Below are 57,671 nucleotides of genomic sequence, written 5' to 3' on the forward strand. Positions count from 1 at the left end.
TAATCAATTCTTACATTCTATAGAATTCCGCAGATGTTTTTTTATTAAATTTACGTTACTAATTTCTTTACGATGAACATAGTTAAATGTTTAAAAAACTACTTTACATTTACTAATTATGCTAAACATGTAGAAAAAGATGAAGCAAACTATCCTCATGAAATTCTCTTATCATATAGGATTACGAACCTTCCTTTTGTTTCTTTAGAACGGTTAGCTAATCAGATGTTATGGATACAAAATTCACTTTCTAATGTAGTAATTAAACCCAATCAGGTATTTTCTTTTTGGAAAGTTTTAGGTAATCCCGTTCATATGTTACACAATTCTGATTCAACATTCTTATACGAAATATACAGCAGTATTATTTACCATCTGGCACTAATAAGTGGATTAGCAATACTTGAGAGACATCCTTCAACGGTAGATCATTTCACTGAAGATCATAGAATATATCCGTTAGGTGCGGAAGCATCGGTGTTATATAAATCCAGAGATTTAAAAATTAAAAACGGTTATGCTTTTCCTATAAAATTTAATTTTCAAATTAAAAATCAAATTTTGAATGGATCTATTTTAAGTTCAGAAAAAATAATACGTAACGAAGTAGTTTTTACCAATAGAGATTTTAAAAATTTCAAGGAAGTTTTAACTCGAATAAACCGTAGAACTACAGAAGTTTCCTTTTATAAAAAGAAACTATAAAAATATAGCTTCATGTATTCTAACATGAAGCTACGTTTTTAAAAATTTTTATTAACTGTTTAAATTTAAAAACTTTATCTATGAAATCATGAATTAAATCTTTCAAAAACTAAAATTTCTTGTCCATTATTATAAAATGATAAAATAGAATCTCCTTCTCTAATTTCATCAATACTTTGCAAAGCATTTAAAAATTGAGATTCATCAAAATCACAAGGCAATTCGGTTGAAGATAATCTTGATAAATTAAAAATAGTATTTTCCCAAGTATAATAGGCAGTAAATTTGTTACAACCTGTTGTTCCGTAAATTTGTTTCCAAGGTTCATCAAATCTCATCAAGGGTAAAGTTTCGTATAAATCAGAAGCATTTTGAGAATTCAATCTAACTAATTTCCATTTCACTACATTCTCATCACCTAGATAAACCATTATTTTATCTAGTTTGTCCTTAGGTTTTTTAGTTGTATTAGTTCCTTGATCCTCTACTTTTATAGTAATTACATTATCTGCTTTATCGATTGTACCGGTACTTATAGTAACTTCATCTACCGATTGATTTATTTGAACTTCGTTATAATCTTTCAATGCTTTTTTTGATGTTCCACAGCTAGTGATTAAAAATAATGGAAATAACCCTAAGAAAATTAAATGAAAATCTAATAAACTTTTTTTCATAATATTTAAGAATGTATTGTACGATTAATTAACTTTTTGAGCATAATAAATATTAGGTAAAGATATAAAAAACCTGCAATAACAACTATTTTTTTTATATTTTTTTTTCAAACAAAAATAAGATTTAAGTTTCAAAATTAATTTTATTTTATTGAATTAATTGAAACAAAATAACTTAAGCTATATATGTGACAAGAATTTTTATTTGAAAGTACTATGAATGAGTAAGGATTGAATACTATCATATTTATATATTTGTAATATTCAAGATAATAATTCTGACTAATGTAAATAAATTATTCTTTATGCATCTAACCGGACAACTAACCAAAATGATAACCGAATATAATTCTCCTATTCAGTATTATCTAAATTTTAATGATGAAATACTTATTATTAATCAACTATTAGATAAAAAAATCAAAGTACGATTTGATCATTATAAATGTCTGGGATGTGGTTTGGATAAAGAAATATTTGCCATGGGATATTGTAAGGATTGCTATTTTACTTCTCCCTATGCAGGAGATTGGATCCTAAGACCCGAATTATCTAAAGCCCATTTAGGCATGGAAGACAGAGATTTAAGTGTTGAATCTCAAGCTCAACTTCAACCTCACATAGTTTATTTAGCAAACTCCGGTGGAATTAAGGTTGGTGTCACAAGAAAATCTCAATTACCTTATCGTTGGATCGATCAAGGTGCTGAGTACGCCATAAAATTAGCAGAAACTGAAAATAGATATGAAGCCGGAGTCATTGAAACCATTCTTAAAAAACACGTTTCAGATAAAACTAATTATAGGAAAATGTTAAGCGAATCAGTACCCTATATAGAATTATCAATTGTGAAAAATGAGCTTAAAACATTTATACCCGATCAGCTAGAAAATTATATTTTAGAGGATAACAAAATTTTTAATTTTCAATATCCTGTAATCGCATACCCACATAAAGTAAATTCGGTAAACCTTAAAAAGGTTTTTGAATTTGAAGGAGTTCTAAAAGGTATTAAAGGTCAATATTTGCTTTTTGATAATAATATGGTGTTTAATGTTAGAAATCATGAGGGATTCGTTGTCGATTTAATCCTTTGATTTTACCAAAGATAATTCATTATCTATCAGTCTGTTATTATATTGTTGAATATACGATTTAATTTTTAATTCAAAGTTTTCTTTAGGATAATTTGAAATTGAATGTTGTAATAAACTGTCTTTTGTATAATCATATACTCGTAAAATCTTTTTACCGTCAAAAGTAACATAATACTGATTGATTAAAAATCTATAAATACCTTCATTAAAATTGGCAACAACTCGATCTTTACTTTCAACGGGATTACCAAAAGAAAAAATTTGTCCTTTATAACCCAGATAATTCAAAACTTCGGGGTAAATATCGATTTGACCCATTAATTTATTTTCTGTCCCCTTTAATTTAGAATTTGAAGGATCAAATAGTAATATAGGTATTGAATAATTACCTATTTCTGTTAAAAAATATTCAGGTTTCGCTCCTCCTCTACTTGTATGATCGGGAGTTAAAACAAAGACCGTGTTAGTATACCATTCTTGTTTTTTGGCATTTTCAAAAAACTTTCTTAAAGCAAAATCGGAATAAGCAATACTTTCGTGAATATCTCTGTTTCCTTTAGGAAATTTATTTTTATATTGTTCAGGAATGGTATAAGGAGAATGTGAAGAAACGGTAAAAATAGTTGAAAAGAAAGGTTGTTTAAAAGTATTAAATTTTTTTAGTGTAAACTGTAAAAATTCTTCATCAAAAATTCCCCATACTCCATCATATCCCCCTTTTTCCGTATATTCATTTTTACCATAATAATTATCATAGCCGGAAATACGGGCAAATTCATTGAAATTTTGACTTCCATTAAATGCCCCGTGAAAAAAAGATGTATTATATCCTTCCTTTTTTAAAACAGCATTAAATCCATCAATTTGATTAAAGGAATAAGGTGAAGATATATAAGAAACTTCCATAAGACAAGGTATAGATGTAATTACTGATGGTACTGCATCAATTGATTTTAATCCATTAGCAAAAGCATTGGTATAATACCTGCCCTCAGTAAGTAAAGAATCTAAAAACGGTGTTAATTTCCTACCTTCAAATTGTTGGTAAATATTTTCTTTTCCAAAACTTTCCAAAATAATAATTACTAAATTCTTTTTATTAAAAATTCCATCCGAATTGATATTTATAATTGGTTGATAAGTAGTTTTTAATTGTTGAGGGGTAAAATAATTCTTCTTTTTTAAATTATCTTTTTTATTTATAGTTTTAAAAATTGTAAAAGTTGTGTTTAATACCACTGCGGTATTTTGGGGATAATCGGTATAATTTATAGCATCAACCGTTTTAATTGGAGCCCTTTGGATTCCTCCTCTTCCCAATAATATAATTAAGCCGACAAATAATAAAAAAACTAATGAGCTCACGAAGATACCTTTCCATCCGTTTTCTTTTTCTTGTCTGTATGATGTTTCAGGAATAAATTTCCAAAAACAAAACATAGCCACTAAATATCCTAAAAACATATACCAATATTGAGCTAAGAATACAGGAATTAGTCTGAGTATATCTCCTTCCATACCGGAAGCGGTAATCAATGCATAGGTACTTCTTTTATTAGTATATATATAATATTTTATATCAATGAAATTGACTCCTATAAAAAAAGCATTGATTAAAAAAAATAATATTTTTAAACTTTTTTGATAGGTACGATTATACTTAAAGTTGCCCGGAATCGTACTTAATACAATTATGAGAATATTACTTAAAAAAATTGCTGCCAAATCAAATCGTAAGCCTCCTAAAAACTCCGATAATCCTATGTTTTTGAAAAAATGAAAATTGAACACATAGAAAATTGCTCTACAGAGTTGGTAACAAAAAATTAAGAGCAAAATTCTAAGCAATAACTGTTTTATGCTTAATTTATAATTCATAATAACAAGTGAATAGTTAGTAATACAAAATTATATAATTTTTCATCAATTTAATCAATAAAATTTGTCTTTTTTTAATAATTTGATACTGATTCTGAGTATAACATAAAAAATTTAATCTCATTCCATATTTTTTTCCTAGTTTTGTCTTTCTAATTATTAACTATGGCTGAATATAAACTTATATTACCTCCTATGGGAGAAGGTATAATGGAAGCTACAATTACCGGATGGGTTAAGAATGAAGGAGATTATGTAGAAGAGGATGAAACTATTGTTGAAATTGCGACAGATAAGGTCGATTCAGATGTCCCTTCCTCCATTTCGGGAAAACTACTAAAAAAGCTCAAAGAAGTAAATGATATTTGCAAAATTGGAGAAGCTTTTGCTATATTAGAAATTGAAGATGCTGATGAAAAATCATCCGCTGTTTCTAAAACCGAAATATCTTTAAATCAGGATGATACTTTAACAATCAATACATCTATAAATGTACCTAATATAACAGCTGAATTAGAAAAACCTTTGGTTTCTAATTCTGAACTACATAACAGTAATGCTTCTAAAAGTACGTATTATTCACCCTTAATTAGATCTATTTGTAAAAAAGAAAATATTTCACAATCGGAATTAGATTTATTACAAGGAACGGGACTAAACGGTAGAATTACAAAAGAAGATATCCTTTCCTATTTAAAAAGTAGAAATCTTTCCGCTACCATAAAAGTATCACCTATACTGGAACCGGTTCATAATAGCCCTAAAGTATCAGAAAATACGTCTGAAACCTCTATATTAAATTCTTCTCCTTCCATATCGGATGGTGATGAAATCATAGAAATGGACCGTATGCGTAAGCTTATTTCTAAAAATATGCTGCAAAGCAGACAAATTTCGGCTCATGTTACTTCATTTGTTGAAGCAGATGTCACCAATATAGTACTTTGGAGAAATAAAAATAAAGATTCTTTCTTCAAAAATGAAGGAGTAAAGCTCACTTTTATGCCTATGTTTATTCAGGCAATTGTAAAAGCAATAAAAGATTTTCCTATGATTAATATCTCCGTAGATGGGGACACAATTATTAAAAGGAAAAATATTAATATAGGTATAGCAACAGCTGTTCCTAATGGCAATTTAATTGTTCCTGTTATAAAAAATGCAGATCAGTTGAGTTTATCCGGACTTGCAAGATCAATAAATGATTTAGCAAATCGTGCAAGAAATAATCAGCTAAAACCGGAAGATACCAATAATGGAACGTATACTTTGAGCAATATTGGAAGTTTTGGAAACCTTGCAGGAACGCCGATCATCAACCAACCTCAAGTTGCCATTATGGCTGTTGGATCGATTGTTAAAAAACCGGCAGTTATTGAAACTCCACAAGGAGACATGATAGGTATACGCCATATGATGATTATCTCACATACCTATGATCACAGGGTCATAGATGGAGCTTTAGGAGGTGCTTTTGCTAAAAAGGTCTCTGATTATTTAGAAAAATTTGATCCTAATACAAAATTTTAAAGTTGAAATATATTTAAAAAATTAATTGTTGCCTGTGAACATTCATTCAATACAATATTATATACTACTAATTATATTTAGTTGCCTTTTGAGCAGTTGCATTAAGAAACAAACGATAAAAGCTTCTAACCAAACTGATTCTTTATCAGTATCTTCTTCAATTAAGGATACTTTACCTAAGAAATTTATCGGTACTTATCAAGGAAGTATTTCATGTGATGATTGTGAATTTGTGGTTCTGACTTTAGATCAAAGTAATACGTATAAGTTAAAAATTCAACTTTTTACTGACGAAGATTCTAAAGGATCAATTATTTATGAACAAGGTAATTTCAATTGGGATAGAAAAAATTCAACGATAGCTTTAGATAAGTTTGGTTTTAAATTTAAAGCTTTTGAAAAAAAACTGTACTATCTTGACAATACAGGTCAATACGATACCGAAGAATATTTAATTAAACAATAATCTATATAAATAATCATGTAAGTTTAATATTACTTGATTATTTCATTCTCAGTAAATTTTGTCGATTTTTTGAAATAAATATTTAAAATTCTAAATCATAATTAGAGATAGATAAACTTATTAAAATATTTTTTTCATTAAAGTAAAAAGTAGTATAAATTTTATCTGTCACTACTTTATATGTAGGTTGTTTCGTATTTTTAAATTTTATTAAACGCTTAGCATATATTTTTTCAATGGAACTTAGAGAAGATTGATGTAAGACAATTGAATTTGATAATTCCACTGAATTGGTTCCTCCATAATTGAAACTAACCAATGAAATTTTATCATTACTTCCTAATCGCCCGCCACCCTCTGATATTGCACTAATTTGAAAACCATTCGTGAAATCCCAAGTATAAATGTTTCCTGAACCTTCGATGGGGTCTGCACCCGTATAAGTAGCTATAGTATTGATTGCCTCTATTTTTTGCGGTAATTTAAATCCTTTAGCAGTAAAAAATAATTCTTTAATTTTAGCCGTAGATTTGGGACCTAAAATAAGGCTTTTCTTTTTTAATTTAGTAGTTGTTATCCTATTGGTTTTATTTTGTGAAAACAGCTCTCCGCTGTTTAAAATCGTTAGTAGAGTGAAAACGAATACAATTTTTTTCATTATAATTATTTTAGTATCTTACAATATATCTAATTTTTTTGGCTTTAAGATTACAATTTCAAACGATAACGTCTGTTTTAGCCTATTGTTTGAATCCATTAATTTATGGAACAAACATTTGTTTTATTTTATAAGTAAACTTTAAAAAAATAGAGGTAAAAAAATACTTGTTTTCCGTCTGATTAGTAGTGAAACTAATAAGAGCTACAAGACTATGATCATTATCGGCTAATTTTAAAAGCTTGATTATGATTTTTTCTTTATCTAAAGATGGTAAAAACTTTATACATTTTAAATTTTCAATTATAATCTGCTTACGAACTTCTTTATCACTTTTTAAAAGTAAGAAGTTGATATTTTCATCAGACAATAATTTTTCCAACCCTGAATATAACGCATTTTTATTTATTTTATTAATGCCTCTATCATAAATGAATTTACGAATATCCTGAAACTTTTTTAAAAAAATATAAGGTGTAATGGGTTGAGAATAAGAAGATATTTTTTTTCTGTATCTTACGTCATAATTTTTACGAAATTCTTCATTGGATAAAATATGATATGCTTCGTTAATATCTATAAAAAGCTTTTCATTATCTTTATTATTTAAATTCCTGTCCGGATGATATTTAAGGGCTAATCTTCTATAAGATTTTTTAATTTCCTTACGCGATGCAGTCGGATCGACTTCTAATATAGTATAAAAATCTTTCATTATTTTAGGCTACAACCAGTATTAAAAAGAACATTCGGCACAAATATAAGCTATTTAAAATACATTTACACCGATTGATAAACATTTAAACGAAAAAAGACTATTTAAAAATAGTCTTTTTATAGGATATAAGATAGTTATAATCACTACGATTCACAACTGCTGCAATTAACCAAATTAACCACCAACTCTTTAGCCACACTTTGACTTCTTTGATAATAAAGAGTTTTAATACCTAATTTCCAAGCTTCAATTAATAATCGGTTTACCTCTTTTACCGGAAGTTCAGCAGGTATATTTAAATTTAAAGATTGGGATTGGTCCACATATTTTTGTCTTATAGAGGCCTGTTGAACAATTTCCAATTGGCTGATTTCTTTAAAAGTTTTGAAAACTTGTTTTTCTTCATACGATAAATCTTTTAAATGTTGTACACTTCCACCATTTAGCATAATACTTCTCCAAGTGTCTTCATTATTAATATTTTTCTCCGTAAGAAGCATATCCAAATACTTATTTTTACGCATGAAATTACCTTTGGAAAGACCCGCTTTGTAATAATTGGAACTGAACGGCTCTATCCCCGGCGATGTTTGACCTAAGATCGCAGAAGATGAAGTGGTTGGCGCAATAGCCAATAAAGTAGAATTTCTTCTTCCGTAACCTTTTAATAATTCTGGTTCTCCGTAAATTCTGGCTAAATCTTCAGTTGCTTTATTGGACTTATCCTGCAAATATTTAAAAATCTCAACGGTCTTTTGTTTAGCAACCATTCCTTCAAAAGGAATCATGTTTTTTTGCAAATAAGAATGCCATCCTAAAACTCCCAAGCCTAGTGCTCTGTGCTTTTTAGCAAATTTATTTGCGGGTGACAAGTAATAATTACCTTCTGTTTTTACAATAAATTCCTGTAAAACGGCATCCAAAAAGAATACGGCTAATTTTACTGCTTCCGTGTCTTTCCATTCATCATATAATTCCAAGTTCATGGATGAAAGACAACATATAAAAGATTCTTCTTCTGTGGAAGGAAGCATAATTTCTGAACAAAGATTAGAAGCATGGATAACCATTCCTTTATCTTTGTATACCTGTGGTTTATTTTTATTAATATTATCAGTAAAGAATATATAAGGTAAACCTTTTTGTTGACGACTTTCTAAAACTTTAGCCCAAATTTTTCTTTTATCAATATCCCCGTCAATCATTTCCTGCATCCAATAATCAGGAACGCATATACCGAAAAATAAATTTTGAATCGGATTTCCTATATCGCGTATGGATAAAAATTCTTCAATATCGGGATGATCAATATCCAAATAAGCAGCAAAAGCTCCTCTTCTTACTCCCCCTTGAGATATAGTATCCATGGCAGTGTCAAATAATTTCATGAAACTTACCGCTCCACTACTTTTGCCATTATCCGAAACCGCTGATCCTCTTTCTCTTAAAGCTCCAAAATAACCGGAAGTACCTCCGCCAATTTTGGTCTGCATGATTACTTCTCCTAATTTATGAGTTATTCCTTCTATACTGTCAGGAATATGAACATTGAAACATGATATAGGCAATCCTCTTTCTGTTCCCATATTTGCCCATATGGGTGAGCTTAAACTCATCCAGCCCCTTTCAATCATTTCCTGAAAAGCTTCTTTTAGTTCAGGTTTGTATAATCGTTGAGCGGCAGCAGAAGTAATACGATCAATTGCTCCTTCAACCGTCTCTCCCTTTAGAAGATACCCCCTATTTAATATTTGTTCACTTTCCGAATTTTTCCACCAAAGTTTTTCGCTCATAATATATATTAATCTAATCTTTTAACCATTAATTCTAATTTACCTTTTAATCCGGTTTCATTATTTACTGCCATTCTTCTTAAAAAATACCCGTTATCTTTTCCTTCTTCATCAATAAAAGGCATTTCATATATTTCAGATAAAGAAAATGCTCGAAGATATCCTGAAATTATTTCTACTAACTCCTCCCATATTTCTATATGACGATCTCTGTCTTCTAATTTGGTAGCAATTTCTCTTTCGATGGTTGCATTAAAATCAAGATATATAAAATTGGCTTTAATTAAATAAAAATCTCCCATTTAAAATAAATCGTTTTCAGTTATACTTTTATCATATTTGGTATATTCGGTAGGTCTTTTCGCAAAAAAGTCGTCCAAACTATTGGCAAATACTTCCTCTTCAAACCATGCCATAGGTTTATATTGCTCTGGTGTAACATGATACAACCGTTCCATTCCTATTTGTTGTAAGCTTTCATCTACCCTGAATTTCATGAAGTTTAGGAGATTTTCTTTTTCAATTGAGTTTACTTCTCCTTTCTCAAATATCCAATCTAATATTTTACCTTCAATGATGATTGAATTCTTAACGGTATCTTGAATGTGCTTAATGGTATCTTCATCGAAAAAGTCGGGATATTCTTCTTTAATTTTATTAACTAAATAGATTCCCGCATTGGCATGAATTTGCTCATCTACCGAAGTCCAACCAATGATATTGCTAACATTTTTCATCAGACCTTTAAATCTTGTAAATGATAAGATTATGGCAAATTGACTGAATAAAGATACATTTTCAATAAGAATAGTAAATAAAATAAGTGATACTACGTATTTTTTTCGGTCATCGGATTTAGCATATTTTAATGCATTATCTAAGTATTCCACTCTTTCCCTGATAACGGGAATTTCCAACAACTTTTCGAATTCATTATTATATCCCAAAACCTCCAGCAATCTTGAGTAAGCTTCTGAATGTCTAAATTCACATTCCGCAAACGTACTTCCTAATCCATTGAACTCCGGCTTTGGAAAATGCTGATATATATTTCCCCAAAAACTTTTTACAGCAACCTCAATTTGGGCAATTGCTAATAAACTGTTTTTGATTGAATTTCGCTCTCTGTCTTCTAAATGCGAATGAAAATCCTGTATATCGGCAGTAAAATCTACTTCTGAGTGTACCCAATAGGCATGATTGATTGCCTCTGTAAATTGTAAAATTTCAGGGTATTCAAAAGGCTTGTAATTAATTCTTCTATCAAATATTGACATAATCCTTAATTTATTTTTCTTTTTTTAATAATTTTTACTTTATTTTTAAAAGACAGAAAATTCTTTATAAGAGCCGGTCTCGTGTATAATTTTTAACATATACAAACTCTTATATTCAAATTTTATAATCTTATGATTTTTATAATTAACTTTCTTTCAATTAATTAATTCTTTTGTTTTAGGCACTTACTATGTATTTAAAATTATAAATATTTAACATATTTGACCCTAGAGAATTTCAAAAGATATTAAGAAGTTATAAACACACAATTTTATTTTGAATTGAAAAAACAAGTTTTTTAATTCCTCGAATCAGTTCCCCATTTTAATTTTTCCCGAAGATTTTTAAAATAAGAATAATTATTATACTTGACTATTTTTATTTTAAATGGTGCTTTTTTTATGATTATTTCATCGTCTATTCCTACCGTATTATATCGTGAATCAAGACACAAGGAATATTTTTCCGATCTACTATGAACTTTCAACCGTATTTCTACATCATCTTTTAAAATTAATGGTCTTACATTTAAATTGTGCGGACAAATTGGGGTAATAACTACTATATCGGCTTTAGGATAAATGATGGGACCTCCACAACTTAAAGAATAGCCCGTTGAACCGGTAGGTGTGGATATAATTAAACCATCTGCCCAAAAGGTATTCAGAAATATATTATCTACATAGGCATCTATGGTTATCATTGAGGTTGTATCCTTACGCATTACTGCAGCTTCATTTATGGCATAAGGCAAGAATTTATGAAAATTACTTTTCACTTCTAATACGGAGCGTTCACTTATAGTGCAATTACCATCTAAAATATGGGGCAATTCCTTTAAAAATTCATTTTTCTGAAATGTGGCTAAAAATCCTAATCTTCCTGTATTGATTCCCACAATCGGAATATTAGATCCTTTAATATAAGCCACGGTTGACAAAATAGTTCCGTCTCCGCCAAAAGTAAATAATAATTTGGTTTCTTTAGGAAGCCCTTTCTTTTTAGTGAAAGGAATAAAGCCGGGATTTTTTAATCCTAACATTTCTTCTAATTCCTTTACGTAGGATTCATATACATAAATGGTTATACCTTTTTTTTCTAGTTGTTGAAAAAAAGCCGAATAAAGTTCATAATCTTCTTTGTGAACTACTTTTCCATATACACCTACTATCATTGAATTATAATTAATTTATACTTCCATAAATTTTTGCAATTGATCAAATCTCTCTTTTAAAAGATCTTGCTTGGAATCTTCAAAGTATTTGTTGGAAATTTGATATCCAAATCTCTCGAAAGTATCTCCAATGGAACTTATATTTTCTGCACTAATCTTAAGTACTATTTGAGTTGAGTCTTCATCTGTATTGACTAATAACATCCCTAATATCCTTCCATTATTGCTTTCTACTATATTCGCTATTTCACTGGTAGAATATTTTTTTATAGGAGTCGTTATGATCATATAAACTCCATATTCGGTAGTAAACTGAAAGGAGGCCAATTCATCAATAACTGTTTCTTCTAATACTACTCCCAAAAATTTTTCTTGGTAAGATAAGATTGGAATTATATTAGTTTCATTTTCGCTAAAAACGCGTAAGGAATCAAAAAGTATAGCACTATCAAGTAGATAGAACTGTTCTAAATCTAAAAGATGATCTTTTAATGATTCTGATTTATCTAAATCTCTAATGATATTTAAACCTATATTTCCTTTTACTCTTCCTTTACTTATAACAGGATAATGGCTAACTCCCAGATCAATCATTAATTGCTCTGCTCTTGCAACGCTGTCATTTTCATAGAGAGTTAATACATCATTTGAAATATAATTGGTAATTATCATTATGCTAAGATATAATAAGATTTTTGAGTAACCAAAATTTTAAAATTTTGTTCATCTCTTTTTAGTTATTTTTTTAAGCACCTCTGTATAAGATAGTTTAATAAGATTTTTTATAAAATCATCCGTTAAATTTCCATTCATAAAAACTGTATTCCAATACTTTTTATTCATGTGATATCCGGGTTGTATTTCCGAATAATTTTCTCTTAACTCCAATGAATATTCTGCCTCACATTTTAAAATTATTTTAAAATCCGGATCATATAGATTAGTTAATGCAAACATCTTACCCTTTACTTTGAAAACTAAAGTTTTTTCATCAAAAGGCAAACATTCTTCCACATCTGAAAATTGTAAACAATATTCTCTAAATTCTTCGATATTCATAGATTGATTAGCTTAAATTTTAAAAATTTTAAATTTAAGATAAAAAATTAGATTATAAGATTTCATATTAGTACATTTGAATGAAATGCTATAAATTAGTTATCATATGAAAAAAATATTTTTTATAGTTTATTATATTTTGATAAGTATATCTCTTTATTCACAAAAAACATTTTTAATTAAACATTTTGATTCTGATTTTTATGCAAAACAGTGGGCCGGATTTTATTTATATGATCCTGTGCAAAAAAAGGAAATTTTTAATTATAATGGTAGTAAGTATTTTATTCCGGCATCCAATGTAAAAATTTTTACCTTATATACCGGATTGAAATTAATTTCTGATTCTATACCTTCCCTAAAATATGTTTCCAAAAATGACACGCTTTATATTTGTGGAACAGGAGATCCAACTCTATTGGAACCCTATTTTAAACAAAATAAAGTAATTAAATTTTTAAAAAATCGAAAAGAAACTATAGCTTTATTTACAAAAAATTTTGATGATACTATCTATGGCCCCGGTTGGTCTTGGGAAGATTATAAAGAATATTTTTCACCTGAACGCACTTCTTTTCCTATGTACGGAAATTTAGTAACTATTTCTTCACCAACTCAAGTATATCCCTCTTATTTTATAAATGATGTACTATTGGACCATAAAGAAATTGTAAGAGATTTAAGAAAAAATAAGTTTCATTACTCCGATAATAAAAAAATGGAGATACCCTTTATTACTTCCGATTCGTTAACTAAAATACTACTGGAAAGGGAACTAAATAAATCCGTTTATTTAACCGAAAAATTTCCTGTTGAAAAACCTTCCTATTTATATAGCATACCCGGCGACAGTTTATACAGGAGAATGATGGTTGTAAGTGATAACTTTTTAGCAGAACAAATTCTTCTGATGGGAAGTCTTTCCATTTCAGATAAACTTAACAGTTTCTCTGCAATACATCATATGTTGTCTTCTTATTTAAAAGATTTGCCACAAAAACCCAGATGGGTTGATGGATCCGGTCTTTCCAGATATAATAATTTTACTCCTAAAGATATGGTTTATGTTTTAACTAAGCTCTATGAAGAAATCCCGTATAAAAGATTAATTTCTTTATTTCCGGCAGGAGGTGTTAGTGGAACTTTAAAAAATAATTATAAAGGGAATCCGCCGTATATATTTGCAAAAACAGGAGGAATGAAAGGAATATCAAACCTGAGCGGATATTTAGAGACCAAATCGGGAAAAGTATTGATATTTAGCTTTATGAATAACAATTTCCAAGATCCATCCGGTGAAATAAAGAAACAGATGGAAGAAGTATTGGTACATGTGAGAGATTTTTATTAATCAATGTTTTACAGCACATGTGGATATTTGCGTAGGAATATTTCTGCTAAATTCAATTCCAAATCCAAGTTCTCCGTAATCATTCCTCCCCCATCCCCATAAGCTCCCATCTTCTTTGATGCCTATACTATGCTCAAAACCGGCGGAAACTGTTTTCCATTGGGAATGATCCAATAATACGGGGAGATTTTTATTAACTTGGGTTCCGTCTCCTACTTGTCCGCTATTATTCTTTCCCCATCCCCAAAGTGAACCGTCTTCTTGTATGCCTAAGGAATGGTATTCTCCTGCAGCAACCATTTTCCATTTAGAATGACCGATACGAACAGGAAAATCCTTATCCCGATTGGATTTATCTCCTAATTGGCCAAATTCATTATATCCCCAAGCCCAAAGGCTACCATCTGCTTGAATTCCTAAAGTATAGTCAAATCCGGACGTAATGTATTTCCATTTACTGTAACCAATTCGTATAGGAATAGTCGAATATTTAAATTGGTCAGTACCTAACTGACCGTCTTCATTATTACCCCACCCCCACAATGTCCCGTCTTCCTGTATTCCCATACTATAATTAAAACCGGCCGTTATAAACTTCCATCTTGCATTTCCTATTTTAATTGGTTTATTTTTATCGTCGGTGGTGCCATCTCCTAACTGACCTTCTTCGTTGCTTCCCCATGCCCATAAAGAACCGTTTTCTTTTATAGCTAATGAGTGATATTCTCCGGCGGAAACACTTTTCCAATTGGAATGATCAATTTGAACCGGATAAATTTTAGTAAAATTTGTACCATTACCCAGCTGACCGTTTTCATTCAATCCCCAACCCCATAAAGAACCATCTGATTTTATACCTAATGAATGATTGTAACCGGAATACACTAATTTCCATTTTTTGGAAGGATCCACTTCGGCAGGAAGGGATTTGTTTTGGTCGGAGCCGTCTCCTAACTGGCGTTTATCATTTTTTCCCCAGCCCCATAAGGTGCCATTATTTTGTATACCTAAACTGTAATAATTTTTTACTGAAATTAATTTCCAGCAAGCATTAATTTGTGCATTTACATCAATAACATATATACCTGCAAATGCCAAAACTATACAAATAAATTTCATACAACTTTTGCTTCCCTGTTTTTAAGCGTACGTAACGGTAAATATAAATTTCTCAATCAGTAATTGAGATTTACTTATCAAAATAAATTTATATTATAAACAAAAGTTGTATGTTATTTATTGTTATATAAACAATTTTTTTATTTTATATCTTTATTTTTTACTGTGAAGTGAGCTTCTAAATCAATTTCTCCACCTAATAAAGCTGCAGAAGTGGCTTCAGGGTCTTTTTTTGCCGGTTGATGCAGTAAATAAATATACACCGTTGAAAAAGCTTGATCCTCTACGGTCCAGACCGTATGATGTCCTAACTTTCTGCCTAATGTATCAATATTATCATGATCAGCATAGGTAATGCTTAACCCTTTAGAATCAACCTTCTGATAAAATACAAAATGATCATCGGCATCTTCAATAAAAATTTCATCGGTCACATCGTGTAAATGATTTTCATGTTGTGAATAAAATTTTATTTCAACATTATACGTTCCTGTGGGTAAGCTAATATCCGTAATCGGTATTTCGGTGCTTCCTTCCGGTACTTCGTAAACATATTCTCGAATTAAATTTGGGTCTGAACTATTTCTAAATTGCAATATCACCTTTGACATTTCATCGTGATCGTGTTCCGGTAGGGAATTTAAAATGTCATCTCTGTCATGGGAAGAACAAGAAAAAATAGTAACTAAAAGTAAGGTTAACGGTAACCAAAAGATTAAATTTTTAATTTTCATATATGTATAGTATATTTTTAAAAGTTAAATTGTATTTTTAATAAAAAGCTTCTTCCGCTTTCGTCCGTATAATAACGCAACCGATTCATATAATCTCTGTATGCGGTGTCAAAAATATTTTTTACACCTAATGAAATATTCATCGTGTGTATGGTTGTAATATCGAATGAAAAACCGGTAATAAAATCAAATAGCTGATAAGCAGCAGGAGGAGAACTAATATCTAATGTTTCCGAAACCACTGCTCCATTTCTCACTATGTCAATTTCAAAATTATAATTAGGAAAGTGCGTTTGCTTAAACACCGAAGTGGAAGTAAGTTTTGCAAAATAATTTCTCCATTTTTTATTTTTATATTCTATTGAATTGACCCATTGCAAGGGAGGCATGGAAATTAAGGACGTTTTATTTTTTATATCTTTTCCTCTCAAATAAGAAAAATTAGTAGAAAATTTCAATGGTCCCAATATTTGATAATCAGCCATTACATCGATACCATAAATTTTAGCATTGGTTTGTTTATATTGCCAAACCGGAAATGCTCCTCTAATAGTATATTCTGCACTTACAGGAATAGAGTTTATAAAGTCATTTATATAATTATAATAAGCCGTTAATTCAAAAGTTAGCTTATTATCCAATCCAAACCCTTTATAGGTCGTCATGAACTTATTAGACTTCTCATTTTTTAAGTCTAAGTCTCCCAATTCAATAGCTGCAGCTGAATGATGCAATCCGTCGCTAAATAATTCACTTGGGTTGGGTGCTCGACTGCTTAATGAATAATTGAATGTAATTTCATCAAACTTTCCCAACTTTAATTTTAAGCCTAAAGTAGATGCAAAACCGTTATAGGTAAGAATTGGATTTACCAAATAATTAAGACCGGTATCTTTAAGTATTTTTTTTGAATATTTTTTATCGTAACCCAAAGATACCCATCGGCTTTTTTTATAAAATTTTAAAGCATCTATTTTTTGATGATCAAATCGTATTCCTCCTTCGATTAGTAATTTTTTACTAATATTAAAATATTCAATCCAATAGAAGGAATAATTATTTTTTTCATAAAAGGGGATTAATGGACTTACGCCGGTACCAGTATTTGGAAAATTTTCTTGATAAGAATAGCCGCTTCCTAATTTTGTTTTAAGCTTAGTATGGGCAATCGATTCGTAATCTAAATTAAGAGTATGTGTAGTTAAATCCAAATTGAGAGATGCCTTGTCGGCAAACTCGCTTCTTCTGATATCATATTCTTTCCGATTATTAAATTGATATCCGTACACTAAACTTAATTTACCAAAATTAAAATTATAATGAGTATTGAATTTAAATAAATTATGCTGAATTTTCTGTTTAGGCGCATCTATTTTCATCGTAAAATCATCAATGACTAAGGGTTGTTTATTATTGATGGCATTTAAAAGATTTTCCAGGTTACCTACATGCGCTGCTTTTAAAATACCAGTGTCTGAACCGAAATAACTATAGAATAATTCTATGCCGTATTTTCTTTGATTTTTACCTACTTGAATTGAAAAATCATTTTCTTTAAGCCCCGTATTAGACATAATATAATCAGGCGCAGATAGATCTCCGGATCTTTTATAAGTACCTTGTAAGCGCATAGCCCATCCTTTTTTCCATCCTTTTTCAATTTGGGCTGTAGTATTTCCTCCTTTGCCATTGGAAACATAGGAAGTTATAAGACTTCCCGTAAGAGTATCTTTTGTATATAATTTTTTTGGTTCAACCAATACGATACCCCCGGTAGCATCGCCCGCATATTGTAATGCTCCCGCTCCTATAATGATTGAAATGGAATTGGCAACATTAAGATCAATATCCGGAGCATGTTCAACACCCCATTGTTGATCTTCCTGCCTTATGGCATGATTGAATATGGGCACACGGCTGCTATGCAATCCATGAATAATTGGTTTAGCTATATTATTTCCCGTTTTTAATATACTCACTCCCGCTATCGAAGCTAATGCACTAGCTAAGTTAGTATCCGAAAATTCATTAATTTGATTTTTAGTTAATTTATTTTCTGTTGAAGTTTTAGTTTTTCCTAAAGATTTTCCAACGGTTACTATTTGTTGTAATTCTTTTTCTTTACGTTCTAATGAAATATCTTGATTTAAATTATTCTTTACTGTTATTTCTAACGTTTGAGAACTATAGTTAGGATGTGAAATGATAAGTCGATACATTCCTGGACAAACATTGGAAATTGTATATTCTCCGGATAAATCAGTTATTGTTATGGATTCTTTTCCATTAGTTGCTATGAGCTGTATAGAACCGTTTTTTATTCCACGAGTGGAATGTAAATCGGTAAGTTTACCTTTAATATGCAAGGTACATTGAGCATACGATTTTATATTTAATAAAATAAGAAATGTAAAAAAAACGTATATTGTCTTTTTCATAAAATAAATAATATAAGGTATGACTTAATTGAAAAAAGTTATATCCTTTAAAAAAGATATAAATACGGATATTTTTTTTATTTTTATTGAAAAATCCGCGTCATATTATTATTTTTATGAAAATATGGGAGGTGGCCTGTTGAAATAATTAGATTTATTTATATTTTTATAAAATATAAAGGTATAAATATCTTCAGGGTGATTAATTATTTCAGAGTGATGATGAAGTATAAATGTTGGGTCTTCCGCTACATCAAATAATTGATATTTTCCTAAATGAAAAATAGTATGACATTGTTGGCAATGATCATGACTAATTTTGTTTACTTTATGTTGTTCTAAGTGAATATATTCCTGTATAGAAAATATCTTAAATACGAATAATATCGAAAATAAAAGATAGATAATTCGTATTTTATTGGAATGAAGAAATTTCACTTTAGATAGTATAAATTATTTGGAAGCAAATTTAAATAAAAAAAATCTTTCATGAAGTTGAAAGATTTTTTATTTTATTATTTTTTGCTAACTACAGCTAATTTTTCTTTTTCTGCAATTTGTTTTTTTTCAAGTTCTTTGCCCAATTCAATAATGTAGTCATGCAAACTATCTTTTATTTGTGGATGTACCAGACCATATTGAATACTAGTTTTCATAAAACCGAATTTATCTCCTACATCATAACGGGTACCGCAAAAATTACGAGCAAACACTCTTTGAATTTTATTAAGTGTATCAATTGCGTCTGTTAATTGAATTTCACCACCTGCTCCGGGAGCTTGATTTTCCAAAATACTAAATATCTCAGGTGTCAATAAATATCTACCGATAATTGCCAGATCACTGGGCGCATCTTCGGGCTTAGGTTTCTCTACAAAGTTGAGCACATTATACAACCCTTTTTCTATTTCTCTTTCAGGAGCGATAATTCCATATTTTGAAGTTTCTTCATGGGGAACTTTCATTACAGCAATGGTAGAAGCATAGGTTTTTTCAAAATCCATAATTAATTGCTTTGTTAGTGGTATTTTATCTTCCATTATATCATCTCCTAACATTACCACAAAAGGCTCATTACCTACAAATGCTTTTGCTTGTAATACAGCATGTCCTAATCCTCTAGGATGAGACTGTCTAATAAAATGTAAATTTATATCAGTCGTTTCTTCAACGAGTTTTAATAATTCCGTTTTATGCTTTTCTCTAAGATTAGCTTCTAATTCAGGATTGGAATCAAAATGATCTTCTATAGGTCGTTTTCCTTTGCCGGTTACAATTAAGATATCTTCAATACCGGAGTTTATAGCCTCTTCTACTATGAATTGGATAGTAGGTTTATCTACAATAGGAAGCATTTCTTTAGCCAATGCTTTTGTAGCTGGTAAAAACCTGGTACCTAAGCCAGCAGCCGGAATAACGGCCTTTTTTACTTTTTTCATAATTTTATAAATAACGGTTAAAAATAGCTAGTTCAATAAAATATATAAATGATTTATTTATGTTTGTTAATTCATATTTTATTTTATACAAATATAGAAAAAATGAACTTCAATTTCTTTCAATGAACAATATTAAATTAATTATTTAAATAAAAAAACATTTTAAAAATTTAATTTTCTCGACGATAAAAATGATACAGAAAATCCTATAAATAAAACAGTAATCAAGACAATAAGATAGTTAGTAAGATCGAATTTAACCGGAAATGGCATAAAAGGATTTGCCATGACTAATCCGAAATTAGATTGTAACCAGGTCAAAAAGGTTCCTAACACTAAACCTATAACTACTCCAAACATGGTAATGATAATTCCAATGGTAAAAAATAATTTTTTTAATCCTGAAATGCTATATCCCAGGGCAATAAGCGATTTGGATTGATATTTCTTATCCAATATTATAATAATAATAGCCCCCGCTAAATTAAATGAGGCAATTATAATTACTAAAATAAATATTAAATAAATAAACAATTGCTCTACTTTCATCATTTTTAAAAAAGAAGCATCTTGCTCTTGTCTATTTTGAATGATATAGTTCTTTCCCAGTTCGTCTTTTAATTGCTTTTGCAAGGATTTTACATTGTTCTTAACTTTTAATTCAATTGAAAAAGCACTATTAGGTGGTAAATTCAAAAGATTGCGTGATAACTGTATGGGTACAAAAATATAATTTTCATATTGATCATTTAAAGCAAATACCCCCGTCATATGCACCGTTGCTTTTTTAAATGCATCATCCGTATTAGATATCAATTTTTTTCCCGGCTTAGGCATATATAAAGAAGCGTAATATTCTTTATCAATAGGAACACCCAGACGATAGGCTAAAGCATTACCAAAAGCTGCTTCATTATCGGAAGATGTGTTAGGAAATTTACCCGCTTGAAAACAAGTATCGATTTTTACAACTTTCAAAAAATTTTCATCCACCCCTTTAAGATATGCTATTTCATCCTTTTCATAAAACAAAACATATACTTTCTCTTCTATGACTTTCGTAAATGCTTTAACTTCTGAATGAGAAGAAAGAATTTTTTCAACCCTTTCAATATCAGGCAAGGTTTTACCTGTTGCAGGTAAAATTCTTAGATCGGGATTTACATCACTAAAAAGTTTAATATTAAAACTTTCTAATCCACTAAACACCGAAAGGATAACAAACATAGCACAGGTAGCAATCGCTATGGCTGTTAAAGAAGTATACATAATGATACTTACAGCTTGAGTGCTCTTTTTGGATATAAAATACCTAAAGGCTATGTACCAGGATAGATTTTTCACAAATTACAAAATAGGATTTTCATCTTTGCCTTTTAAAGCTTTCTCTATCTTTTCAACTGTATCTAAGGTTACATCAAGATAAAATATCAATTCGGGAACTTGCCTTACCTGTTTAGCAATTCTATTACCTAAAATTTTTCTAATTTTTGGATTAAGAATTTGTATTTCCTTCATTAAGGCCTCTCTGTACTCTTGCGGATAAATACTTAAATAGACTTTAGCCACTCCTAAATCTGATGACACTTTTACTTCAGTAACAGATATTAGTATTTTAGAATTCATCTCCGCTGATTGTTTCCTAAAAATTTCAGCTAACTCTTTTTGTAATAATTGATTTATTTTCTTTTGTCTATTGCTTTCCATAACTATTTTACAAATTTAGATAATTTTAAGTACTGCAAAAATTTTAATTTTATAATCTTATTTCTATTTAATTTTTAAAATTATTTTACTAACACTACGTTATATCTATAATTTATATTAATTTATAATTAATAATTTTCATTTTATACGTATGAATTTTTATAATATACTATATGTATTTTAGTAATTAATTATCAAAATAAATAAAGTCCTATTAAATTAAACGGTAAATTATAATTTATCCGAAAAATTTGAAACATTCAACAAATAAAAATTTCAGACGGATAAACTGTTTTTAACTAATATCTTAACAACTCGAAGATTTAATTATAAAATAGTATTATTTTTGCTTATATATATAATAATGTATAATTAATAGATAATAAATAAATTAAAAATGAATTTGTACCAAGTAAATCACCAATCAATTTCCAATGAAATAATCAATCCCACAGCTATTGAAAAATTGCTAAATAAATTACTTGATTTGGTTTATGATCTGGGAATAAAAATTGTTACCTGCTTAGTGGTTTATTACCTGGGAAGGTTTTTAATAAAATGGATTGAAAAATTATTTCATAAATTTTTAGAAAGGAGAAAAATTGATCCTTCTGTCAAGTCATTTCTGGGAAGTTTATGTAATATTACTCTAACCATTTTGTTGGTTTTGTCCATAATTGGAATTTTAGGAATTCAAACCACCTCCTTTGCTGCATTAATTGCTTCTGCCGGTTTGGCTATTGGTATGGCAATGAAAGACAATCTTGGAAATTTTGCCGGAGGAGTCATGATTCTTTTTAACAAACCCATAAAAATTGGAGATCACATCTTAGCTCAAAATCAAGAAGGAGTGGTGCAATCCATTGGTATATTATATACAGTTTTAACCACCGGTGACAATAAAACCATATATATCCCTAACGGACCATTATCCACAGGATCCATACTTAATTTTTCAACGCAACCACAAAGAAGAATAGATATAACCATAGGGGTTGATTATGGAACTTCACTTCAAGATGTCAAAGACATTCTTAATGAAATTATCAGATCTAATACCTCCATACTAAAGTCTCCTGAACCTTTCATTGGATTATTAAAATTAAATGACAGTTCTATTGACTTTGTAATTAGGGTTTGGGTTGAATCATCCAACTATTGGCCTGTTTATTTCTTTCTTAATGAAAACATTTATGAGAAATTTACACATGCCAAAATTAATATACCATTCCCTCAGCTTACCGTGCATATGGCCAATGATAATTAATAGCTAAAACTAGCTTTTTAAAAATCTAGTTTCCTTTTAAACTAACTTAATTATTTTGAAAAATTTTACGAATGTCTTTAAAAATTTAAGTTAAAAATTTATTCATATTGTTAAAATAACTATATATTTGCACCGTCAAATATTTAGGTCAAATACATTTTGGCCCAGTATTTGATATTGTAAAACACGATTAATAAGCACACTTATTATATGGAAACTTATAAATTTAACAAACAATAATTTGCATTTTAGTAAGTATACATATTATATTTGCACTTTCAATTTTTGTTAACGAAAAAATATGCAAACTAATTATAAGGGATTTCTCCTAAATATCACCGATAGCGACAAAACAGGATTTCTGCTTTGGAAAGTAAATAATCTTTGGCAAAGAGAATTTAAAAAAAACTTTGAACACTTAGATTTGACACATAGCCAATTAGTATTGCTTTTATCTATTTTATGGGGAGAAACTAACCAAACTGAAGTAACTCAAAAAAGTCTTTCAGATAAAGCGGGTATTGATCCCATGACTACTTCTACCGTTTTACGAACTTTACAAAAAAAAGGCTTGATCAAAAGAAAATTTAATAAAAAAGATTCGAGAACTAAACTAATTTCATTAACAGAAGATGGAAAAACAATTATTAAAAATGCAACTAAGGTTATAAAAAAATTCAATACATCATTTTTTAGTTCACTAAAAGATCAACAAAACCAATTTCAGCAAAATTTGGTAACTCTTTTAGATGATGACATCTATGCTGATGAAATTAAACAAACCTGTTGTAAAGAATACGTACTTAATAATAACAATAATTTAGAAAAATCATAAATATGAAACTCAGAAAAATACAAATTATAGCTTTGCTATTCACTGCTGCAACATCCACATTGTATGTGTCTTGTGGCGGTGATAAGAAAAATGCAGCAGGTATGGCTGCTATGGGCGGGCAAGCCAATCAAGTGCTACCCTATCCGGTAAAAGTAGTTACTTCACAAACTGCTGTTTTGGAAACAGATTATCCGGCAACCATAAAAGGTGAAGAAGACATTGAAATTCGACCAATGGTTGAAGGATTCATTAAAACAATTAATGTAGACGAAGGTTCTGTAGTTAAAAAAGGACAAGTTTTATTTACATTGGATGCGCCACAATACAAACAAAATGTATTAAATGCAGAAGCTGCCATTAAAACTGCAAAAGCTCAAGTTGACAATGCAGTTATGGATGTAACAAAAATCACCCCTTTGGTTGAAAAAGGAATTGTAAGTAAATATCAATTAGAATCTGCACAATATGCTTTACAGACTAAACGTGCTGCTTTAAATCAAGCACAAACTGCTTTAGCTATTGCGAACACTAATTTATCTTATACCGTTCTTACCAGTCCGGTTAATGGAATTGTTGGTTCCATACCTTATCGTTTAGGTAGTTTAGTTAACAGTACCACTACCTTAACTACTGTGGCGAATACTTCCAATGTATATGTATATTTTTCTTTAAACGAAAAACAATTATTGGATTTCCTTAAAAATACACCGGGTGCTACTCAAGCAGAAAAAATCAAAAAATCCGAACCGGTGACTTTAATTTTAGCTGACGGTACCGAATACAATGAAAAAGGAAAAATTGAAACTATCAACGGTATTGTAAACACTTCTACAGGTTCTGCAAATTTCAGATCTAGTTTTCCTAATCCGCAAGGTATTTTAAGAAGTGGTTCAACCGGATCCATACGAATCAGTACAACTGTTGAAAATGCTTTGGTTATCCCGCAAAAAGCAACCTTTGAAATTCAAGGTCAAACTTTTGTTTTCGTGGTACAAAAAGATAATAAAGTAAAACAAGTAACCATCAAAGTTACTCCAACACCGGATGGACAATCCTTTATCGTAAATTCAGGATTAAACGAAAACGATAAAATAGTTGTTAACGGAATCCAGAATTTAAAAGAGGGAATGGAGATCAAACCTCAACTTTAATTTTCTTAACGTAAAAAGAAGTATTATAACTTTAAATAATAAAAAAGAAATAAAACAATGCTTAAAACATTCATAGAAAGACCCGTTCTTTCCACAGTTATATCCATTATAATTGTGATTCTGGGTATTTTAGGGGTAGTTTCTCTACCGGTTGCCCAATATCCCGAAATTGCTCCGCCGACGGTACAGGTAACTACTAACTATCCGGGAGCAAATGCCGACGTGGTCATGAAAAGTGTTATCATTCCATTGGAAGAACAAATCAATGGAGTTGAAAACATGACTTATATAACATCGAGTGCAACCAATGACGGTAGTGCTACCATTACTGTTTATTTTAAACAAGATGCGAACCCTGATATTGCTGCCGTTAACGTTCAAAACTTGGCAGCTCGTGCCAACAGTTTACTTCCATCGGAAGTAACCAAAAACGGGGTGATTGTACAAAAAACACAAAGTAGTAATATCTTGTTTATCGGTTTAGTTAGTAAAAGTAAAAACTACGATCAAAAATTTTTACAAAACTATGCGAACATCAACATATTACCTCAGATAAAAAGAATCTCCGGAGTGGGTGATGCTCAAGCGAGAGGTGCTAATACTTATTCCATGCGTATATGGTTGAAACCTGACGTAATGGCAACTTACGGTATTACTCCTGCTGACGTAAATGCTTTATTAGCAGAGCAAAACTTAGAAGCAGCTCCCGGTGCATTAGGTGAAAATAGTGCACAAACATTTACGTACACATTAAAATATACCGGTCGTTTAGTAAGTTCTGAACAATTCGGTGATATGGTTTTAAAATCTCTTCCAAATGGAGATGTTTTACGATTAAAAGATATAGCAAGAGTGGAAGTTGGTTCTGAAAACTATCAAATTACTTCTACCATCGACGGAAATCCATCTGTAATTATCAGTATTGCGCAAACTGCAGGTTCTAATGCACAACAAATTATCAACGAAGTTGAAAAAGTTTTAGATAATGCAAAAAGTTCTTATCCTCCGGGAGTAGAAACTGTATATATGATGAATGCGAACGATTTCCTTAATGCTTCCATTGAAAAAGTTATTCATACCTTATTTGAAGCATTCGTATTAGTATTTATCGTTGTTTTGGTATTCTTACAAGATTTACGATCTACTTTGATTCCTGCCATTTCAGTTATCGTGGCTATCGTAGGTACATTCTTCTTCTTGTTAATATTTGGATTTACCATTAATATTTTAACCTTATTCGCATTAATTTTGGCAATTGGTATCGTGGTGGATGACGCGATTGTGGTCGTCGAGGCCGTCCATGCTAAATTGGAAGACGGAATGAAAGATGCCAAAAAAGCTTCTTTACATGCGATGGACGAAATAGCGGGAGCAATTGTAGCTATCACATTGGTAATGTCTGCAGTGTTTATTCCGGTAAGTTTTATTGGTGGAACCTCAGGAGTTTTCTATAAACAATTCGGGTTAACCTTAGCGGTTTCTATTGTACTTTCTGCGATTAATGCGCTTACGTTGAGTCCTGCATTATGTGCATTATTATTAAAACCTCATGATGACAAAAAACAAAATTCTGTTGTTAAAAAATTAAAAGACGGATTCAACGGAGCTTTTGAAAGTTTAACCAACAGATATAAAAAAGTTTTAATTTGGACCTCTAAAGCTAAATGGTCTGCATTTGCAATTATTATTGTTTTCTGCGGAATTTTATATTTTCTTATGAAAACAACTCCTACCGACTTTGTACCTCAAGAAGATAGTGGATTTATCATCGGGGATATAAGTCTTCCTCCGGCTTCAACACTTGAGCAGTCAACAGCTATTGCTAAACAAGTATTTGAAGTTGCGAAAGGAATTGAAGGAGTATCCAATGTTGCTCAAATTAACGGTATGAGCTTTATTAGTGGTGCGGGAGGAAACTACTCCGTAATATTAGTAAAATTAAAACCGTGGAAAGAGCGTCCTAAAATCCAAATAAACGATGTAGTAAAACAACTGTTCATTAGAACAGCAGGTATACAAGGTGGTAAGATTATCTTCTTCGGAACTCCTACCCTTCAAGGTTTCGGTATCAGTAACGGATTTGAATTCCAAATTCAAGATAAAACCGGAGGTGATATCCGTAAATTCTCTGAAATCAGCGGTAAGTTCTTAGGAGCGTTAAATCAACGACCTGAAATCATGTATGCAACTACTTCATTCAACCCGAACTATCCTCAATACCAAATTAATGTAAATGTTGCTAAAGTTAAACAAGCCGGTTTAGCCGTAACAGACATTTTAGGTGCTTTACAAGGATACATTGGTGGTGTATATGCTTCTAATTACAATGAATTCGGTAAACAATATAAGGTTATGATCCAGGCAGATCCTAAATACAGAAAAAATGTAGAAGATCTTAATGGAATGTATGTAAGGACCAATAGTGGAGAAATGGCACCAATTGCCGGATTTATTACCTTGACTAGAGTGTACGGTCCGCAATCTCTACAAAGATTTAACCTTTACCAATCCATACCTGTAAATGGACAACCCAATGCAGGATATAGTGCCGGTGATGCGGTTAGAGCTATTGAAGAAGTTGCTAAACAAACGCTTCCTCAAGGATATTCTTTCGAATATTCAGGAATGACCAGAGAGCAAGTGAACAACAGTGGTTCACAAACTGTTTATATATTCTTATTGTGTTTGATTTTCGTATATTTCTTATTATCAGCTTTATATGAAAGCTACATTTTACCTTTAGCTATTATCATTTCTTTACCTATAGGTTTAGCAGGAGCTTTCTTATTCGCTAAATTATTCGGAATTACAAACAATATTTATTTACAGATCAGTTTAATTATGCTTATCGGTTTATTAGCGAAAAACTCTATTTTGATCGTAGAGTATGCAGTTCAACGTAGAGAGCATGGAATGAGTATCATTGATGCTGCCGTTGAAGGTGCCGTTGCCCGTTTAAGACCTATATTAATGACCTCCTTCGCATTTATTTTCGGATTATTCCCGTTAATGGTAGCAACCGGTGCAGGAGCTGTTGGTAACCGTTCAATCGGTACAGCTGCTATTGGTGGTATGTTAATTGGTACTGTAATTGGATTAGTAGTTACTCCTATGCTGTTTGCTGTATTCCAATCTTTACAGGAAAAGGCAACGCATAAACCTTCCGTGGTTTTAAGAGAACAAAACGATAACGATGATGATGATGATGAATAAGTATAACAAAATAAAAGAATTAAGAATGAAAATTCGACCAATTCAATATACAACCTTATTATTAGTTTCAGTAGTACTTAGTTCATGTATTACCGCTAAATATGAGAAACCTCAGATAACCGATAATCAATTGTACAGGGATATGCCTGTTAAAGATAGTACTACTATTGCAGATATTCCTTGGAGTGATTACTTCAAAGATCCCAATTTGCAAAGCTTGATTAATGAAGGTATTCAAAACAGTTATGATTTAAAAATTGCTGTTACGAGAATAAAACAAACTGAAGCTGCGCTTCGTTCTGCCAAACTAGGTTATTTACCTAGTTTGTCTGCAGACGCTTCTTATTCTAACAGTAAATTAAATACTGTTCAAGGAAACGGAGTTAAAACTCATTCAGAAGTTTTCCAATTGGGAGCATCTGCAAGCTGGGAGCTTGACATTTGGGGAAAAATTTCCAGTGCCAAAAGATCAGCTTTGGCTTCTTATCTTCAAAGTGATGCGTATAGACGTTTAGTTCAAACTTCTTTAGTGGCAAATATTGCAAATAATTATTATTCTCTAATTGCTCAAGATGAACAATTGAAAATAACGCTAAACACCATTAAATTATTAGAAGATAATGTGAAAACTATGGAAGATCTAAAAGAAGCTAACATAGTAACCGGTGCAGCTGTTGAACAAAGCAGAGCTTTATTATACTCTACTCAAGTGAGTGTTCCTGATTTGGAAAATAATATCAAAGCTTTGGAAAACAACATCTGTTATTTATTGGGTAGAACTCCCGGACCTATACAAAGATCTTCAATGGCTCAACAAACAGTTCCTAGTCAATTTGACTATGGAGTGCCTGCTCAACTATTGTCTAAAAGACCTGATGTAATGATGTATGAACTTGCATATCGTGCTGCATTTGAAGATACTAATGTTGCGAAAGCATCCTTATATCCATCTTTAACAATTACCGGTAATGCCGGGTATTCTACCTTAAAGAATTTAGATAATTTCTTTGACCACTCCAGTCTTTTTGCAAGTGTGGTAGGAGGTTTAACACAACCTATTTTTAATCAAGGAAAATTAAGAAGCCAACTGAGAATAAGACAAGCTCAACAAGAAGAAGCCTTGCTTAATTTCAAAAATTCGGTTTTAAATTCAAGTGTTGAAGTTTCTAATGCTTTATTTGCTTATGAAAAAGCTAAAAGTAAAGACTACGACAGAAGTTTACAGATAAATTCTTTAGTTAAATCTGTTGATTATACTAAACAATTATTAATATACAGCGATGCTAATTATACAGAAGTTTTAAATGCTGAAAGAGACTTATTAAATGCAAGATTAAGTCAAGTAAATGATAAACTTCAACAATTACAAGCTTCAATTAACCTTTACAAAGCTTTAGGTGGAGGTGTTAACTAAATCAAAGATGTAATGTATTAAAAAAGTCGGATTTTATAAAAATCCGACTTTTTTATTTTATGCTGTAAATTACCGGTATGCTAAAATGTGAACACACGTATTATTTTAACTCTTGCATTAACTTTAAATAATGTGAGTATCTTTTTTCTGATATTCTTCCTTCCTTGACTGCTTCAATAACGGCACATTGCGGTTCATTGATATGTAAGCAATTATTATACTTGCAATAAGCTTTTTCGCGTAAAATTTCGGGAAAATAATCTTGTAATTCTTCTTTATGAATGTCTACTAATTCAAATTCTTTAATTCCGGGTATGTCAATTATTGCCCCCCCAAAATCCCACTCATACATTTGCGCAAATGTGGTGGTGTGTTTTCCTTTTTCATTATAATTTGATATAGTCGCTATTTTTAAATTTAAATTTTCTTGTAAAGCATTGATGGTAGAAGATTTTCCACTTCCTGAATGTCCTATAAATACAGAAATTTTATCTTTTATTTTATTTTTCAACTCTTCTTTATGAAGATTGGTCAATGCAGAAATTCGTAAGGTTGAATATCCAATATTTTGATATATATTTTCAATCTCTTGCAATTCTTCTAACTCCGTTTCGGATAACAAATCGATTTTATTAAACACAATCAAAACAGGAATCTGATAGGCTTCACAAGTGATTAAGCATCTGTTTAGAAAACCTAAAGAGGTTTGAGGATGTTTTAGGGTAAAAACTATACAAGCCAAATCTATATTGGATGCTATAATGTGTGTTTCTTTAGATAAATTAACCGATTTGCGAATAATATAATTTTTTCGAGGATAAATTTTCGTTATCCAAGCAATATCATGATCTTCTAATTCGTATAGTATGCGATCTCCTACAGCTAACGGATTGGTATTTCTAATTTTATCTTTTTTAAACTTCCCGCGAATTCGAGCATCATAAACTTTTCCTGTTGTTATGTCTTTTACCAAATACCAACTTCCTGTAGATTTTAATACGATTGCTTCATTCATAACTCAAAAATATAAAAAAATGCATCCTAAATTGATGCATTTTTATTACTATCTAAAACTTATGATTATTCTTCCATAATTTTATTCTGCAATTCAACGGATTCTTTATGAATGGAAACTAAAAGATGTTCTAAAAAATCTTCTGATAATCCCATTCTTTCTCCATTGCGAATGGCTAAGTTTTTTAACACATTCCATCGATCGGGTTGAAATATAGCCACATTATGTTCTTTTTTAAGATTTCCGATTTTTTTGGCTACATCCATTCTGGCTGCTAATAAACCTAACAATTGATTATCCAACTCATCTATTTCTCCTCTATATCGGTTTAATTTGGCTGAAAAATCATCCGAATTATCATTCTTTTTTCGCAAAGTAATATCTACCAAAATATCCTTTAAGGCTTCAGGCGTAATTTGTTGTTTGGCATCACTCCAAGCTTCATCCGGATTATTATGGACTTCAACCATTAATCCGTTATATTCTAAGTTAAAAGCTTGTTGAGCAACTTCTGCAATTAAATCTCTTCTTCCTGTTATATGTGACGGATCTCCTAAAATAGGAATATTGGGAAATCGGTCTTTAAGTTCTAAGGCTATCTGCCATTGAGGGTTATTTCTATATTTTGATTTATTGTGTGAAGAAAAACCTCTATGAATAACCCCTAAATTTTTAATTCCTTGAGCAGCCAATCTTTCCAATGCCCCGATCCATAAATCTAAATCAGGATTAACAGGATTTTTAACTAAAACAATTTTATCTGTATCTCGTAAAGATTCTGCTATTTCTTGTATGGTAAAAGGGTTTACAGTTGAACGAGCTCCGATCCAAAGGTAATCCACATCAAATTCCAAAGCTAATTTAGCATGAGAAGCATTCGCTACTTCCGTAGCTATAGGCATATTAAATTCATCTTTTACCCTTTTAAGCCAATTAAGACCTATAGCCCCTACCCCTTCAAAGCTTCCGGGTTTAGTACGAGGTTTCCAAATACCGGCACGAAACACCTGCATATAATTCCGATCCATTCGCTCAGCTATTTCCATAACTTGCTTTTCACTTTCTGCACTGCACGGCCCCGCAATTACTAAAGGCTTTTCGAATTGTTTAATCCAATTCTGGTCTAAATCTTGTAAACTCATAAATATGTTTTCTAAAAGTATGTAAATCTAAAATTTTTTTATTAAATGTCATAAAGTATTTTGCATTTTAAATGAATTTTTTATGTTTATATGAGAAGTGTTTTAGTAAAAACTGCAAAAGAGAATGAAATAAAATAATTTGCTTCTTCGTTTTTCTACCATACGAAATATAAGTTGTACATAATTCATGTTTGATAAGTTTACATGATTGCTAATAAATTTTATTAATTGTATTTTGCTTCTCAAAAAAATTAGAATTTGTAATTGTATTTTTGTTAACTATTTAAAAAATTATGAAAGAAATTATAATTAGTATTTTTTTCAATATAGTTGTTTCAATCCTATTAAAACTATATAATAAGAAATCTAAAGGGGTTTCTTTAGTGATTACGTACAATTATTTATTTTCAGCAATTTTTTGCTATATACTTTTCAAACCCGATCTACCTTCTTTAAATTATTCATCGGCTCCGTGGTTCATTTATTTTCTGATGAGTATTTTAATGCCTGTAGTTTTTTTATTGATTGCTGAATCTATTAAATACACGGGAATTGCACGAACGGACATAGCACAAAGAATGTCTTTACTATTAACAGTGAGCGCTTCTTTTTTATTTTTTAATGAGTCTATCAATTCTCTTAAAATCTTGGGATTATTGATTGGATTTATCTCAATACTCTTTATATTTTACGCTAAAAAAGGAGATCAAACTTTTCCTTATGCTAAATTGTATCTCCTTATTCTTATATTTTTCGGATTAGGAATTATTAACATCTTATATAAGTTAATAGCGGTAAATCAAAATTTTTCGTTTACGACTTCCACCTTTTTTATATTCATTGGTTCTTTTATAGTTGGTTGTATTATTACTTTCGCACAAAAAATACGGTTTACTTTTAAAGAAATTTTATGGGGAATTGCTTTAGGTATTTTTAATTTCGGAAATGTATATTTTTATTTAAAAGCGCATCAAACTTTTAAAGATAATCCTTCTCTTGTTTTTGCTTCGATGAATTTAGGAGTAATTGTATTGGGCAGCTTAGTCGGAATATTAGTTTTTAAGGAAAAAATGAATAAACTTAATTATTTGGGATTGGTACTTGCGCTTGCAGCCATTACAATAATTTCTTTATCCACTTAACTTGAAAATTTTTCGAAAACTCCCAGTCCGAATAAGGCAAAATCATATTTAACGGGATCGTCGGCATCCAGCATTTTTAGGTTTTTCATGAGATGGGAAACCGATTTCCAATCATTTTGAGTTCTGGACAACAAGTTTAAAGATCTTGCCACATTACCGGAATGTACATCCAGTGGACAAACCAATTGGGATGGAGAAATGGAATTCCATAATCCAAAATCAACTTTATTGGGATCGTTTCGTACCATCCATCGAAGAAACATATTAATTCTCTTAGCTGATGAATTTTTGGCCGGACTGCTTATATGTTTTTGGGTTCGCTGTAAATGTTCTATTTCGAAAAATCTTTCTCTAAATCGTTCTATTACTAAGAAAGTGTCTTCTTCTTCTTTTTCTGCAGAAAAAACTTTTTCAAGTCCTCCGTGATTTTTATAAATATTTTGCAGGGATTTGATAAAAAACACTAAATCGTGTGAATTAAAAGTTCTATGTATACTTCCTTCAATCTTTTTTAAATCTTGAAAAGTATGATTTAAGATAAAATCATGGGGTACATGGTCTAAAAAATGCATTATTTTTTCTGCATTTTTAATTATAGACTTTCTATTTCCCCAGGCTATAATTGCTGTTAGAAAACCTGAAATTTCAATATCTTCTTTTTTACTAAATTGATGAGGAATTTGAATGGGATCTGTTTCAATAAAATTGAGTGTATTATATTGTTCTACCTTTTCATCTAAAAAGGGCTTCAATTTCAGAATTTTTTCCACGTTTATTATTTACCCAATAATGCTAATTAGCTAAAAGGAGCGATTTGAATCTCTAACCCATTTAGATCATTGGTGATTGGAATTTGACATCCTAAGCGACTATTTTCTTTTACATGAAATGCTTCTGAAAGCATAGCCTCTTCCTCATCTCCTTTTTCCGGTAAAGGAATATTGTTACTTAAAATATAGATTTGGCATGATGCACACATCGCCATACCTCCACAAATTCCAATCGTTCCTTCGGGTACTAATTCATAAGCTCGTATTAATTCCATGATATTCATGGACATATCCGTCGGCGCTGAAATCGCATGTTTATTTCCTTCCCTATCGGTGATATTGATGGTTACTTCTGACATATAATTTGTTAAAATTACTGAATTGATTTAACAACCGGTTTTTCTGCTTCTTTTACTGTTCCGTCAAATCCTTGTACACCTCCAACGGTAGTATATTTTAAAACGTATTTTCTGTCGGGATATATTTTACTGTAAATACTTTGACACATCAAGGTGGCCTCGTGAAAACCGCAAAGAATTAATTTTAATTTTCCCGGATAAATATTGATATCTCCAATGGCATAAATCCCCTCAATATTGGTTTGGTAATCTAACGCATTATTTACCTTGATAGCATTATTTTCAATTTCCAATCCCCAATCGGCAATAGGTCCTAATTTAGGAATAAGACCAAATAAAGGAATAAAATAATCCACTTCTTTATCAAAGGTTTGCCCTTCCTTTTCAATAACTAAGGATTCTACCTTACCGTTCCCCTTGATTCCTACAATTTCGGCAGGAGTGATTAAATTTACTTTTCCTTGATTTTTTAATGATTGAACTTTCTCAACGGAATCCAGAGCGCCTCTAAATTCATTTCTACGATGTACTAATGTTACTTCTTTAGCGATATCTGCTAAAACAATGGTCCAATCCAACGCCGAATCTCCACCTCCGGCAATTACTATTTTTTTATCCTTATATTTTTTGGGATCTTTTACAAAGTATTCAACTCCTTTTTCTTCATAATCGGCAATATTATCTATCAAAGGTTTTCTAGGTTCAAAACTCCCCAATCCGGCTGCAATCGCCACAGCTTTAGCATGATGCCGGGTACCTTTATCTGTAGTAACAATAAAAGTTCCGTCTGATTGTTTATCAATGGTTTTAGCTGTTTCATTGAGAGTAAATCCGGGTTGAAATTGCTTGATTTGCTCGCGTAAATTTTTAACTAATTCACCTGCCTGAATGGAAGGATATCCCGGAATATCAAAGATCGGTTTTTTAGGATAGAGTTCTGTTAATTGCCCTCCAATGTTTGGAAGCGCATCAATAATATGACATCTTAATTTTAATAATCCCGCTTCAAATACAGCAAAAAGTCCTGTAGGACCTGCTCCTATTATCAAAATATCTGTTTCAATCATAATTTTTTCTAAATATTTTTATATAATAACAATGTATAAAAGGTTTATTTAAAATCTATTTCTTCTAAGTAAAATAAGTTCTTATTTTTTATCTTCTTAATGATAAAACTTTTTTAAATAATGCTGAAACTTACAGATAACTTATTTCCAAATAAATATTAAATTACTTTTAATTGGGGCTTATGTTCTATTTTATCTTCCAAAAACAATTTCCCTCTTAAAATACTTTTAATTAAATCCACAAATTTCTCTGCAAAAGTCGTTCTAATTTGATTGGTAGAATAAATTAATGATATTTCCCTGGAGGGTGAAGATGAAAAATATCTGATATTTTTCTTTTCTTCTTCCGATAAATTTTCTGATTCTAATAAAGGTAAAATGGTAAATCCGAACCCTTCATTAACTAAGTTAATCAGTGTAGTAAAACTTCCTCCTTCTAATTTTATATTAGAATTAATGGCTTCTCTATGCTTGCAAAGATCCAACACAACATCCCGAAAGCAATGGCCTTCTTCCAACATTAAAAGATAATTGAAGTCTAATTTATCAACATCTAAAACTGTTTCTTTATACATTTTAGCATCTTGCGGAGAAACGTAAGCTACTAATGGCTCTTTATAAATAGGCTTTTCAATAATTTGATTGTCATGTAAAGGTGTACTTGCAATTCCAAAATCCAAATAGCCTTCTTTAATGCCTTTTAAAATGTCCTCAGTTTTCATTTCTTTAATAACCAAGTCGGATTCCGGATATTTACTCCTGAAAGTTTTATAGAAAAGTGGCACTAAGGTGGGGGTTATTGTAGGTATAATACCTATGACAACCGTTCCGTTCATACTTTTTTTATCTTCTTCTACAATTTGTGATAATTTATTAGCTTCAGATAAAATTATTTTGGCCTGTTCTACAATTTTCTTTCCTATAGGAGTTATTTTTATAGGATTGGTTGTTCTGTCGAAAAGCTCAACTCGTAACGTTTTTTCAAGCTTTTGTATCTGCATACTCAAAGTAGGCTGACTTACGAAAGCTTTTTCTGCTGCTATCGTAAAATTTTTATATTCGGCAACAGTTAATACATATTGCAGTTGAATTAAGGTTATCATTTAAGATAATGTTTAATTATTCTTTGCAATTTAACAAGATTATTCGAAATATTCACAAATTAATGCAGGTATTGTAACCTTTTACAAGTAATTTTCGTATATATAAATAAGTAAGTATAATTTGTAGGTGAGTAAACAGTTCATCTACTTTTGTTTAAGATAAAAAGAGTTACTATTAAATGAGACAATTAAAGATTACTAAGCAGGTAACGAACAGAGAAACAGCCTCTCTTGACAAGTATTTACAAGAAATTGGAAAAGTGGATCTAATTACTGCTGATGAAGAAGTTGATTTGGCACAGCGTATTAAAGCGGGTGACAGGGTGGCTTTGGAAAAATTAACTAAAGCAAACCTGAGGTTTGTTGTTTCTGTGGCTAAGCAATACCAAAATCAAGGACTTAGTTTACCTGACTTAATTAATGAAGGAAATTTAGGATTAATTAAAGCGGCTAAACGCTTTGATGAAACCCGAGGTTTCAAATTCATTTCTTATGCTGTTTGGTGGATCCGTCAATCCATACTTCAAGCATTAGCAGAGCAATCCAGAATTGTACGTCTGCCCTTAAACAAAATCGGTTCTATTAATAAGATTAATAAAGCATATGCCCATCTTGAACAAGAACATGAAAGGGCTCCCTCTGCTGCCGAATTAAGTGAGGTATTGGATATGAGTGAGGACGATATTAAAGAATCTATGAAAAATTCAGGTCGCCATTTATCTATGGATGCGCCTTTAGTGGAAGGGGAAGATTCTAATTTATACGACGTTTTACGTTCGGGTGAATCTCCAAGTCCTGATAAAGAATTGATGTTGGAATCTCTTCAGATTGAAATTGAAAGATCTCTTTCTACCTTAACTCAAAGAGAAGCCGATTTAATCCGTTTATATTTCGGTTTAAGCGGTCAACATCCGATGACCTTAGAAGAAATTGGTGAAACTTTTGACCTTACTCGTGAAAGGGTTAGACAAATAAAAGAAAAAGCTATTCGCCGATTAAAACATACCAGTAGAAGTAAAATTTTAAAATCTTATTTAGGAAAATAATTTTTTATTTACCTGATACTAAAGTACAAAGGCTATTTATTGTATAAATAGCCTTTATTTTTTGTATTTAAAATTTGCAGTAATAAATTAAATAACTATATTTGCAAACGCAAAGCAGCAGCGGTCCCATAGCTCAGTTGGTTAGAGCATCTGACTCATAATCAGAGGGTCCTTGGTTCGAGCCCAAGTGGGACCACATTAAAATTAAAATCCTTACAAAATTGTAAGGATTTTTTTGTATTATTATTTATTGATTAGTTTTTTATCTAAGGCTTTTTAATTATTCTATTTTTATATATTTAAAAAAATATAAATGTTTTTAGATGAAATATTATAAAATGTCAAGTAATTCTGAAATTCCTTTTTCGTCTTTTTCTATTTCTAATTCTAATTTTTTAATATAGATCCAAATATTATTATAGAAATTATATGCATCATCTAAAATTCCATGTATTTTTATAAAATCAATCATTTGATGATCCATATGGTTGATATTTTCAAATCTAATATGATATAACCTTATTTTATTTTTAATACTTATATCCTTATATTTTATGAATAAATAATTTTTGAACTCTTTAGTTAATATTGTGATTATTTTTGGTTCAAATAATTCAAACCTCTCAATTGGACTCAAAAATATATCATCATATTTTGTAAATGAAAAATAGATAAATACAGTATTGATTTCTTTATATTTATCATAAAAAAATCTACATTCAATACCAATATTATCACAAATTATATTAAATATTTCAATTTTATCATTTTTATTTTCAGGAAAAGCTAATTTTAATTGAGGTATTAAAAAAAATTTCAAAAAATTAATTTTATCTAATTCATAACATAATTTATAAAAGTTTTCATTACCTCCAAAACTAAAATCAAAAAATTTTGAGAATTTTTCTGTATATATTTTAATTTTTTGATCATTATTAAGAGATTTTATTAAAGATGCTGCAAAATATTCTTGCAAAGATTTATGAGGAAAAGTATATTCTATTCCATCTTGTATTAAAATTGAAATAGAGGTGGTTAGATCGTACAGAACATTATCAATATCAATATTTATACTCAGTTTAGTACTAATTTTTTTTAATAAATTACTTAAATATTCTTCATCAAAATTATATTTTCCATCAAATAGAGAAACATAAGAAAACCACTTTAAAATTGTTTCTAATTCATCATTTTTTAAACCGGACTTTCGTTCATGTTGCCATCCTCCTGCTTTAGTAAACGAATCATGCTTACTGCACAACGTATCAAATACATTCCAATAAAATTTACTTTTTTGTTTAGGGAGTTCCGGATAATTATTAAATGTGAAAATAAACATTGATAATAATAGAGGGCTGGATAAATATTCTCTATACTCATCATTTTCATCTTTATCTATTTCGTATATAATTTTTCTTTCTAATTCATCATTCTCATGTAAACTTAATTGCATTTTTATAAATTCATGCATTTCAGATTCTTCTAAAGATTGTACTTCAAAATTATCAAATCTTGATAAAGATTCCGCATTGGCCCCCGGTCTAGAGGTTACAATAAATACATTTTTTTTATATCTGTCTACAAAATTTTCAATATCTGTTGTAATCTTGTTTTTATTTTCTGAATAAATTTCATCATAACCATCTAATAAAAAAATGAAATTACCTTCTTTTAAAATTCTTTCTGTAATTTTATAGTTAGGAGATATTTTATTTTGTGTTATAATTCTAGTAATATATTCTTCAATTGTTTCTTTACAATTATTTAGATTTCTCAATTCTATAATAATCGGTATATGTTTACAATTTTCTGCTGATGATAGAAAAATATGTTTTGTTAACATACTTTTACCACTTCCGGCATTACCTATTATTGTTAAATATTGATATTTTTCAAATATTTCATTAAAATTGTTTATCTCAATCAATTTCTTTTTATTTCGAATTTTTATCGGATAATAAATATCATAAAAATTAACTTTTTCATCTCTATAAATAAATGTTTTAATTGATGAATATTTTTCATAAAAATTATTTATATAATCTATAAGTCCATTTTTATATATAAAAAGATATTCATCTTTTATATTGTTACCTAAATTTAATATTTGATCTTTAAAAGTCCCAATTAATTTTGCTCCAACAGATAAATCCATAAATAGTTAATTTTAATTAGTTAATATTTTATATAGTATAAATTTATAAAAACAATCCAGGATAAAATTATTTTTTTTACTAAATTTTTAAAAGATTCGAAATTTTTTTTCTTTTAACTAAGTGAAATTTATATTTCATATCATACATTTGCTTTATATATTTTAGCGCGATTAAATCGAGTTACTCTTCTTCTTATCCAATTAGTTAAATTTTTATATTATAAAATGACATGGGTTAAAAATAATTTTAAATTTTTATTTTTATTTTTGACATAAAATAATTTATTATATATATTTATAATTTATTAAATACACTTATTTATATTTTATATATATATTTACCTTAGTTCGCTGCAATACTTACTATTATTTTTTAACTACTATGAATTATAAATTAAGGAATACTCTGACTTATTATGTACATAAAGTAGATTTAAGGATATTTTTAGTTTTTTCAACATCTATTTTAATTGGTCTCTTACTTTTATACTATAAATATTCTAAGCAAAAGGAATGTAATCAAATTAATTTTGAAATTATAGCTGAAAACAATCAAGTTGGGGAATCTATTAAATTTAAAGATCTTACCCCCGGTGCCAAAAATTGGGTTTGGGATTTTGGAGATTATACTGAGAAAAAAAAGGATCAATATCCTGTGCATACCTATGAGAATCCCGGAACTTACATTGTGACCTTACACGTTAAAGGCACTTGTAAATTGCAAAAAACAATTGAGATTAATCCAGGGGATAGGATCACAGATTCCTTAAAAATTCCAAAAATTATTGTTCCAAGTGTAGTTAGAGTAGATGAACCCCTCGATATCTATTATGAATATATTGGAGAAGCTTTTTCATGGGAATGGTCTTTTGGAGAATCAGGACAAATGGACTCTACAAAGGAATATCCTGTATACAGCTACAGCTTACCCGGAAAAAAAAGATTGACCTTGGTGATCAACGGGGATATGACACATATTGCAAGTAAAGATATTATTGTAATACCTAAAAAATTAACTGCAGAAATGTATAAAACGTACAAAGAAAATTTTAAAAATAAAAATAAGATTGTATATACATTACCTCCGGGTAAAACTCAAAAAGATCCATTTGAAGAGTTTTTAGAATCCATTCCCTTTCAACCCATGGAAAGTTCTTCTAAAAAGAGCAAAACTAAAACAGAAAATACTTCAGCTCCCTCAATTTCTGAAAATTAATTCGAATTATTATTACTGGATGTTTCAAAACAAAAGAAAACCATGGAAGACTTTGGAAAATATACGTGTAATAAGTATGAATTTCCGGTAATTCATAATAATGAAATAATTACATTTTCAGAGTTTTGTAAAAAAATTAAAAATTAAAAAATTAAAATTAAATCACTACGACTCGTAAAAAATAAAAAGAATTGTATAGAATCTATCATACTAAGATGCAAAATCAAAAAAACTCGAAAAATGTAATTCGAGTTTTAATTCATCCAAAGATGAAAGATGATATATATTAAATTTTATATTTTTAATTCTTATTAATTTTTTTAATATAAAAAAACACTTTTAGTTAATTGATTAAATAAAAAAAATAATTACCAAGTTTTATTTTTTTAGCACTTTTATATTCATCAGTAAAATTTTAATCCGATCATTTGGAAAAATAAAAATAATTTATCTACCGATTTTTTTTTCATATTACTACTAAATTAATTTAAAGTTTGATTGAATGAAGAACTCCTTTCCATTATACTATTTTTTAAAATGTTAATTTCATCAATTAATTTCTTGTTTTTTCCCTGATAAACTAAAGATGTTTCATGTCTTACATAATTTCCTTTTCTTTGTGCACTTAGCCAATTAAATGAACCTATACATAGCAAATCTTCATCTTTAATCACAATTTTGCTATGTACCTTAGTTACAAAATAAACATCTATACCGATATTTACTAATTTAAAAAGAAATTGTTTTTTTTCTTCATTATCGCCTAATAAATTGAGTTCATCATCTGTATAAATTGATATTTTAATGCCTTTTTTTTGAATCACTGATTCCATAAATGGCAATATATTGCTATTATTAACGGCATTTATTGAAAACCAAGGAGATACTATATATATTTCTTTAACAGCATTATTTATTACATTTTTAAGAAACGAGTCGTGTTCATTTAAATTTATAAGAACTTGAAAACCAACACTTCCCGATTCTAATAAATCTTTTCTTTCTAAATATTTAAAACATAAACTATTTTTCTCACAAGAAAAAAGATAACGCGCTAAAATTCCTCTTGGCGTTTTTAACTGTGGATTGTATATATCCATATCTCCAAAAACCAAAAAGCTATCTTTTGCTCGCGATACGGCAACATTTAACATACTTGGCGCATTGTCTATAAAAGTACCATCGACATGTTTAGAGTAAACGGCAGAGAAAATTATTAATTTTCTTTCGGCTCCTTGAAAAGAATGAACCGTACCGATTGTTAGATGATCTTCGCCTTTATCTACATTTACATTTGCTTTAGAATTTCTTATAGCCCGTTTTATTTCGTTAACTTGAGCTCCAAATGGTGTGATAATCCCTACAATTTCATTCAAGGGCTGATTATATTTTTGTTCTAACTTTTGTTTATTTTCAATCAACCAATTAGCAATAACTCTAGCTTCCAATAAATTATAACGACTGCCTGATCCCGAATCTTGACATATACCGTCAATATGTAAATATCCTAAGGCCGGAAAAAGTGATTCTTTAGGTGAAATTCCGCGTTTTGCTAATAACTTTCCTTTATATACCAATTCATTACAATAACCAATAATTTCATTATAACAACGCCTATGCTCATATAAATACATTCCCGGTTCCAAATCAGGATCATAACGATATCTGGATGCATTTTGTGCTATCTTCATCACACTGCCTGATGAAGCCGTTTTTCCTAAATCAGTTAATTTTTCATATTCGTCTTCTACATTATCACTATTCAGAAGTTTAGCTTCCAAAAAATTACCCACATCCACTTTTGGAGAAACGGCCCAAATTGGTTCAATTTGATGAGTATCTCCAATTACCAGAGCTTTTTTACTGAGAGAAAATGAAGCTCCTGCAACTTCCGGTAATACCTGACCTGCTTCATCAACAATTAATAAATCGGCTAAATTATATAAATAATCTTTCACGTAACCTGTTCCCGCATAAATAAAATGATTAGGAAGCACATAGAAAGTTGATACTACACAAGGAGTCAATTTCATCCTTAGATTCCATCGTTTAATTATGGCAGATTCTGCGTTTTTTTTATTCCATTTTTCTAAATTGGGCAGTAAATCTTCCATTTCCAATAGCCAACGCCCTTCCCAATAATGGGTAGTTAACAAAAAAATATCAAATCGTATTTTAGTGTCTGCTTCAATATCCGCTTGATTAAGTGTTACTTTCTCAGAATTCTTTGTAATATGTAATGGTGCTAAAGCAATTTTCCATTTCGCTAAACAGGTTTCTAAATTTTGTAACAAATTTTTTATAATTTTTAAAATCCGCTCATTTTCAAATATTGACTTACTTACTGAAACTTCTTTATTTTCAATATATTCTGAAATAGAAATAAGAGTTTTGAATTGAAATTGATCTTCTTTATCCCATACATCCGCAAGGTACATCTTAGCCTTAAGCATACGTTTTTTAGCTACAAAAGGTATCCACGAAAAAACTTGATACCATATATTTTCCTCAGCTTGAAATTGTTCCCATTTAGATCGAATATTACTCCATAACTTTATCTTTTCGTTCAAAATTTTTTCTTGATATTCATAGAGTGCTAATTTTTCATAGGGGTTATTACCCAATTCTTGATGAACTTGCAAACGTATATTATATAAAGCGTTCCATGATTCTTCCAAGCATTTTAATTGTTTTGTTTTCCATAGAATTTCTTTATGTAATCTTTTAACGACATCTTCTATGGTAGTATTTTTACTTTCAAGATTTTGAAATGCTTTTGCTGCACATTCTATATAAAAATATTTCGCTTTTTTAAAATATTCTGTGTCCTCGACTTGATTAAAAAATTTTTCAGTTTGAAAATTCTTTTCAGCTTGTAGAGACTTACTTTTAGCCGGAAAATAAGCGCCAAAACTGTCTATATTAGGTAACCATCTCCCTGAAAAAGGACCTTCACCTTTAGAAAAATCTTTTCCAAATGCATCAATTATGTTAGTTACTGCTTGATTATTTGTTGAAGCTGCAATAATAATGGGGGGTTCAGATCCTTCCAATGCTCGCGTTGCCCACAAAGAAGCAACTACGGAAAGTAACAGGGTCGTTTTACCCGTACCCGGAGGCCCATTTACCGCAAGAATTTCTCCAGTTTCAGCATTTAATAAATGATTTAATGCATCACGTTGCGCTTGAGCTAAAGGAAAACTATTACTTGAATGGGCCAACCGTTTTGAAAAGAAACTATTACTTTCAAGACATGGTTGTTGGGGTGGAGAGATTATTGAAGCATAACGTTCAAATAAAGGAATACTTTTAGAGCTGTTTCGTAATTGTTCATATAAAGGAAAAATATGTATTGCCGCATTTTTCACAAGATCTTGTTTTATTATAAAACTGTGATCTAAACGCTCATAAGATCTGTTATCTTTAACCCATTTTTTTGCCACCGTATTTAATAATAAATCGATATGGCTGCAATATTTTTTCCAAGCATCAAAATATTTTTCATCTCTTAACTTTAAATCTCCATCTTCAAATTCATTATAATTAATACCTGATATAGAATATGTGGATAGATAAATATCTAAATCATACATGGATCCAATTGCATAGGAACCATTAACTAAAGGTTTCAGTATATCTCGAGATATAAATGTACTGCCACTTTTAGGATAACATCTTCCGTCTCTGGCCAAAAAAGCAGCGGTTGATATAGGGACAAGATATTCCGGAGTTTCATTAAATTTACCAAAACAATGTTCTGTAATTTGATGATAAACTATAGGTCTTAGAATAATTTCAATAACATTACAATCTGATGATTCATTTTTAAAAAGATCTTTGGTTTTTTTTTCATCTAATTTTCCTGACGTTAGAAATTCCTTAGAACAAAATATCATTGTTTCGGTATCTTTTTTATTTAATCCTCCCTTAGTAAAAGTGGCATCAGCTAAAGAATTACGCCAATATTTTGCAAAATTTTGTGATCTTGTGTCCATAAATTGTTCCTTTTTGTTTTGCTGTTTTAATTTTTTTATGAAGAAGCGTTAATTTAATTCAATGATCCTTATTATTTAAATCCGTTACTGGACATTTATTATTGATTGGTTTTACCAATTTTTATCTAATGATTAAATGCATTCCTTAGCTTAAACACATATTTAATTAGTAAAAATAATAGTATCTATTTTTTGATCGATACAACCTGTCTCTTTTACGATTCCAACTTATCCATCGGTTAGCTGCTTCATTCAAATAACAAACCGTAGAATGTTGTCTTCTATATTATAATCAAAAAGTTCGAACATAGAATTTTTAAAACTTTCGATTAGAGAACATTGATATTAAACTCAATCATAATTAAATAATTCAGTAATTGCAGCCGGTTGTCTTCTAAATAATTTTTTTTCAGTTATATTAAAATCTTTAAAATCTGATTTTTCCGATTGTTTAATATCTTTTATTTGGGTAAATCTATCTTCTTTCTTGTTTAGTATGATGGAAATTTTATCAGAATTTCGATGACTCATTTTTTTGTTAAATAGTTAAATTGTTTCTTAAAATAACGTTCAAATTAGCTGCATAGTACTTTTTAAAGACTAGTTTTTTCAACATTTAATCCTCTTAAGGACCTATAAATACAGCAGGATGAGAAACAAGGGTTTTAGCTTGAGCGGAATTCCAACTTTGTAAGATTCGGGCATTCCAAAAAATATTTGCTAACGGTAGCGGCTCCGGCGAGGGAATCGCTCCTTTGATAGTATTATCCGGCAAACGAATAACGTTGATCGCATCAGGAACATCAAAATTTAGATGGATTCTTGTATCAAAATCAATATGTGTATATGCCCAAGGAAACTTAGAATTTACCGATTGTGAAGATGATTGTTTTTTTATAGTTGCCGTTTTTCCTCTGTTTGAAATTGGATATACCCATCGGCATATCTCGGATTTAAATTAATCCTGTCTAAGGTCCATTCCGGATAATGGCATATGTGCTTTTGATTATGCTCTTCAAACATCGGCCGGGTCTTCTGTTTGTTTACATCCCATACTCGCATTCCATTTTTTTCCCATTGAACCAAGTTATACATTTCAGTGTTGTCTGCTTCATTAACAAAAAATTCTGCCGAAAATTCATTATTGGAGTAAATGATTAATTCGTTTACATTATGAAATCTACTGTACTAGTTTTTCATTTAATAATTAGGTATAAATCGGCGTCTAAATAAATCGTCCGGGTGTATAACATTATTAGATTTATAGTAAGGTTAAATTTGAATCTTTCTTTATAAGAAAAAAGTTTCAAACAAATTTGTAGAAATAGTTAGCCAACATGCAACTATAATATTTAAGCCAAATTAAAATTTTTTCCTAATTCACTTCCTTTTTCTTTTCTGTTGTCGTTTAGATCAAATGTTTATTAAAAGTTATTTAAAATTTTCAATCTTACTCTTTATTTCACTTATAAAATCGGTTGCTAAAGTACTATTAAGTACATGTTCTTCAAAAGTCATGGTTAAATTCATAATAACTTTATAAAACTTTTCATTATTTTTTATGATCGGAATATTTTTTAACTTATCTAAACTTATACTCATTGTTGAGTTCAAAAATAGGGCTTCTGTAACTAAATCTTTATCTTTTAGCGAAGTGATCATAAAACTTCCCTGAATCCGGTGTCTTTTAGCTAAATTGTGATATGACAGATAAGAAATTAAACGTCTCAAATATTTAGGTTGATTTTCTATTAATCTGGTTTCTTTAAAAAAGATGGAAGTCTTATAATCAGAAAATTTACATTTATCTATTATTTCTTGAATTTCTTCAAGAGTTTTTTTATCTGAATTTTTAACCACACAAGGCATAACCTTATTTTCTCCATTAATCTTTCTGTCTAACATAAATTTTGCATTTATGGATTCGTATTCTACCACTTTCGGAAAAAATTTGGAGCGTTTGATGGCTATATTTAGTTCCGGAAAACATCTTAATACATCTGATATTATATATATCATATAAGCAGTATAAGAAATTTTTTTTCTTGTATTGTTATTTCTATGCTCAACGAGATTAGTACCATCTACGGGTACTGTGAGATGGATGGCATTTATTTTTTTGGTATATTGTAAAAAACTATATACTCCCTTAATTTGTCGTGAAATAGGCTTTATTGGGTTCATTTTTTTATTATTTAAATGTTAGAATCTTTTAGCGATAAACTCTTTACATTCTTTATTAATAAAAAATATTTATTTGAAAATATCTTTACTCCTTTTTCAACATACGCAACTATCTCTAATGGAAATAAAGAATTCCATTTTTCACCTATTTGTGGTATTGCTCCAAATATGACCACTTTGTATAGCAATCCTTGCAAAAATTCACCTAATTTTTGAGTTTTATTCATAAGTATTATTTTTTAATAGTTTAAATTTAGTTTTATTGAATTTCGAGTGGTTAGCAGATTCTCTTATTTATTATTTATTTTTTTCTCATATCATTGTGTATTTTTTTTATTTTTAGCCATATATGAATTAACTAACGAACCTGTTTTTTGCCATAAAAACACATTCAATCTAATCCTAGTAATAACAGGAAAATTTTTCCGTAATTATTTTTTTAAAATAAATTAGTTTCATTCACTACTGCGTTCCCTATATTTAGGATTATCTATCTTTAAAAGAATAGCACCTATTTAATTTCTATTTTTTTATAATTCTTATTGAAATCACCTATATTCTATCTGATATGAGCAAATCAATACTACATAAATGTCTTACTTAATTTTTACATTTCAAGTCGGATATACTAAATTTATGGCTGATTATATATCCTTTATATTATCATGATATGTGATCTTCTATTTATAAATAATAATTGTTAACGCTTTTAATTAAATTTTTAATTGAATTAATCGAATTAACCTACCCGCTAACATGTCTTTCTTTTAGAATTTAAATACTTACTTTTTGATATTAATTTCATTAAATTATATTTTATGTTAGTATAAATCAAATATATGAAAATAAATATACAATATTTTATTTATTTTTCATTTTTTTAATATATACAAGATATTTATACATTTTAAAATATAAAAATAGTTTTATTTACATATATTTATTTATATATAATAAATAGTATAATTTGATTTTTTATTTAACAAAATTGTTTTTTTATAATTAATTTATAAAAAAACAATTATTATGTATAAAATATAATACTTCTCTATAAAATAAAAAATATATATATCAATAATATATAAATAAATACATTAAATAAAATTATATAAATTTTAACTTGTATATTTTTTATTAATTTTAAAATAAAATTTTAAAATTTATATGTATTATTGCGTAATAAATAGTTTAATTTTAAAATGATTTATATGAATGTTCATAAATTAATCCCTATGGATTAAATGTGTATTTAGTCAGTAAACTTATTTTATCTAACATGATAAAATTGTATTATCTTATTTATAGTTATAGATTTTTTAATAAAACCAATTTCTAAAATTAAGCATACATTATATACTGCCTAGTAAGGAGTAATTATTTATACCAACCGGATACGATTAAAATAATTACGATAAATATTATTGAATAAATATAATTTAATATATAAAAATGAAAATGAAAAATAAAATTATCTTAGCTTTTTTATGTTTATTACTTAATAGTATTAATTTATCTGCCCAATCGTTATCAAATTCTAAAAAAGGTATCTACAAAACAGGATTCCGTGAAATAAATATAAATGATTATTTAAGACCGCTTCAAATTGCTTTGATATATCCAACCTCGGCAAAACATCCCATTGCAAGAATTGGAGATAATGAATATATCATCGGTGAAAATGTAATTTATGATGCGAAAATATCCGATAAGAGCTTTCCTTTGGTTATTTTTTCTCATGGACTGAATGGGTCTTGGGACAATCATATTTGGTTAGCTGCAGCTTTAAGTAAAAGGGGATTTATTGTGGCAATGCCTAATCATCCCGGAACTACTTTGCAAGATATGGATCCGCAACTTGCTCGAGATATGTTAGCCCGTCCAGAAGATATTCGTCGTACAATCAGTTATTTATTGGAAACTAAACAATTTTCAGATCATATAGATGCTAATAATATCTCTATTATCGGACACTCTTATGGAGGATGGACTGCAGTGGAAGCTATTGGCGGTAAATCTTCTGCTAAAGTTTTCAAAAAAGAATGCCGTAAATATCCCATCATGTTAGCTTGTGACGTTTTTAATGAGCAAATGAAAGGTTTGGATGAAAGATCAGATTTTCTGAAATTAGATAAAGACATGAAAGATCCCCGTATCAAAAGAGCAGTAATCTTAGATATAGGATTTGGCCGCATGTTTATTCCGTCCAGCTTATCGGAAATAAAAATTCCGGTTTTAGTCTATTCCGCCGGACCATTTGTAGAAAGAATACCGGCAGAACTAGAAACCGGTTATTTAACTAAATATCTACCGGAAAAGACTTCCAAACACATAGTTTTAAATAATGCTACCCATTACAGCTTTATGGCTATCTGCAGAAAAAATGCAATAGAACTATTTAAAAAAGACAGACCGGATCAAGTTCATACTTGTGAATTTGATACGAATGAGCGTGCAAATATTCATACTCAATTGATTAAGCAAATAAGCAGTTTCTTAGTAAATAATTAGAAGCTTTTAAAAATTTCATAAATGCAAGGCTGTTAAAACTATTTAATAGCCTTGCCATTTTTTATATATACCATTTCAATAAGATTAGTAAAAAATTACCGATAATTATATATAAGTTACTTAATCTTTAAAAAACATGACTTAACTTCTATTGCTGTTATGATATCCTCAAAACCCTTTTCCTTATTTCGTTTTTAATCTCTACTAAAAAAGTGTAAAATTTTATCCCTGAATTTTAAAATAATAATCTTATTTTTGCAGGCAATACAAAGACAACAACACAACGCTAAAAAGTTTTATTATGTTTGAAAAGATTCTTATTGCAGAGAATTTCTCTAACGATAATTTTGCTGTTAAAAAGATAGTTGAAGAACTAAATATTCCTCATATTGACCAAGCAAATTATTGTGACGATGCCATTTCTAAAATTCGAAAGTCTTTTTCTAATAATTTACCTTATGGACTATTAATTACAGACTTAACATTTGACCCTAATCAAGAACATGTCATTACATGCGGGGAAGAACTTATTAAAGTAGCCAAAGAGGAATTTCCCGATCTTAAAATTATTGTTTTTTCCATTGAAGACAGACAGCCTATTATTAATTCTTTTTTTGAAAAATATAATATAGATGCTTTTATAACGAAAAGCGCAGAAAGTGCAAAAGAATTAAAGAAAGCCATAGAAGATGTATATGAAAATAAAATATACCTGTATTCCAACAAATCTCAAAAAGGCGGATTATTTGAGTTCACAAATAATGACCTGGAATTAGTACGCCTATTATCTGTTGGCATGAATGTGCCTGAAATTTCAGTCAAATTCAAGACAGAAAAGGTATATCCCAACAGTGAAAGTTATTTAAATAAAAGATTGGTATCGATTCGACAACATGCCGGAGCTGCAACTACTTTACATTTACTTACTTTATTTTCAGATTGGAACTTAATATAAATCATACGGTGAAATTTATTAAAAAATATTTTACAATCTAATTGATTTATTTTCAATTATATATGAAAGTTTAATGCATATATTCATGAAATCCATCAATTAAACAGTAAATATCCGATCCCTATATCCTTTCGGTATATAAATGATTGTTGAAACAGTTAGCACCTCATAAATATGCCTTTATTTTATTAAGGATATATCATTGATATTATCTAAATATCAATCAAATTGCTATTTTATCGCTTCTTTTTCAACATAATTCATAATAAATTTGCATTTATGAAGCGAAAAGATAATTTATCTTTATGGTTTGCAGGAGATATCAAAGCCGGATTTCCTTCGGCAGCAGATGATTTTCACTTGGAACGAATTAATTTGAACGACGAATTAATAAGAGATCCCGAAACCACTTTCTTGGCACGAGTAAATGGGGATTCTATGAAAGATATGAGGATTTATAACGGAGATCTTATTATCGTGGATAAAGCATTGGAACCTAAAAACGGCAATATTGCCGTATGTTATATAGACGGGGAATTTACATTAAAAAGACTAAAGGTAGTAAAGGAAAAAGGAATAGTAAAAGAAATTATTCTCCTGCCGGAAAACAAGGAATACGAACCGATCCGGGTTACTCCTGATCAAGATTTTATTATTTGGGGAATACTTACCCATACTATTATAAAATTTTCATAGCATGTACGCTTTATTAGATTGTAATAACTTTTATGCTTCTTGCGAAAGAGTGAGTAATCCCTCTTTAACAGGTAAACCTGTTTGTGTGCTTTCAAATAACGACGGCTGCGTAATTGCCCGTTCCAATGAGGCAAAGGCCCTCGGCATCCCTATGGGAGCTCCTGCATTTAAATATGAAAAGGTATTTGAAGAAAATCAAATATTCCTCTATTCCGCCAATTTTCCCCTATATGGTGATTTAAGTAACCGTGTAATGAATATCATCGGGCGTTATTGCAAAGAAGTTGAAATATATTCTATCGATGAAGCATTTATGAACTTTAACGGCTATATGCAATTAAATTTGCGGGAACATTGTTTAGACTTAAGAAAATATATACTTAAGGGTGTAGGCATTCCTACCAGCATAGGAATTGCTCCTACTAAAACACTTGCCAAAGTAGCTAACAGGATAGCCAAAAAATACCCTGAGCAAACCCATAATGTATATGTTATTGATTCTCCCGAAAAAATTGAAAAAGCACTCAAGTGGTTGCATATTGGAGACATATGGGGAATTGGAAGAAGATTAAACAAACGATTTCAGGCAAAAGGTATTCGTAAAGCTTATGAATTAGTTAATCTTCCGGAAACATTTATACGTCAGGAAATGGGAATAGTAGGAATCCGCATGATTAATGAATTAAAAGGAATTCCTCAGCTGGATATAGATTTGCCGGCTCGTAAAAAGTCTATTGCCACTACCCGCACCTTCGATTACATGACCGACAAACTAGAAGATTTAAAAGAAAGAGTAGCTACCTTTGCCGTAAAATGTTCAGAAAAATTACGCGCACAACAAAGTTGTTGTAATTATGTGACTGTATTCCTGCATACAAATTTCTATAGAGGCGATTTAATTCAACATCACCCCGCTGTTACTTTAACGCTGTCTAATCCCCACAATTCAGCTATTGAGTTAAGTAAATGCGCTCAAAAGGCATTGGAAACCATATATAAAAAGGGGTATCAATACAAAAAAGCAGGAGTTATTGTTTCTGGTCTAATCCCTGAATCGGAAAGACAAATTTCTTTATTTGACGAGGATTATTATCTGAAACACCAACCTATTATGAAGATTATGGATAAGTTGAACCATAAATACCATGAAGATAAACTGAAATTGGGTTGTCAAGATATTAAAAGGACTTGGAAGATGAAGCAGACCCGACTTTCTAAACGTTTCTCTACCGATATGAGGGAACTTATACAAGTTAAGGTATAAGGAAGATCCGGCTAAATATTATCCGATGATAATTTTATAAAAAACAGAGTGAATATGCGTGAGGATTTAAAAAAGATGGTTACCGATTTACCCACCGTTCCGGGAGTATATTATATTTATACCCATGAAGAACGATTGATTTATATCGGAAAAAGCAATAATATCAAAAAAAGATTAAGCCAACATTTTACTTGTACCGACCGTAAATCGGTAAAAATACAAAACTTTGCTTCCAAAGTCAGGTATGAACCTACAGGAAGCGAATTAATTGCCCTGCTTATGGAATCTGAGGAAATAAAACACCATAAACCTATTTATAACAGAGCGCAAAGGCACAGCATTTTTTATTATGGCTTATATCCCGAAATAACTCAAGAAGGGTATATATCTTTACAATTGAAAAAGATAGATAACCGATCACAGGAAATTAATTCTTATTTGAGCTTAAAGCAAGGAAAAGAAGATTTATTCCGCATTACGGAAACTTATAAACTTTGCCAAAAAATAAACGGATTGTATAAATCCAAGGCTCAATGTTTCCAATATACGCTACACGAGTGTTTAGGCGCCTGCGTTAATGAAGAACCCGTAGATGATTATAACAAGCGTGTGCATCAATATTTAGAAAAAAATTCTTTTCCACAAGAAACCGTATTATTAAAACTTCCGGGAAGAACAAAGGATGAAAAGGGATTAGTTTTAATTGAAAACGGAATTTATAAAGGATTCGGATTCTGCCCGAAAAGATCTCGAAAAGATCCGTTAACGTTTATTATGCCTAAATCGGATAACAAAGATGCAAGAAGAATTTTAAGAAGTTATTTGAAAAAACAATAAAACAGGTTTACTACAAACCTAATAATTTTGTTTTCAATCAATTATTATTTCCATACCGGTAATGTACTGTATTTTTTACCCCCTTTAAATACAGACAATTGTTTACGTTTAATAGAACGTTTTTAGCGTTATATTATTTTGCCTAATAATCCTAATAATCATTTATTTTAAAAAAATTTTCAAGATATCTTTTATAAATTTTTACATGAAAAATTAATAATAAAATAAAAATCATACTAGATAAAAAAGTAAACCATAAAGGCGAAAAAACTATCAACCAAGACCATTCTATAATATTTAAAAGTTTTAAAATAATAAAAGTAATTGTTAAAAATCCCGGCAAAGAAGAAAGAAAAATTAATAGTTTCATTTATCTAGAAGTTAGTTTTAATTTTTCAATTATATTGTGAAAAATTTATTTAGCGCACACAAAGATACAAATTTCTAAAAAAATATACGAATTTTAATAAAAATACATGTATTTTATACAAGAAAGATAAAATAAAATATAATTCTAAGAATTCTTGATTAGTCGAATTTGATCGTATTCCATATATAAAACACACTGTGCCATTTTGTTAACTTCGTCTTGATCGTGAGAAACTACTATGGTAGTAGAACCAAAAACAGCATGTGTCTTTAAAATTTCGTTTTGAAGTTTTATCCTCATCGTCGAATCTACAGAAGACAAAGGTTCATCCAGAAGTAATAGATCCGCTTTTTTAGCCAAAGTTCTTGCAAGAGCAGTTCTTTGTTTTTGTCCTCCTGAAAGTTTATCAGGTTTCTGATTTCGTAAAGCATCTAATCCATAAGACTTAATTAGAGTATCCACCCATGCTTTATCTTTTACTTTATTTTGTGCAAAAGATATATTTTCTTCCACCGTCATATTGGGAAATAAAGCATAATCTTGAAACATGAAACCTATGTTTCTTTTTTGCGGACTTAAATTTATGTTATTTAAAGAATCATAGAAAATGCGATCTCCTACTTGAATTATTCCCCTATCGGGTTTTGTTAAACCGGCAATCATTCTAAGAAGTGTAGTTTTTCCTATTCCCGAAGGCCCGGAAATACATATTAATTGGTTTTCGGGAAGTTCAGTTTGGAAAGATAGAATACGACTTCCTTCCGAGGTTAAAATTCTATATTCAATATCAATATATATCATTAAGAAAATTATATAGTTTTAATTTTAAACCCTTTATTAATGCTATAAATGAGAGTAAGCAATATAAATGAAATTAAAAATAAAATAAATGAATATTGATTTGCGGTTTTATAATCTAATGCTTGTACCTGATCGTATATGGCAATAGAAGCTATACGAGTTTCTCCGGGGATATTTCCTCCAACCATTAACACAATTCCAAATTCTCCTATACAATGCGCAAAAGTTAATGCTACACCGGTGATAAGAGAAGGCTTTATATTAGGTAATAAAACTTTGAAAAATGTAGTTGTTTTGGATTTTCCTAAAGTATAGGCAGCTTCTCTGTAACTTACAGGAAGAGACGAAAATCCATTTTGAAGAGATTGTATCATAAAGGGCAAACCTGCTATAATACTTGCTATAATTATGCCTTCAAAAGTAAAAGCTAATCTTGTATTAAAATGTTTCTCTAAAAAAGCGCCCGGGATGTTTTGGGGACTAAAGGCCACCAATAAATAATAACCCAGTACCGTGGGAGGAAGAACTAAAGGCATACAGATCAAAGCTTCTACCAGGGGTTTTATTTTGAAATGCGTATATGCCAACAGGTAGGCAACCGGCAACCCTATAAACAATAAGAAAACAGTTGATAGAGTTGCCAACTTACCTGTAAGCCAAAGAGTGTTTATAAAATCTTCGCTCAATTAATTAATCTTTTTTTGCTAAACCGTATCCGTATTTTTTCCAAATATTGTCACATTTGGAACTGATAATATAATCCAAGAAACGAGAAGCTTCACCGTTTTTTTCCCATCCGTTTATAAGTACGGCAGCTTGTGCTATCGGTGGACATATATCTTCCGGTAATACATAATAGTGCCCCTTATTTTTCATTTCGGGTGCTAAGGCCAGCGATAAAGCAATAAACCCTATTTCTGCATTTCCTGAAAATGCATATTGAGCCGTCTGATTAATATTTTCTCCCCATACAATACGTTTACTTATTTTATCGTATAAATCCTCCTTTTTAAGTGCATTAACAGAATTTAAACCATAGGGAGCATTGTCCGGATTAGCAATGGCTATTTTTTTAACTTCCGGTAATAAAACGGCTGACAATCCTTGCGATAAATTCAATGTAGAACTCCACATGGCTACTCTTCCGTAACAATAGTTAACTGCCGATGCAGAAGTTAACCCTCGATCTTCTAATTTGCCGGGAAATTTAGTATCTGCAGACATAAAGAGATCAAAAGGGGCTCCATTAATAATTTGTTGGGTTAGAGTTCCTGAAGATCCATAAGTAATTTGGAGATCTGCGCCCGGGTAATCTTTAAGATATTGTTCTTTAATTTCTTCCAGTACATATCTTAAATTAGCAGCAGCGGCAATAGTAGCTTTACGTTCTTTTGTACAAGATATTAAGCCGAATAAAAATAGTAATATCGGCAAAAAAACTAGCTTACGTTTCATGATTATATAAAATTTTTAGTGTTGTGCTCCTTCAATTATTTTGAAAATATGCAGTATCGAAGGAAAAACTGCATCCATAGATTCTTCTGCTCCTTTGGTAGAACCCGGCATAGTAATTACTAAGGTATTTCCGATTAATCCGGCTATGCTTCTGGATAACATGGCTAAAGGCGTTCTGTTTTGCCCATAGCTTCTTATCGCTTCAGCCACTCCCGGAATTTCTCTTTCCAGTAAAGGTTGAACCGCTTCAGGCGTAACATCCCTCTTAGATAATCCGGTACCGCCGGTTACCAAAATTAAATTTACTCCTTTCCGGTGATATTCTCTAATTTTGGTTTGTATATCCTCTTTTTCGTCCGGAATAATTTCATAATCGGAAACATCTACTCCTATGGTTTGAAGTTTTTCCATAATTACTTTACCAGCACGGTCTTTTTTATCACCCTTAGAAATGCTGTCAGAACAAACCAATATGGATGCAGTTAATGGTAAATCAAATGAATTGCTTTTATCTGATTTTCCTCCTCTTTTTTCCAGTAATTTAATTTGTTGGATTTCGACATTCTTATCAATGGGTTTAAGCATATCATACATCGTTAGGGCAACTACCGATGCCGCATGCATAGCTTCCACTTCAACTCCTGTCTTATAAATGGTATGTATTTCAGCATAAATATAAATCTCTAACTCTTTCATTTCATAGGTTATGGAAGTATATTCTATGGGCAACGGATGACAATCAGGAATCATGTCACTTGTTTTCTTTGCCGCAAATAATCCGGCAACTTTTGCCATTTCAAAAATATTTCCTTTGGGAACTTTGTTATCCTTAATAGTTTGAATAGTTTGTTGAGATCCCACCTTAACCACCGCTTGAGCTATGGCTTTTCGTAAAGAATTACTTTTATGCGTTATATTTACCACTTATTTATTTTTTAAAATTATTTTTCTGCTTTGGTTGAAAAGAATACCGGTTTGAAAGTAATCATGATATAAGCCCATTGTGGAAACTTGGTATCAACTCCCAATTGATCTTTTAGTATTCTTGTTCCTTTGTTTTTCATATAAGTACTCCAACCTGCTTGTAAAGATAATGTTTGAGAAACTGTATAATCTGCCAATAAATCTATTTCAGATCCTATGCCTTTGTTATTTCGGTTATCCATTTTTTCAGCAGTTGAGAAAGTATGGAATCCTCCGTCAAAACTTAATTTTGAATTTGCTTTTATAGACACTCCACCGTATAAATCAAGTAACCCTTGCTTAGGTAAGGTTGCCCAATACTCCATAGATCCATTAAAAGAATGGTTAGCTCCATAAAGTTTATTAAAGGTGTGATCTTTAGATTTTGATAACGTGGATTTGGAACCTGAATAATAATCAACCCCTACGTTAGCTGAAATGAAATCGGAGAATCTGTACTTAGTTTTCAATGCTAATAAAGAAGCATCTAATTTACTGTCAGATCTGTCATATCCAAACTGGTAATATCCGGTTGCATAAAATGAAAAAGGAATGCTGCGATCATCTAATCCAAAGTTAGCTCCTACTGTATTTCTAAAGATAGAAGTTTTTACTTCTTCAGGAACTTCTCCTTTTTGGAAACCTTCATTAACCCATATGGCAGAAGCTGTAAATTTTCCAATTGGTTTATATAACCAAGTATAGAATAATGATTTATAACTTTTGTCATACACAGATTCATAAAGGACATCTGCTGCATTGTTCCAACCTCCTCCGACATGTGCTTTAAATTTAGAGGTTTCGTATTTTAATTTTAAAAGGTCATGTGCATTAGGGGTATTGCTCCAGTTACCGGATGAAAAAAGACGCTTGTCGTCATATTCTAATATTTGACGTCCTAAAACTCCTGAAAATTCAGGGGTAAAG

Annotated in this window: 54 protein-coding genes and 1 tRNA gene (1 of these 55 cut by a window edge); 19 read left to right on the forward strand and 36 right to left on the reverse strand. The window is 30.0% G+C overall.

The features are described from left to right. Positions 1 to 72 precede the first annotated feature (72 nt). The gene (locus GFU93_RS03750) at positions 73 to 705 is read left to right on the forward strand and encodes a VanW family protein (RefSeq protein WP_160567389.1); all 633 of its coding nucleotides are present in this window, start codon (positions 73 to 75) and stop codon (positions 703 to 705) included. An 86-nt stretch (positions 706 to 791) separates the two neighbouring features. On the opposite strand, the gene GFU93_RS03755 is transcribed toward GFU93_RS03750, so the two are convergent. Then, complete coding sequence (locus GFU93_RS03755) at positions 792 to 1,382, reverse strand: META domain-containing protein (protein WP_160567391.1); 591 nt, start codon at positions 1,380 to 1,382, stop codon at positions 792 to 794. Positions 1,383 to 1,687: 305 nt separating this feature from the next. Between GFU93_RS03755 and GFU93_RS03760 the strand changes: the two genes are divergently transcribed. After that, the gene (locus tag GFU93_RS03760) at positions 1,688 to 2,479 is read left to right on the forward strand and encodes a DUF2797 domain-containing protein (protein ID WP_160567393.1); all 792 of its coding nucleotides are present in this window, start codon (positions 1,688 to 1,690) and stop codon (positions 2,477 to 2,479) included. On the opposite strand, the gene GFU93_RS03765 is transcribed toward GFU93_RS03760, so the two are convergent. Next, complete coding sequence (locus GFU93_RS03765) at positions 2,468 to 4,270, reverse strand: alkaline phosphatase family protein (RefSeq protein ID WP_160567395.1); 1,803 nt, start codon at positions 4,268 to 4,270, stop codon at positions 2,468 to 2,470. The genes GFU93_RS03760 and GFU93_RS03765 overlap by 12 nt on opposite strands. 252 nt (positions 4,271 to 4,522) lie before the next feature. Here GFU93_RS03765 and GFU93_RS03770 point away from each other — a divergent pair, with 252 nt between their 5' ends. Together GFU93_RS03770 and GFU93_RS03775 are read left to right on the forward strand one after the other, a co-directional pair. After that, positions 4,523 to 5,887, forward strand: coding sequence for a dihydrolipoamide acetyltransferase family protein (locus GFU93_RS03770; RefSeq protein ID WP_160567397.1), 1,365 nt, complete (start codon positions 4,523 to 4,525; stop codon positions 5,885 to 5,887). Between the two features lie 88 nt (positions 5,888 to 5,975). After that, positions 5,976 to 6,353, forward strand: coding sequence for a copper resistance protein NlpE N-terminal domain-containing protein (locus GFU93_RS03775; protein WP_160567399.1), 378 nt, complete (start codon positions 5,976 to 5,978; stop codon positions 6,351 to 6,353). Between the two features lie 82 nt (positions 6,354 to 6,435). Here the strand turns inward: GFU93_RS03775 and GFU93_RS03780 are convergent, their stop codons facing one another. The 8 genes from GFU93_RS03780 to GFU93_RS03815 form a co-directional block, all read right to left on the reverse strand. Next, on the reverse strand, positions 6,436 to 7,011 hold the full coding sequence (locus tag GFU93_RS03780) for a hypothetical protein (RefSeq protein ID WP_160567401.1): 576 nt from the start codon (positions 7,009 to 7,011) through the stop codon (positions 6,436 to 6,438). Positions 7,012 to 7,114: 103 nt separating this feature from the next. Continuing rightward, positions 7,115 to 7,726, reverse strand: a complete 612-nt coding sequence (locus GFU93_RS03785; RefSeq protein WP_160567403.1) for a J domain-containing protein — start codon at positions 7,724 to 7,726, stop codon at positions 7,115 to 7,117. Positions 7,727 to 7,872: 146 nt separating this feature from the next. Next, positions 7,873 to 9,522 (reverse strand): ribonucleoside-diphosphate reductase subunit alpha, encoded by a 1,650-nt coding sequence (locus GFU93_RS03790; protein ID WP_105297435.1) that lies wholly within the window; start codon positions 9,520 to 9,522, stop codon positions 7,873 to 7,875. A gap of 8 nt (positions 9,523 to 9,530) precedes the next feature. Beyond that, the gene (locus tag GFU93_RS03795; RefSeq protein WP_160542245.1) at positions 9,531 to 9,824 is read right to left on the reverse strand and encodes a hypothetical protein; all 294 of its coding nucleotides are present in this window, start codon (positions 9,822 to 9,824) and stop codon (positions 9,531 to 9,533) included. Beyond that, a complete protein-coding gene (locus GFU93_RS03800; protein ID WP_160542246.1) occupies positions 9,825 to 10,799 on the reverse strand; it encodes a ribonucleotide-diphosphate reductase subunit beta in 975 nt (324 codons plus the stop codon). It lies immediately after the preceding gene. A 299-nt stretch (positions 10,800 to 11,098) separates the two neighbouring features. Then, positions 11,099 to 11,974, reverse strand: coding sequence for an NAD kinase (locus tag GFU93_RS03805; protein ID WP_160556528.1), 876 nt, complete (start codon positions 11,972 to 11,974; stop codon positions 11,099 to 11,101). 15 nt (positions 11,975 to 11,989) lie between these two features. Further along, positions 11,990 to 12,646 carry a CBS domain-containing protein gene (locus GFU93_RS03810; protein WP_160567405.1) on the reverse strand — a complete coding sequence of 219 codons (657 nt, stop codon included), beginning with the start codon at positions 12,644 to 12,646 and terminating at the stop codon, positions 11,990 to 11,992. 51 nt (positions 12,647 to 12,697) lie between these two features. After that, positions 12,698 to 13,033, reverse strand: coding sequence for an MmcQ/YjbR family DNA-binding protein (locus tag GFU93_RS03815; RefSeq protein WP_160556526.1), 336 nt, complete (start codon positions 13,031 to 13,033; stop codon positions 12,698 to 12,700). 106 nt (positions 13,034 to 13,139) lie between these two features. On the opposite strand from GFU93_RS03815, the gene GFU93_RS03820 reads away from it, so the two are divergent. Further along, positions 13,140 to 14,384, forward strand: coding sequence for a D-alanyl-D-alanine carboxypeptidase (locus GFU93_RS03820; RefSeq protein WP_160567407.1), 1,245 nt, complete (start codon positions 13,140 to 13,142; stop codon positions 14,382 to 14,384). Here GFU93_RS03820 and GFU93_RS03825 read toward each other — a convergent pair whose 3' ends face one another. From GFU93_RS03825 to rbfA, 7 genes are all read right to left on the reverse strand, one after another. Next, complete coding sequence (locus GFU93_RS03825) at positions 14,385 to 15,503, reverse strand: hypothetical protein (protein WP_160567409.1); 1,119 nt, start codon at positions 15,501 to 15,503, stop codon at positions 14,385 to 14,387. A gap of 140 nt (positions 15,504 to 15,643) precedes the next feature. Beyond that, a complete protein-coding gene (locus GFU93_RS03830; protein WP_160567411.1) occupies positions 15,644 to 16,237 on the reverse strand; it encodes a hypothetical protein in 594 nt (197 codons plus the stop codon). Between the two features lie 17 nt (positions 16,238 to 16,254). Further along, a complete protein-coding gene (locus tag GFU93_RS03835) occupies positions 16,255 to 18,675 on the reverse strand; it encodes a TonB-dependent receptor domain-containing protein (RefSeq protein WP_160567413.1) in 2,421 nt (806 codons plus the stop codon). Positions 18,676 to 18,789: 114 nt separating this feature from the next. Beyond that, positions 18,790 to 19,113 (reverse strand): hypothetical protein, encoded by a 324-nt coding sequence (locus tag GFU93_RS03840; protein ID WP_160567415.1) that lies wholly within the window; start codon positions 19,111 to 19,113, stop codon positions 18,790 to 18,792. A gap of 77 nt (positions 19,114 to 19,190) precedes the next feature. After that, entirely contained in the window at positions 19,191 to 20,114 is a 924-nt protein-coding gene (galU, locus tag GFU93_RS03845; RefSeq protein ID WP_160567417.1) for a UTP--glucose-1-phosphate uridylyltransferase GalU, read from the reverse strand. Between the two features lie 162 nt (positions 20,115 to 20,276). Continuing rightward, a complete protein-coding gene (locus tag GFU93_RS03850) occupies positions 20,277 to 21,458 on the reverse strand; it encodes an ABC transporter permease (protein ID WP_160567419.1) in 1,182 nt (393 codons plus the stop codon). Positions 21,459 to 21,461: 3 nt separating this feature from the next. Continuing rightward, a complete protein-coding gene (gene rbfA / locus GFU93_RS03855) occupies positions 21,462 to 21,821 on the reverse strand; it encodes a 30S ribosome-binding factor RbfA (protein ID WP_160542256.1) in 360 nt (119 codons plus the stop codon). Positions 21,822 to 22,218: 397 nt separating this feature from the next. Between rbfA and GFU93_RS03860 the strand changes: the two genes are divergently transcribed. The 5 genes from GFU93_RS03860 to GFU93_RS03880 all read left to right on the forward strand — a co-directional run bounded on the left by GFU93_RS03860 (position 22,219) and on the right by GFU93_RS03880 (position 29,701). Continuing rightward, entirely contained in the window at positions 22,219 to 23,088 is an 870-nt protein-coding gene (locus GFU93_RS03860) for a mechanosensitive ion channel family protein (protein ID WP_160542257.1), read from the forward strand. Between the two features lie 301 nt (positions 23,089 to 23,389). Further along, positions 23,390 to 23,923, forward strand: coding sequence for a MarR family winged helix-turn-helix transcriptional regulator (locus tag GFU93_RS03865; RefSeq protein WP_105297421.1), 534 nt, complete (start codon positions 23,390 to 23,392; stop codon positions 23,921 to 23,923). A gap of 2 nt (positions 23,924 to 23,925) precedes the next feature. Next, positions 23,926 to 25,074 carry an efflux RND transporter periplasmic adaptor subunit gene (locus GFU93_RS03870; protein WP_160542258.1) on the forward strand — a complete coding sequence of 383 codons (1,149 nt, stop codon included), beginning with the start codon at positions 23,926 to 23,928 and terminating at the stop codon, positions 25,072 to 25,074. Between the two features lie 57 nt (positions 25,075 to 25,131). Further along, positions 25,132 to 28,287: an efflux RND transporter permease subunit gene (locus GFU93_RS03875; protein WP_160567421.1), complete on the forward strand. Its 3,156-nt coding sequence runs from the start codon at positions 25,132 to 25,134 to the stop codon at positions 28,285 to 28,287. Positions 28,288 to 28,312: 25 nt separating this feature from the next. Further along, the gene (locus tag GFU93_RS03880; RefSeq protein ID WP_160542401.1) at positions 28,313 to 29,701 is read left to right on the forward strand and encodes an efflux transporter outer membrane subunit; all 1,389 of its coding nucleotides are present in this window, start codon (positions 28,313 to 28,315) and stop codon (positions 29,699 to 29,701) included. A gap of 100 nt (positions 29,702 to 29,801) precedes the next feature. On the opposite strand, the gene rsgA is transcribed toward GFU93_RS03880, so the two are convergent. Both rsgA and GFU93_RS03890 read right to left on the reverse strand, forming a co-directional pair. Beyond that, a complete protein-coding gene (rsgA, locus tag GFU93_RS03885) occupies positions 29,802 to 30,716 on the reverse strand; it encodes a ribosome small subunit-dependent GTPase A (protein WP_160567423.1) in 915 nt (304 codons plus the stop codon). A gap of 65 nt (positions 30,717 to 30,781) precedes the next feature. After that, the gene (locus GFU93_RS03890) at positions 30,782 to 31,858 is read right to left on the reverse strand and encodes a bifunctional 3-deoxy-7-phosphoheptulonate synthase/chorismate mutase type II (RefSeq protein ID WP_105297417.1); all 1,077 of its coding nucleotides are present in this window, start codon (positions 31,856 to 31,858) and stop codon (positions 30,782 to 30,784) included. A gap of 293 nt (positions 31,859 to 32,151) precedes the next feature. Here GFU93_RS03890 and GFU93_RS03895 point away from each other — a divergent pair, with 293 nt between their 5' ends. Further along, positions 32,152 to 33,000 (forward strand): DMT family transporter, encoded by an 849-nt coding sequence (locus GFU93_RS03895; RefSeq protein WP_160567425.1) that lies wholly within the window; start codon positions 32,152 to 32,154, stop codon positions 32,998 to 33,000. Here the strand turns inward: GFU93_RS03895 and GFU93_RS03900 are convergent. The 4 genes from GFU93_RS03900 to GFU93_RS03915 form a co-directional block, all read right to left on the reverse strand. Further along, a complete protein-coding gene (locus GFU93_RS03900; protein ID WP_160567518.1) occupies positions 32,997 to 33,779 on the reverse strand; it encodes a TIGR02757 family protein in 783 nt (260 codons plus the stop codon). The genes GFU93_RS03895 and GFU93_RS03900 overlap by 4 nt on opposite strands. A 17-nt stretch (positions 33,780 to 33,796) precedes the next feature. Then, entirely contained in the window at positions 33,797 to 34,129 is a 333-nt protein-coding gene (locus GFU93_RS03905; RefSeq protein ID WP_160567427.1) for a 2Fe-2S iron-sulfur cluster-binding protein, read from the reverse strand. Positions 34,130 to 34,143: 14 nt separating this feature from the next. Beyond that, positions 34,144 to 35,196: an NAD(P)/FAD-dependent oxidoreductase gene (locus GFU93_RS03910; protein ID WP_160567429.1), complete on the reverse strand. Its 1,053-nt coding sequence runs from the start codon at positions 35,194 to 35,196 to the stop codon at positions 34,144 to 34,146. A 158-nt stretch (positions 35,197 to 35,354) separates the two neighbouring features. Then, on the reverse strand, positions 35,355 to 36,299 hold the full coding sequence (locus GFU93_RS03915) for a LysR substrate-binding domain-containing protein (RefSeq protein WP_185149971.1): 945 nt from the start codon (positions 36,297 to 36,299) through the stop codon (positions 35,355 to 35,357). Between the two features lie 179 nt (positions 36,300 to 36,478). On the opposite strand from GFU93_RS03915, the gene GFU93_RS03920 reads away from it, so the two are divergent. Continuing rightward, a complete protein-coding gene (locus GFU93_RS03920) occupies positions 36,479 to 37,345 on the forward strand; it encodes an RNA polymerase sigma factor RpoD/SigA (RefSeq protein ID WP_055425808.1) in 867 nt (288 codons plus the stop codon). Between the two features lie 122 nt (positions 37,346 to 37,467). After that, positions 37,468 to 37,541, forward strand: a tRNA-Ile gene (locus tag GFU93_RS03925). 135 nt (positions 37,542 to 37,676) lie between these two features. Here GFU93_RS03925 and GFU93_RS03930 read toward each other — a convergent pair. Next, positions 37,677 to 39,500 (reverse strand): NACHT domain-containing NTPase, encoded by a 1,824-nt coding sequence (locus tag GFU93_RS03930; protein ID WP_160567431.1) that lies wholly within the window; start codon positions 39,498 to 39,500, stop codon positions 37,677 to 37,679. Between the two features lie 382 nt (positions 39,501 to 39,882). Here GFU93_RS03930 and GFU93_RS03935 point away from each other — a divergent pair, with 382 nt between their 5' ends. Further along, on the forward strand, positions 39,883 to 40,716 hold the full coding sequence (locus GFU93_RS03935; RefSeq protein WP_160567433.1) for a PKD domain-containing protein: 834 nt from the start codon (positions 39,883 to 39,885) through the stop codon (positions 40,714 to 40,716). 482 nt (positions 40,717 to 41,198) lie between these two features. Here GFU93_RS03935 and GFU93_RS03940 read toward each other — a convergent pair whose 3' ends face one another. The 6 genes from GFU93_RS03940 to GFU93_RS03965 form a co-directional block, all read right to left on the reverse strand. Next, a complete protein-coding gene (locus tag GFU93_RS03940; protein WP_160567435.1) occupies positions 41,199 to 44,711 on the reverse strand; it encodes an AAA domain-containing protein in 3,513 nt (1,170 codons plus the stop codon). 351 nt (positions 44,712 to 45,062) lie between these two features. After that, a complete protein-coding gene (locus tag GFU93_RS03945; RefSeq protein WP_160567437.1) occupies positions 45,063 to 45,242 on the reverse strand; it encodes a hypothetical protein in 180 nt (59 codons plus the stop codon). 94 nt (positions 45,243 to 45,336) lie between these two features. Next, positions 45,337 to 45,486: a hypothetical protein gene (locus GFU93_RS03950; protein WP_160567439.1), complete on the reverse strand. Its 150-nt coding sequence runs from the start codon at positions 45,484 to 45,486 to the stop codon at positions 45,337 to 45,339. A gap of 119 nt (positions 45,487 to 45,605) precedes the next feature. Then, a complete protein-coding gene (locus tag GFU93_RS03955; protein WP_160567441.1) occupies positions 45,606 to 45,806 on the reverse strand; it encodes a hypothetical protein in 201 nt (66 codons plus the stop codon). 336 nt (positions 45,807 to 46,142) lie between these two features. Next, positions 46,143 to 46,895 carry a 2-oxo acid dehydrogenase subunit E2 gene (locus GFU93_RS03960; RefSeq protein WP_105297412.1) on the reverse strand — a complete coding sequence of 251 codons (753 nt, stop codon included), beginning with the start codon at positions 46,893 to 46,895 and terminating at the stop codon, positions 46,143 to 46,145. An 11-nt stretch (positions 46,896 to 46,906) separates the two neighbouring features. Continuing rightward, entirely contained in the window at positions 46,907 to 47,122 is a 216-nt protein-coding gene (locus GFU93_RS03965) for a hypothetical protein (protein ID WP_105297411.1), read from the reverse strand. A 1,228-nt stretch (positions 47,123 to 48,350) separates the two neighbouring features. On the opposite strand from GFU93_RS03965, the gene GFU93_RS03970 reads away from it, so the two are divergent. From GFU93_RS03970 to GFU93_RS03990, 5 genes are all read left to right on the forward strand, one after another. Further along, complete coding sequence (locus GFU93_RS03970; RefSeq protein ID WP_160567443.1) at positions 48,351 to 49,403, forward strand: alpha/beta fold hydrolase; 1,053 nt, start codon at positions 48,351 to 48,353, stop codon at positions 49,401 to 49,403. Between the two features lie 301 nt (positions 49,404 to 49,704). After that, positions 49,705 to 50,358, forward strand: a complete 654-nt coding sequence (locus tag GFU93_RS03975) for a response regulator (RefSeq protein WP_160567445.1) — start codon at positions 49,705 to 49,707, stop codon at positions 50,356 to 50,358. A gap of 279 nt (positions 50,359 to 50,637) precedes the next feature. Next, the gene (locus GFU93_RS03980; RefSeq protein WP_105297408.1) at positions 50,638 to 51,054 is read left to right on the forward strand and encodes a LexA family transcriptional regulator; all 417 of its coding nucleotides are present in this window, start codon (positions 50,638 to 50,640) and stop codon (positions 51,052 to 51,054) included. A 1-nt stretch (position 51,055) separates the two neighbouring features. After that, positions 51,056 to 52,318 (forward strand): Y-family DNA polymerase, encoded by a 1,263-nt coding sequence (locus tag GFU93_RS03985; RefSeq protein WP_160565435.1) that lies wholly within the window; start codon positions 51,056 to 51,058, stop codon positions 52,316 to 52,318. Positions 52,319 to 52,372: 54 nt separating this feature from the next. Next, a complete protein-coding gene (locus GFU93_RS03990; protein ID WP_160567447.1) occupies positions 52,373 to 53,155 on the forward strand; it encodes a GIY-YIG nuclease family protein in 783 nt (260 codons plus the stop codon). Between the two features lie 151 nt (positions 53,156 to 53,306). Here the strand turns inward: GFU93_RS03990 and GFU93_RS10195 are convergent, their stop codons facing one another. The 6 genes from GFU93_RS10195 to GFU93_RS04020 form a co-directional block, all read right to left on the reverse strand. Beyond that, positions 53,307 to 53,525, reverse strand: a complete 219-nt coding sequence (locus GFU93_RS10195) for a hypothetical protein (RefSeq protein ID WP_160542280.1) — start codon at positions 53,523 to 53,525, stop codon at positions 53,307 to 53,309. Between the two features lie 144 nt (positions 53,526 to 53,669). Continuing rightward, positions 53,670 to 54,326: an ATP-binding cassette domain-containing protein gene (locus GFU93_RS04000; protein WP_160567448.1), complete on the reverse strand. Its 657-nt coding sequence runs from the start codon at positions 54,324 to 54,326 to the stop codon at positions 53,670 to 53,672. Positions 54,327 to 54,334: 8 nt separating this feature from the next. Beyond that, positions 54,335 to 55,012, reverse strand: coding sequence for a molybdate ABC transporter permease subunit (gene modB, locus GFU93_RS04005; protein ID WP_160567450.1), 678 nt, complete (start codon positions 55,010 to 55,012; stop codon positions 54,335 to 54,337). 4 nt (positions 55,013 to 55,016) lie between these two features. Then, positions 55,017 to 55,781: a molybdate ABC transporter substrate-binding protein gene (modA, locus tag GFU93_RS04010; protein ID WP_105297402.1), complete on the reverse strand. Its 765-nt coding sequence runs from the start codon at positions 55,779 to 55,781 to the stop codon at positions 55,017 to 55,019. Between the two features lie 15 nt (positions 55,782 to 55,796). After that, entirely contained in the window at positions 55,797 to 56,705 is a 909-nt protein-coding gene (gene moaCB / locus GFU93_RS04015) for a bifunctional molybdenum cofactor biosynthesis protein MoaC/MoaB (RefSeq protein ID WP_160542283.1), read from the reverse strand. A gap of 17 nt (positions 56,706 to 56,722) precedes the next feature. Next, a protein-coding gene (locus GFU93_RS04020) for an alginate export family protein (RefSeq protein ID WP_160567452.1) crosses the window boundary here: on the reverse strand, positions 56,723 to 57,671 show its 3' portion. Its footprint extends 311 nt past the window's final position; the window shows 949 of its 1,260 coding nt (coding positions 312–1,260); its start codon lies beyond the right edge, outside the window; the stop codon is at positions 56,723 to 56,725.

It is taken from the genome of Apibacter sp. B3546, from assembly GCF_009827885.1.
GTDB lineage: Bacteria > Bacteroidota > Bacteroidia > Flavobacteriales > Weeksellaceae > Apibacter.

Bases quoted from the DNA above. Each gene is read 5' to 3' on its own strand.
- GFU93_RS03750 (WP_160567389.1), top strand. From the start codon at position 73: ATGAACATAGTTAAATGTTTAAAAAACTACTTTACATTTACTAATTAT.
- GFU93_RS03755 (WP_160567391.1), bottom strand. From the start codon at position 1,382: ATGAAAAAAAGTTTATTAGATTTTCATTTAATTTTCTTAGGGTTATTT.
- GFU93_RS03760 (WP_160567393.1), top strand. From the start codon at position 1,688: ATGCATCTAACCGGACAACTAACCAAAATGATAACCGAATATAATTCT.
- GFU93_RS03770 (WP_160567397.1), top strand. From the start codon at position 4,523: ATGGCTGAATATAAACTTATATTACCTCCTATGGGAGAAGGTATAATG.
- GFU93_RS03780 (WP_160567401.1), bottom strand. From the start codon at position 7,011: ATGAAAAAAATTGTATTCGTTTTCACTCTACTAACGATTTTAAACAGC.
- GFU93_RS03785 (WP_160567403.1), bottom strand. From the start codon at position 7,726: ATGAAAGATTTTTATACTATATTAGAAGTCGATCCGACTGCATCGCGT.
- GFU93_RS03790 (WP_105297435.1), bottom strand. From the start codon at position 9,522: ATGAGCGAAAAACTTTGGTGGAAAAATTCGGAAAGTGAACAAATATTA.
- GFU93_RS03795 (WP_160542245.1), bottom strand. From the start codon at position 9,824: ATGGGAGATTTTTATTTAATTAAAGCCAATTTTATATATCTTGATTTT.
- GFU93_RS03800 (WP_160542246.1), bottom strand. From the start codon at position 10,799: ATGTCAATATTTGATAGAAGAATTAATTACAAGCCTTTTGAATACCCT.
- GFU93_RS03805 (WP_160556528.1), bottom strand. From the start codon at position 11,974: ATGATAGTAGGTGTATATGGAAAAGTAGTTCACAAAGAAGATTATGAA.
- GFU93_RS03810 (WP_160567405.1), bottom strand. From the start codon at position 12,646: ATGATAATTACCAATTATATTTCAAATGATGTATTAACTCTCTATGAA.
- GFU93_RS03815 (WP_160556526.1), bottom strand. From the start codon at position 13,033: ATGAATATCGAAGAATTTAGAGAATATTGTTTACAATTTTCAGATGTG.
- GFU93_RS03820 (WP_160567407.1), top strand. From the start codon at position 13,140: ATGAAAAAAATATTTTTTATAGTTTATTATATTTTGATAAGTATATCT.
- GFU93_RS03825 (WP_160567409.1), bottom strand. From the start codon at position 15,503: ATGAAATTTATTTGTATAGTTTTGGCATTTGCAGGTATATATGTTATT.
- GFU93_RS03830 (WP_160567411.1), bottom strand. From the start codon at position 16,237: ATGAAAATTAAAAATTTAATCTTTTGGTTACCGTTAACCTTACTTTTA.
- GFU93_RS03835 (WP_160567413.1), bottom strand. From the start codon at position 18,675: ATGAAAAAGACAATATACGTTTTTTTTACATTTCTTATTTTATTAAAT.
- galU (WP_160567417.1), bottom strand. From the start codon at position 20,114: ATGAAAAAAGTAAAAAAGGCCGTTATTCCGGCTGCTGGCTTAGGTACC.
- rbfA (WP_160542256.1), bottom strand. From the start codon at position 21,821: ATGGAAAGCAATAGACAAAAGAAAATAAATCAATTATTACAAAAAGAG.
- GFU93_RS03860 (WP_160542257.1), top strand. From the start codon at position 22,219: ATGAATTTGTACCAAGTAAATCACCAATCAATTTCCAATGAAATAATC.
- GFU93_RS03865 (WP_105297421.1), top strand. From the start codon at position 23,390: ATGCAAACTAATTATAAGGGATTTCTCCTAAATATCACCGATAGCGAC.
- GFU93_RS03870 (WP_160542258.1), top strand. From the start codon at position 23,926: ATGAAACTCAGAAAAATACAAATTATAGCTTTGCTATTCACTGCTGCA.
- GFU93_RS03875 (WP_160567421.1), top strand. From the start codon at position 25,132: ATGCTTAAAACATTCATAGAAAGACCCGTTCTTTCCACAGTTATATCC.
- GFU93_RS03880 (WP_160542401.1), top strand. From the start codon at position 28,313: ATGAAAATTCGACCAATTCAATATACAACCTTATTATTAGTTTCAGTA.
- rsgA (WP_160567423.1), bottom strand. From the start codon at position 30,716: ATGAATGAAGCAATCGTATTAAAATCTACAGGAAGTTGGTATTTGGTA.
- GFU93_RS03890 (WP_105297417.1), bottom strand. From the start codon at position 31,858: ATGAGTTTACAAGATTTAGACCAGAATTGGATTAAACAATTCGAAAAG.
- GFU93_RS03895 (WP_160567425.1), top strand. From the start codon at position 32,152: ATGAAAGAAATTATAATTAGTATTTTTTTCAATATAGTTGTTTCAATC.
- GFU93_RS03905 (WP_160567427.1), bottom strand. From the start codon at position 34,129: ATGTCAGAAGTAACCATCAATATCACCGATAGGGAAGGAAATAAACAT.
- GFU93_RS03910 (WP_160567429.1), bottom strand. From the start codon at position 35,196: ATGATTGAAACAGATATTTTGATAATAGGAGCAGGTCCTACAGGACTT.
- GFU93_RS03915 (WP_185149971.1), bottom strand. From the start codon at position 36,299: ATGATAACCTTAATTCAACTGCAATATGTATTAACTGTTGCCGAATAT.
- GFU93_RS03920 (WP_055425808.1), top strand. From the start codon at position 36,479: ATGAGACAATTAAAGATTACTAAGCAGGTAACGAACAGAGAAACAGCC.
- GFU93_RS03930 (WP_160567431.1), bottom strand. From the start codon at position 39,500: ATGGATTTATCTGTTGGAGCAAAATTAATTGGGACTTTTAAAGATCAA.
- GFU93_RS03935 (WP_160567433.1), top strand. From the start codon at position 39,883: ATGAATTATAAATTAAGGAATACTCTGACTTATTATGTACATAAAGTA.
- GFU93_RS03940 (WP_160567435.1), bottom strand. From the start codon at position 44,711: ATGGACACAAGATCACAAAATTTTGCAAAATATTGGCGTAATTCTTTA.
- GFU93_RS03945 (WP_160567437.1), bottom strand. From the start codon at position 45,242: ATGAGTCATCGAAATTCTGATAAAATTTCCATCATACTAAACAAGAAA.
- GFU93_RS03955 (WP_160567441.1), bottom strand. From the start codon at position 45,806: ATGTATAACTTGGTTCAATGGGAAAAAAATGGAATGCGAGTATGGGAT.
- GFU93_RS03960 (WP_105297412.1), bottom strand. From the start codon at position 46,895: ATGAACCCAATAAAGCCTATTTCACGACAAATTAAGGGAGTATATAGT.
- GFU93_RS03965 (WP_105297411.1), bottom strand. From the start codon at position 47,122: ATGAATAAAACTCAAAAATTAGGTGAATTTTTGCAAGGATTGCTATAC.
- GFU93_RS03970 (WP_160567443.1), top strand. From the start codon at position 48,351: ATGAAAAATAAAATTATCTTAGCTTTTTTATGTTTATTACTTAATAGT.
- GFU93_RS03975 (WP_160567445.1), top strand. From the start codon at position 49,705: ATGTTTGAAAAGATTCTTATTGCAGAGAATTTCTCTAACGATAATTTT.
- GFU93_RS03980 (WP_105297408.1), top strand. From the start codon at position 50,638: ATGAAGCGAAAAGATAATTTATCTTTATGGTTTGCAGGAGATATCAAA.
- GFU93_RS03985 (WP_160565435.1), top strand. From the start codon at position 51,056: ATGTACGCTTTATTAGATTGTAATAACTTTTATGCTTCTTGCGAAAGA.
- GFU93_RS03990 (WP_160567447.1), top strand. From the start codon at position 52,373: ATGCGTGAGGATTTAAAAAAGATGGTTACCGATTTACCCACCGTTCCG.
- GFU93_RS10195 (WP_160542280.1), bottom strand. From the start codon at position 53,525: ATGAAACTATTAATTTTTCTTTCTTCTTTGCCGGGATTTTTAACAATT.
- GFU93_RS04000 (WP_160567448.1), bottom strand. From the start codon at position 54,326: ATGATATATATTGATATTGAATATAGAATTTTAACCTCGGAAGGAAGT.
- modA (WP_105297402.1), bottom strand. From the start codon at position 55,781: ATGAAACGTAAGCTAGTTTTTTTGCCGATATTACTATTTTTATTCGGC.